Raw genomic sequence first — 56,579 nt, forward strand, 5'->3', positions numbered from 1 at the left:
CCGGTGCGGCCGTCGAGGGTGAAGCGGGCGGCGTGGTCGGTGACGCCGTACGCGGCCATCGGGTGGGCGGCCGGGTCGGAGAGGTCGTACACCCGGCGGTCGGTCCAGCCGCGGCCCTGCCAGCTGCCGTGCTGCCAGTCGGGCGCGGGCGGGTAGCCGGCGCCGACGGCGAGCGGGGAGGACGCGAGGATCTCGACGCCGATCTCCAGGGGCTTGCCGGCCGGGTCGGTGAGGTGGACGACCGCGCGTTCGGGGTCGCGGGTGCCGGGGCGGTAGGTGATGTCGGTGCGGGGCCAGCCGAGTTGGACGTCGCGCCGGCCCTCGCGCACCAGCAACGCCTCGTTGAGGGTGCGGTAGCCGTCGGCGTCCTCCTGAGCGATGACCATGAGGAAACGGTCGTCGAAGCGCATCGGGATCCAGAGCCAGTGGAAGCCCTCGGGGCGGAACTCCTCGGCGCGGCCCGGCTCTTCGCCGGGCAGCGGCCGGACGCCCCAGCTGCGGTCGCGCGTGCCGGTCCACTCCCCCGCCGTGACGGTGAACTCCTCGCCGCCCGCCCGGATCACGCCGTCGCAGCGGCCGGCCTGCACGAAGCGGCGGCCCTCCAGGGTGAGGCGGTCGCCGCGGCGCTGGGTGTGGTGGGGCTCCCAGACGGCGGGGAAGTCGCCGGTCCAGGTGAGGTCGAAGGAGAGCCCGTCGACGTCGTCGGGGTTGTCGGGGCTGTGGGGGACTTGGTCGCAGTGCAGGGTGAGCCGGCGCAGCGGTTCGTCGACGGTGATGCGGAGCGGGCCGACGGCGAGGTTCATCCGGTCGTCACCGAGGGCGTCGGAGGCGCGGACGGCGTGCAGCCGGTCGCCGACGCGCAGGGTCGCGTAGGCGTCGACGACCCCGGTGTTGGGGTAGACGCCGAGGCCGGCGATGAGCAGCGCGCGGCCCTGGTGGTCGAAGACGTGGAAGATGCACCGGTCGTAGGCGTTCCGGTCACCGCTGACGTGGTGCTTCATGGAGAGCGGTGCCTGGTGCACGGGGTATTCGTCGAGCGGGACGGGCCGGTCGTCTGACACGTGTTACCTCCTGGGTGACCCCCTGGGCGGCGAACGGGATCTGACGGTACGTCAGACTTCGGACGGAGGGCCAGAGCCGTGCACCCCGGGAAGACCCGGGGACGCGTCGAACTGCCGCTCGACCCCGCCCGGCGGTGACCGGGGGTCGGGCCGGAACGTTGATCCCGGCATGACCACGCTGTATACGGCACCCAGCGCATACGGCCGGCACCGACAGTCCGAGCCGCGCTTTGAAGAATCGGTTCAGCAGACGGCGCCCGCGCCGGTGCCCACACCGCTGCCCCTACCCGCGCAGGCGGCGCCCGCGCCCGTGTCCCCGCCCGCGCCGCATCCCTCCGACCCGCCCATCTACTCGGCGGTGCTCCAGCTGTGGGCCAGCCGCGGCCGGACCCTGCCCGGCCATCAGGACCAGGAGTGGAGCCGGCTCGCGGCCGGCCCCGTCTGGGCCGACCGCACCGTGCGGGTCAGCGGGATTCTGGTCCGGCAAGGTGACGCGCGATGACCACCCGCTGGATCTGATTGGTGCCCTCGACGATCTGCAGCACCTTCGCCTCGCGCAGAAACCGTTCGACGGGGAAGTCCGCGGTGTAGCCGTAGCCGCCGAGCACCTGCACCGCGTCCGTCGTGACCCGCATCGCCGCGTCCGAGCAGAACAGCTTCGCCATGGCCGCCTGCTTCCCGAACGGCCGGCCCTCGTCCCGCAGCCGCGCCGCCTCCAGATACAGCGCCCGCCCGGCCTCGATCTGCGTCGCCATGTCCGCGAGCAGGAAGCGCAGGCCCTGGAAGTCCGCGATCGGCCGGCCGAACTGGCGCCGGCCCCGCGCGTACGCCACGGCCGCGTCCAGCGCGGCCTGCGCGACGCCCACCGCGCACGCCGCGATCCCCAGCCGCCCCGAGTCCAGGGCGGCCAGCGCGATCGTGAAGCCCTGGCCCTCCGCGCCGATCCGCCGCGCGTCCGGCACCCTGACGCCGTCCAGGTGCACCTGCGCCGTCGGCGAGCCCTTCATGCCCATCTTGCGTTCCGGCGCGGCCGCGCTCAGCCCGGGCGCGTCCCCCGGCACCAGGAACGCGGTGATCCCCTTCGGTCCCGCGGCCCCCGTGCGCGCCATCACCGTGTAGAAGTCCGCGATCCCGCCGTGCGTGATCCACGCCTTCGTACCGTCCAGCACCCAGGCGTCGCCGTCGCGGACCGCGCGGGTGCGCAGCGCGGCCGCGTCCGAGCCGGAGGACGGCTCGGACAGGCAGTACGCGCCGAGCAGCCCGCCGCCCAGCATCGCCGGGAGGTGCCCGGCCCGCTGCTCGTCCGTGCCGAACTCGGCGAGCGCGTGGCAGGACAGGCTGTGCACGCTCACCCCGAGCGCCACGGTGAGCCGGGCCGCGGCCAGCTCCTCCAGGACCTGGAGGTAGACGGCGTACGGCTGGTCGCCGCCGCCGTACGCGGAGTCGTACGGCAGACCGAGGAGGCCGGAGGCGGACAGCAGCGAGAACAGCTCACGCGGGAAGTGCCCGGCCGCCTCCTCCTCGGCGGCGCGCGGTGCGATCTCCCGCGCGGCGATCTCCCGTACCAGGGCGAACAGCTCCCCGGCCTCCTCGGTGGGCAGCCGGCGTTCCACGGGCCGCGGGGCGTGATCGGCGCTGTCGGCGCTGTCGGGCATGCGGCGCACTCCTCCCTCTCGGGGCCCGGTCCGCGCCCTCGCGGGCCCGACCGGGCTTCGACACTGCGCCGATGCTGCCCCGGGGCACGGCGCGCGCGGGGGCGGCGGGCGCGGTGGCGGGAGGAGTATGCCCGTTCGGCGGGTGGGGGTCACCCGCCCGCCGAGCGGGCCGGGCGGGCCGCCCGCGGCCGGCATCCGGGCACCCGCCCGCGTGCCGGCCGCGGGCGGCTACAACACGCCGACCGCCTCAAGCGCCTTGCGCTGCACGGGGGTCGGCCGGTCCGGGAAGTACAGGTAACAGACACCGCCTGTACCGCCTCTGACCTTGCCGTTTGCGTCATAACGCTTGGTGCGCAGCCAGATGTTCTCCCACTCGCGCCGTCGGTAGATCCGGCGGACGGCCGCGTCGTTCGGCGAGGCGGGGTCGTTGGCGATCACGTCGCCGTCGGCGGTGAAGCCGATGACGGTCATCAGGTGGCCCGAGGTGCCGTAGCCGGCGCCGGTCAGTTCGTCCTTGCGGAAGGACTGGGACGTTATGGCCGGGATGCCCGCGCGGATCAGGGTCTCCAGGTCGGTGAGCGAGTGGAGCCGGGTGACGACGGCGTTCATGTCGGGGTAGGTCGCGGCGTAGGCGGCGTTGAAGGGCCAGTTGCCGCAGCCCGCGTACTGGTAGTCGTAGGTGGAGCGGGCCGCGTGGCAGACCTGCGGGTCGGCGTACGAGGGGTCCACCCAGGCCAGGTCGTCGGCGCTGGGGCGGCGGCCCCAGTACTCGACGATCATCTGCGAGGAGGTGGGGCTGCACCAGGCCTCGCCGCCGTTGTCGTACTCGGGGTACTGGCCCACGTGGATGTTCTGCGAGTAGCGCGGCACGACCAGCTCGTGGCCGGGGCCGGGCGTCGAGGCGGGCACGGTGAAGCGGTCGGGGACGTCGGAGGCCATCGCGCCGAGGCGCCAGACCGTGGGGGTGAGGGTGGTGCCGGGCGTGCGGTGGAGGGTGAGGCGCAGCCGGTACGAGACGAGCCGGAGGCCGCTCGCCGGGTCGTCGACCGAGAAGGTGTCGGTCCAGACGGACGCCTTGCCGTCGCTCTGGTCGTCGACGGACGTCCGGCGGATGTCGGCGTCGCCCGCGGCCCAGCGGCCCATCACGAACCAGGGCGTGTCGGTGCCGTCGCCGTAGGTGCCGCGCAGCTCGACCTGGAGCCAGGTGCCGGCCGGGGTGTCGGCGTTCCAGGAGGCGATGACCTCGGTGGCGGGCGCCGTGGAGGTGTGCACGGGCGAGGTCCACCGGGCGTACTCCCAGGTGGCCGTCCGGCCGGTGTGCGGGTCGGTGTAGTCGGTGCGGCCGGCCGGGGTGTCGATGACCAGGCCGGGGCGGTGGCCGGAGACGGCCCGGGTGCCGGCCGGGGTGCCGCAGCGCCAGTCGGTGTACGTGGACCAGAAGCGGTTGTCGACGAGGCCGGGCGCCGGGGCGTGGCCCGGGGGCTCGTCGGTGCAGGTCTCGCGGTCGGCGCAGGCTTCCGCCGCGGTGGCGGGAACCGCGGTGCCCGCGGTGGCGGCGGTGGCGGCGGCGAGCGCTGCGGCGAGGACGGTTCTGCGCGGGGTGGCAGGGGGCATGGGCGGTGACCCTCCAGTCGGTGGTGGCGAACGGACGGGCTGCGCGCCCCACTATCGCGGCTGGCGGACGGCTTCTGCCAGCGATTCGACACGTGCCGCGCGGCCAATATTGGTCTCCACCAGTGGCGGCCCCCGCCGCGCTGACCTGCGGCGGATCCCGGCCGCCCGCTCCCCTACCCTGGGGGCCATGAACGATCTCGACCGCGTGGCCGCCTCCCTGCGCCGGCTGCCGCCCTCCTGCGGCCCGGTGCGGCTCGTCGCGGTCGACGGGCACGCGGGGTCCGGCAAGTCGACGCTCGCCGCCCGGCTCGCCGCCGCGCTGGACGACGCCCCCGTGCTCCATCTCGACGACCTCGCCACGCACGAGGAGCTCTTCGAGTGGACCGGCCGGCTGCTCGAAGAGGTGATCGGGCCGCTGTCCCGGGGCGAGACGGCGCTCTACCACCCGTACGACTGGGTTCTGCGCCGCTTCGGCGCGCCCCGGCCGCTGGCTCCGGCGCCTGTGGTGCTGGTGGAGGGCGTGGGGGCCGGGCGGCGGGCGGTGCGGCCGCATCTGGCGCGGCTGATGTGGCTGGAGCGCGGTCCCGAGGCGTCATGGGCGCGCGGCCGTCACCGCGACGGGCCCGGGCTGGCCGGCTTCTGGGACGGCTGGACGGTGGCGGAGACTCGCCATTTCTCCGTGGACCCCTCACGGCCCTTCGCCGACACCCTGGTGCGGGAGCGCGACGAGGGTTACGAGTGGCTGCCAGGGCCTGCTGTGACAGCAAGTCCGGACCAGATCATCACGCACCGTGACGGCTCCCCGGCCGCAAACTGAGTGGCCCCCAGTCCGCTTCCGCAAGTGCCTCAACTCCGCTTGACCCAAGGGGTGTACAGGTCTTACGTTCTCAATGTGCGGCTCTCCGGAGCCGCCGCGGACGCGAAGCCCCCGGTTGTTCCCCCGTGATCGGGGGCTTCGTTCCGCCCCCGCGCTCACCGTGGGTCACCACCCCTGAGCTGCCGGCCGATCGCGCCGATCACGGGAGATCGCGCTCTTCTCCCTCATCACGCACCCCCTGCGCAGGTACGATGCCCCTCGGTGCGGTCAATTCCCGTCCACGTGTAGACGGTTGTGGGGGACCCGATGGACTTCGGCACACAGGGCGCGCACGCCCCCGCCGAACTCGCCTGGCTGCGCGGCATCGACGCCTACACGATGGGCGCCTATCCGCAGGCCGAGGAGGAGTTCCGCACGGCGGTGCGCATCGATCCCGGCATGGCCGACGGCTGGCTCGGTCTGCACGCGCTGCGGGTCGACACCACCACCGCCCTGCTGCGCATGTACCGCAACCGCGAACGGTTCGGCGAACAGCGCACCCGCCACCGCAGAACGCTCAACTCCTGGTACTGGCTGGGCTGGTGGGTGCAGCCGGTGCTCGAGAGCCCGCGTGACCTGCTGCTCGCGCACGCCTCGCACTGGCTCGACGGCCGCCATGTGGCCGAGCTGGACCGGGCCCTCGCCGGGCTCCCGCCGGTCGACACCGACCCGCAGGTCCGCTTCCTGCACGCCTGTCGCTCCTATCTGGTCAAGGACTGGGACCAGCTGGTCCGGCACACCGAGCCGCTCGTCGACGACCCGCTCCTCGGCATCGAGGCGGGGCTCTTCGGTGGCATGGCGCGGGTGCGCCTGGAGATGTACGGGCAGGCCGAACCCATGCTCGCGGCGGCCCTGATGCGATGCCGCAGCGAACAGCCGCAGCGCAAGGAGCTGCGGTACTGGCTGGCCCGGGCCCACGAGGGCACCGGCCGGTCCGCCGCCGCGCTGCCCCTCTACCGGGCGGTGCACCGGATCGACCCGGCCTTCATGGACACGGCGGCGCGGCTGGCCGCGATCGCCGAGTACGACGGCTTCGAGGGCCCGGACGACCCGGCCGGCCTCACCACCGCGGTGTACGGCGGGCTCGGCCAGGACGTGGTGGACGGCGACCGGTTCGTCCCCGAGGCGCCGGCCGGCGACGGTCTGCTGCTCAAGCCCGAGGCCGTGCCCCCGCCGCCCGCGCCGTCGGAGCCGCCCGACGTCGTCCGGCAGAAGGCGGCGATCCCGCCGCAGCCGGTGCCGCCGCGCTTCCCGGCCAGCCCGACCGACCCGGCGCTGCTCGCCGAGGCGCTCGCGGAGCTGGAGCGGATGGTCGGCATGGAGCCGGTCAAACGGCAGGTCAAGGCCCTGTCGGCGCAGCTGGAGATGGCCCGGCTCCGCGCCGGGCAGGGCCTTCCCGTCCAGCCGCCGAAACGTCACTTTGTCTTCTCGGGCCCCTCCGGCACCGGCAAGACCACCGTCGCCCGCATCCTCGGCCGCGTCTTCTACGCGCTCGGACTGCTCGGCGGCGACCACCTCGTGGAGGCCCAGCGGGCCGACCTGGTCGGCGAGTTCCTGGGCCAGACCGCCGTCAAGGCCAACGAGCTGATCGACTCCGCGATCGGCGGCGTGCTCTTCGTCGACGAGGCCTACTCCCTCTCCAACACCGGCTACAGCAAGGGCGACGCCTACGGCGACGAGGCCCTCCAGGTCCTCCTCAAGCGCGCCGAGGACAACCGCGACCACCTGGTCGTGATCCTCGCCGGCTACCCGGAGGGCATGGACCGGCTCCTCGCCGCCAACCCCGGGCTCTCCTCGCGCTTCACGACCCGCGTCGACTTCCCCTCGTACCGCCCGCTCGAACTCACCGAGATCGGCAAGGTCCTGGCCGCCGCGAACGGCGACGGCTGGGACGAGGAGGCCCTGGAGGAGCTGGGCTCGATCAGCGCACACGTCGTCGAGCAGGGCTGGATCGACGAGCTCGGCAACGGACGCTTCCTGCGCACCCTGTACGAGAAGTCCTGCGCGTACCGGGACCTGCGGCTGTCCGGCTACGCGACCACCCCCACCCGCGACGACCTCGCGACGCTGCGCCTTCCGGACCTGATGCAGGCGTACGGCGAGGTCTTGTCGGGGCGCGGCCCGACGGACCGCGGCCCCCAGGAACCACCGGCGATCTGATCCGGGATCCCCTATCCAGAGGGACAGGGGATCCAACCGCCTCAGCCCGCCAGCGCCTCCGCCGCCCGCTCCGGCCTCGGCGCCGGCGCGAGCCGGTGTGCCGGGTCGCGGACCTCGCCCACCAGCATCTCCAGGACGTCCTCCAGGGCCACCAGGCCGAGCACCCGGCCGGAGGCGTCCGCGACCTGGGCCAGGTGGGTGGCGGCGCGGCGCATCACGGTGAGGGCGTCGTCGAGCGGCAGCTCGGCCCGCAGGGTGGGCATGGGGCGCCAGACGTGCTGGGGCACCGCGCGTTCGCGGTCCTCCAGGTCGAGCACGTCCTTGACGTGGACGAAGCCCATGAGGGGGCCCCGGCCGGCGCGGCGGACCGGGAAGCGGGAGTAGCCGGTGCGGACGGTGAGTTCCTCGATCTCGCGCGGGGTGACGGACGGGGGGACCGTGACCAGCGAGGACGAGGGGATGAGGACGTCCGTGACCGGGCGGGTGCCCAGTTCCAGGGCGTCCTCCAGGCGCTCCTGCTCCGCCGGGTCGAGGAGTCCGGCCTGGCCGGCGTCCTCGACGAGGCGCCCGAGCTGGGCGCTGGTGAAGACGGCCTCGACCTCGTCCTTGGGTTCCACCTTGAAGGCCCGCAGGACCAGCCGGGCGCAGGCGCCGAGCGCGGTGGTGACGGGCCGGCAGAGCCGGGCGAAGCCGACCAGGCCGGGGCCGAGGAGGAGCGCGGTGCGCTCGGGGTCGGCCATGGCCAGGTTCTTCGGGACCATCTCGCCGATCACCAGGTGGAGGAAGACCACCACGGCGAGCGCGAACACGTACCCGAGGGGGTGGATCAGGCCTTCGGGCACGTGGACGGCGTGGAAGACCGGTTCGAGCAGCGCGGCCACGGTCGGCTCGGCGACGGCGCCGAGGGTGAGCGAGGCGACGGTGATGCCGAACTGGGCGGCGGCCATCATCTGCGGCAGGTTCTCCAGGCCGTACAGGACCTGGCGGGCCCGCTTGCCGCCGAGCGGCTCGATCTGGCTGCGGCGCACGGACACGAGGGCGAACTCGGCACCGACGAAGAAGCCGTTGGCGAGCACGAGCAGGACGGCGAAGAGCAGCGGGAGCAGACTCATCGGACGGCCTCCGCGGGGACGGGCACCGGGGCGGTGCGCATGATCCGCACGCGTTCGGCGCGGTAGCGGTCGACCTGGCGCACCGAGAGCCGCCAACCGGGGAGTTCGGCCCGGTCGCCCGGGGCGGGGATGCGCCCGAGCAGGTCGGCGACGAGCCCGGCGACCGTCTCGTAGGGGCCGTCGGGCACGTCGAGTCCTATCCGGTGCAGGGTGTGCACGCGGCAGGAGCCGTCGGCCTCCCAGACCTCCTTGCCGTCCTCGCTGGGGACGGGGGCGAGTTCGGGCCGTTCGTCGGCGGCGGTGTCGTGCTCGTCGCGGACCTCGCCGACGAGTTCCTCGACGATGTCCTCCAGGGTGACGACGCCGGCGGTGCCGCCGTACTCGTCGACGACGACCGCGATCGGCTGTTCGCGGCGCAGCCGCTCCAGGAGGGCCTGGGCGGGCAGCGACTCGGGGACGAGCAGCGGCGGGACGGCGATCCGGCCGACCGGGGTCCGGTGGCGTTCGCGCGGGACGACGGCGAGGGCGTCCTTGAGGTGGACCATGCCGACGATCTCGTCGATCCGCTCGCGGTAGACCGGGAAGCGGGACAGGCCGGTGGCCCTGGTGAGGTTGAGGACGTCGGCCGCGGTGGCGTCCGACTGCAGGGCGCTCATCTTCACCCGCGGGGTCATGACCTGCTCTGCGGTGAGCCCGCCGAGCGACAGGGTCCGTACGAAGAGGTCGGCGGTGTCCTGTTCGAGGGCGCCGGCCTGGGCCGAGTGGCGGGCGAGGGAGACCAGTTCCCCCGGGGTGCGCACCGAGTCGAGCTCGTCGGCCGGTTCGACGCCGAAGAGCCGGACGAGCCGGTTGGCGACGGTGTTCAGTACGGAGATCACCGGCCGGAACAGCGCGGAGAAGACGTGCTGCGGGCCGGCGACGAAGCGGGCCACCTGGAGCGGCCGGGAGACCGCCCAGTTCTTGGGCACGAGTTCGCCGACGACCATCTGCACGGCGGACGCGAGCAGCATGCCGACCAGCACGGAGATGCCGGAGACGGCACCCTCGGGCAGTCCGGTGGCGGTGAGCGGCCCGTCGAGCAGGCCGGCGAGCGCGGGCTCGGCGAGCATGCCGGTGACGAGCGAGGTGATGGTGATGCCGAGCTGGGTGCCGGAGAGCTGGAAGGACAGCTCGCGCAGTGCGGTCACGACCGTGCGGGCCCGGCGGTCGCCCTCGGCGGCGGCGCGCTCGGCGTCGGCCCGTTCCACGGTGACGAGGCCGAACTCGGCGGCCACGAAGAAGCCGTTGGCGAGGATCAGGAGAAAGGCTGCGGCGAGCAGCGACAGGGAGACGATCATGCCGCCGCCTCGCTGGAGGGGGCGGCGCAGGTACTACCGGACGATCCGTCCATTGCCGGAGGGAGTCACTCCTCGGGTCGAAGGGCGGCCTCGCGGGCCGCCGGCGGGCGGCCCTGAACATGCGAGGCGGTGGTGCCGCTCGGCACCACCGCCTCAAGAGTAGTCACGCCCCCGCCGCCTCGGGCAGGGGGTCGGCCCCGTATGGGGGACGGATCAGGGTCGTCCGCCCCCGGATCGGGGCTGTCCGCCTCCGGATCAGGGCCGGCCGCCCGCGCGGGTGGCCTCCGCGCCGGTGCCGCGGTTCTCGGCGAGCGCCCGCAGGGCACGGGCGTCGCTGATGGCCTTCTCCTTGGCGACACCGGGCTGGATGCCGAGCACCGGCAGGCTGGTGCCGTCGCTCAGGTCCAGGAAGACCCAGGGGTCGCCGGGGCGCAGGTTGACCCGCAGGATCTCGGCCCACGCCAGTCGGCGCGTCCGGGTGATGTTGACGACCGTCACACCCGCGTCGTCGGCGACGACCTTGGGACGCGCGAGCAGCACCAGGACGCCCAGGAACAGCGCGGCGGTGAAGACGAAGCTGGCCCGCTCGCCCGGTCCGAGCTTCTCCAGGAGCAGCCCGACGGCCGTGATGACGACGAACATCGTCACGCCGAGGGTCAGCAGGACGACCCGGGTGCGGGCCGGCCGGAAGGTGACCGGGAGGGTGGGCGGCGTGGCGTCGGACATCGGTTCCTCGCGGAGGTGGGGCGGTGAGGCGGGTGGGCTCAGAGGCGGCAGGCGTGGATGGCCGTGGTGAGGATGGCGCGCGCGCCGATCTCGTAGAGGTCGTCCATGACCTTCTGCGCCTCCTTGGAGGGAACCATGGCGCGGACGGCGACCCAGCCCTCGTTGTGCAGCGGCGAGACGGTGGGCGACTCCAGGCCCGGGGTGAGGGCGACGGCCTGCTCCAGGTGCTCGGCGCGGCAGTCGTAGTCCATCATCACGTAGCTGCGGGCGACGAGGACGCCCTGGAGGCGGCGGAGGAACTGCTGCACCTTGGGGTCGTCGGTCGGGGCGCCGGTGCGGCGGACGACGACGGCCTCGGAGGTGAGGATCGGCTCGCCGATGACCTCCAGGCCCGCGTTGCGCAGGCTGGTGCCGGTCTCGACGACGTCCGCGATGATCTGGGCGACGCCCAGCTGGATCGCGGTCTCGACGGCGCCGTCGAGGTGGACGACGGAGGCGTCGACGCCCTGGTCGGCGAGGTGCTTGGCGACGATGCCCTCGTAGGAGGTGGCGATCGTCATCCCGTGGAAGTCCGCCGGGCCGCCCGCGGTACCGGGGCGGGTGGCGTAGCGGAAGGTGGAGCGGCCGAAGTTCAGCGGCAGGATCTCCTCGGCGTTGGCGCCGGAGTCCAGGAGCAGGTCGCGGCCGGTGATGCCGATGTCGAGCCGGCCGGACGCCACGTAGATCGCGATGTCCTTGGGGCGGAGGTAGAAGAACTCCACCTCGTTGTCCGGGTCGACGGTGACGAGCTCTTTGGACTCCTTGCGCTGCCGGTAGCCCGCCTCATGGAGCATCTCCATCGCAGGTCCGGAGAGGGAACCCTTGTTGGGGACGGCGATGCGCAGCATGGGGTGGGCTTCCTTTGCCTCAGGTGTTCGCGGAGCTTGTCGGGTGTGTGGGGTGGGGTGTACTCAGAGGTGGGCGTAGACGTCGTCGAGCGAGATCCCGCGGGCGACCATCATCACCTGGACGTGGTACAGCAGCTGCGAGATCTCCTCGGCGGCGGCTTCCTTGCCCTCGTACTCGGCGGCCATCCAGACCTCGGCGGCCTCCTCGACGACCTTCTTGCCGATGGCATGGACGCCCTTGCCGACCAGTTCCGCGGTACGGGAGGTCGCCGGGTCGCCGGTCTCGGCCTTGATCTTGAGCTCGGCGAAGAGCTCTTCGAAGGTTTTGTTCGCCATGATGTCCTAAGAGTACGGGGTGCTATGGAGGCACTCGGCGTCAGGGTTTCAGCGCCAGGGCTCGCTGACCGTGCGCAGCGTGGTCGCCGTGGCGACGGCGGCGGTGACGGCCTCGTGGCCCTTGTCCTCGCGGGAGCCTTCCAGGCCGGCCCGGTCCAGGGCCTGCTCCTCGTTGTCCACGGTCAGGACGCCGAAGCCGACGGGTACGCCGGTGTCGATCGAGACCTGGGTGAGGCCGTGGGTGACGCCCTGGCACACGTACTCGAAGTGCGGCGTCCCGCCGCGGATGACGACGCCGAGGGCCACGATGGCATCGTAGCCGCGCTCGGCGAGCACCTTGGCCACGACGGGGAGCTCGAAGCTGCCGGGGACGCGGAGCAGGGTGGGCTCCTCGATGCCCAGCTCGTTCAGCGCGCGCAGGGCGCCGTCGACGAGGCCGTCCATGATCTTCTCGTGCCACTGGGCGGCGATGACCGCCACACGCAGGTCGCCGCAGTTCTTCACGCTGAGGACGGGTGCGCCCTTGCCGCTCATGATGCTCCTTGCCGGTGGTACGTCGGTGGATGGGGGATGGGGGATGACGTGAGGAATGCCGAGGGGTTACTGGTTTCCGCAGGTGGAGGCCGAGGAGCCGTCCAGCCAGGGCAGGTCGTGGCCCATCCGGTCCCGCTTGGTGCGCAGGTAGCGGAGGTTGTGCTCGCCGGCCTGGACGGGCATGGGCTCGCGGCCCTCGACGCTGAGGCCGTGGCGGGTGAGCGCCTCGACCTTGTCGGGGTTGTTGGTCATCAGGCGCAGGCTGCGGACGCCGAGGTCGGCGAGGATCTGCGCGCCGGCCGCGTAGTCGCGGGCGTCGGCGGGCAGGCCCAGCTCCAGGTTGGCGTCGAGGGTGTCGCGGCCGCGCTCCTGGAGTTCGTACGCGCGGAGCTTGGACAGCAGGCCGATGCCGCGGCCCTCGTGGCCGCGCAGGTAGACGACGACGCCGCGGCCGGCCTCGGTGATCCGGTCCATGGACGCCTGGAGCTGGGGGCCGCAGTCGCAGCGCAGCGAGTGGAAGACGTCGCCGGTGAGGCACTCGGAGTGGACCCGGACGAGGACGTCCCGGCCGTCGCCGATCTCGCCGTGGACGAGGGCGACGTGCTCGACGCCGTCGACGGTGGAGCGGTAGCCGTACGCGGTGAACTCGCCGTGCGCGGTGGGCAGCTGGACCTCGGCCTCGCGGCGGACGGTCGGCTCGGCGGAGCGGCGGTAGGCGATCAGGTCCTCGATGGAGATGATCGTCAGGCCGTGCTTGCGGGCGAACGGGATCAGCTCGGGCAGCCGCAGCATCGCGCCGTCCTCGCCGGCGATCTCGACGATCGCGCCGGCGGGGCGGAGTCCTGCGAGCCGGGCGAGGTCGACGGCGGCCTCGGTGTGGCCGTTGCGGGCGAGCACGCCGCCGTCCTTGGCGCGCAGCGGGAAGATGTGGCCGGGGCGGACGAAGTCGCCGGGCTCGTACGCGCCGCTCGCGAGCATCCGCAGCGTGGTGGCGCGGTCACCGGCGGAGATGCCGGTGGTCACGCCGTGGGCGGCGGTGGCGTCGACGGAGACGGTGAAGGCGGTCTTCATCGACTCGGTGTTGTGGTCGACCATCTGCGGCAGCCGGAGGCGGTCCAGCTCGTCGCCCTCCATGGGGGCGCAGATCAGGCCGCGGCACTCGCTCATCATGAAGGCGACGACCTCGGGGGTGGCCTTCTCGGCGGCGATGACGAGGTCGCCCTCGTTCTCGCGGTCCTCGTCGTCCACCACGACGACGGGGCGGCCGGCGGCGATGTCCGCGATGGCCTGCTCGACGGGGTCGAGGGTGAGGTCGGTGGCGTCCCAGAGAGGCAGCGCACTCATGCGTGGGCTCCTTCCAGAGTGGCGGGGGCGGCGGCGCGGGACCGGAGCCACCAGTCGCGCATGCCCCAGATGACGAGGGCGAAGTAGATGACGTAGACGAGGCCGGAGAAGGCGAGGCCGCTGCTGAAGGCGAGCGGGACGCCGACCAGGTCGACGAGGAGCCAGGCGAACCAGAACTCGACCAGGCCGCGGGCCTGGGCGACCATCGCGACGAGCGTGCCGACGAAGATGTACGCGTCGGCCCACGGGCTCCAGGAGAGCTGCGGGTAGAGGGTGAACAGGCCGCCGACAGCGATGGTGCCGAGGGCCGCGCCGCCGAGGAGCACGCCGCGCTCCTTCCAGGTGGCGAAGCGGACGGCGATGGAGCCGTCCTGGGCCTGCTGCTTGCCGCGGTTCCACTGCCACCAGCCCCAGGCGGCGACGCCGATGACGAGGAGCTGCTTGCCGACGCCGCCGGACAGGTGGGCGGAGGCGTAGGCGCCGACGAGGATGAGGCCGGAGAGCAGCTGGGCGGGCCAGGTGAGGATGGAGCGGCGCCAGCCGAGGGCCAGGGCGATCAGACCGATCGTGTTGCCGATCATGTCGGACCACATGATGTGCTGGCCGAAGACGGCGAACGCCTCGGAGTTGAGCCAGTTCACTTGACGTTCTCCTGTGCGTTCGGGCCGAGCAGCCGCTCGACGTACTTGGCGATGACGTCCACCTCGAGGTTGACCGGGGCGCCGGGCTGCTTGATGCCGAGCGTGGTCAGGGCGAGGGTGGTGGGGATGAGGCTGATGGTGAACCAGTCGTCGCCGACCTCGACGACGGTGAGGCTGACGCCGTCGACGGTGATGGAGCCCTTCTCGACGACGTAGCGGGCGAGCTGCGCGGGCAGGCCGACCTTGACGATCTCCCAGTGCTCGGAGGGCTCGCGCTCCAGGATGGTGCCGGTGCCGTCGACGTGGCCCTGGACGATGTGGCCGCCGAGGCGTCCTCCGACGGCCATGGGCCGCTCCAGGTTGACGCGGGAGCCGGTCTCCAGGGCGCCGAGGGAGGACCGCTTGAGGGTCTCGGCCATGACGTCGGCGGTGAACTCGCCGTCGCCGGTCTCGACGACCGTGAGACAGACGCCGTTGACGGCGATGGAGTCACCGTGCCGGGCACCCTCGGTGACCACGGGGCCGCGCAGACGGAAGCGGGAGGCGTCCGTCAGCTCTTCGACGGCGACGACCTCGCCCAGCTCTTCGACGATTCCGGTGAACACGGTCAGGCTCCCTTGGGGGTCGGGACGGCAGGGGCGGCGGGAACGGCGGTGGGAACGGCAGTGACGCGGATATCGGATCCAATGCGCGCGGTGTCGATGACGTCGAGGCGCAACGCGCGCGTGATGGTGTTGATTCCGGCGTCGGCGAGGGCCGCGGGGCCCGCGCCGAGGAGGACCGGGGCGAGATAGCCGACGACCTGGTCGACGGCGCCCCCGGCGACGAAGGAGCCCGCGAGGGTGGGGCCGCCTTCGAGGAGGACGGAGCGGACGCCGCGCGCGTACAGCTGGGTGAGCAGCTCCTGGACGCCGATGCGGCCGTCGTGCAGGGGCAGCCGGAGCAGCTCGACGCCGGGCAGGTGGCGGGTGTCGGCGTCCTCGCCGACGACCAGCAGGGTGGGCGCGGCGTCGTCGAGGATCCGGGCGGTGGGCGGCAGGCCGGCGCGGGTGTCGACGGCGACGCGCAGCGGCTGGGTGGCGCCCTCGATGCCGCGGACGGCGAGGTGCGGGTCGTCGGCACGGAGCGTGCCGCCGCCGACGACGACGGCGTCGGCCTCGGCGCGCAGCCGGTGGACGTCGGCGCGGGACTCGGCGGAGCTGATCCAGCGGGAGGTGCCGTCGGCGGCGGCGATCCGGCCGTCGAGGGTGGCGGCGTACTTCCAGCGGACGAAGGGGCGGCCCTCGCGCACGGAGGTGAGCCAGGCGGTGTTGCCGGCCTCGGCCTCGTCCTGCAGGAGCCCCTGGGCGACCTCGACGCCGGCCGCGCGCAGCGTGTCCCCGCCGCCCATGGCCTGCGGGTTCGGGTCGGCGACCGCGTACACGACGCGGGCGATCCCGGCCTCGATCAGGGCCTGGGCGCAGGGGCCGGTGCGGCCGGTGTGGTTGCAGGGTTCGAGGGTGACGTACGCGGTGCCGCCGCGGGCCAGGACGCCGGCCTCGCGCAGGGCGTGGACCTCGGCGTGCGGGCCGCCGGCGCGCTGGTGCCAGCCCTCGCCGACCTGGTGGCCGGAGGCGTCGGTGATGACGCAGCCGACGACGGGGTTGGGACTGGTGGAGCCGAGACCGCGGGCGGCGAGCGCGATCGCGCGTCGCATGGCGGTGATGTCGGCCTGGGTGGCCACCGGGTCCTCCTGCCTCTTCGGGCACGGACTCCGGGGCCTGTCGATGACGACAGAGAGCGGGTACGACGGCCTCGCGCAGGGTGCGCCGAGGCCGGATGCCCCCTGGGTGCGCCGCTCCCGCGTACGGGTACGGCGACCAGCGGACGTACGGCCGGCTCACCCCGGATGAAGGGGTCGCCCGCCGCGCACTGCCTCCCATCCGGACTTTCACCGTCGGTCCAGGAATCTCACCTGGTCAACCGGCCGCTGGCTGCGGACGGGTCGCGGACTATACCGCCGGTTCGGAATTACACCGACCCCGGAGTGCGCTGCTGCTGATACAGGGCCAGTGTGCCACGGACGGCGACCGGCCATACGGGTGAGGCCCTGTGGGCTGACTCACAGCCCGCCATGAGCCTGTCACGGAATCCTTCTTTGGTCCAGACCTATTGACGCACTGGTCTAGTCCTCTTAATCTCCGAGTCACCTCCGAGGTACGGCCCGCCGGTGTGCGCACTCCACGGGCCCAACACGACCCACCCCCTTGTTCGTTGTGTTCCGATGACCTCCCCTGGAGGAACCGATCGTGTTGTCCCCCACGAAGAAGAGAGCGACGCTGCTCGCGTCCGGCGCGGCCGTCGCCGGGCTGCTGATCGGCTCGCTCGCCTCCGGCGGCGTCTCGTACGCGGCCGACAACGAGTCCTGTCGCCCCGACGGGCTCTACAAGACGCCCGGCGTCGACGTCCCGTACTGCTCGCTCTACGACACCGAGGGCCGCGAGAAGATGGGCGCGGACCACCAGCGCCGGGTCATCGGCTACTTCACCGGCTGGCGCACCGGCAAGAACGGCGAGCCCGCCTATCTGGCCTCCGACATCCCGTGGGACAAGGTCACCCACATCAACTACGCCTTCGGCCACGTCGGCGGCGACAACAAGCTGTCCGTGGGCACGGACGGCCCCGACAACGCGGCCACCGGGATGACCTGGCCCGGTGTCGCGGGCGCCGAGATGGACCCGGCGTACCCCTACAAGGGCCACTTCAACCTGCTCAACAAGTTCAAGAAGAGCCACCCGAACGTGAAGACGCTGATCTCGGTCGGCGGCTGGGCGGAGACCGGCGGCTACTTCGACGACAGCGGCAAGCGGGTCGGCTCCGGCGGCTTCTACGCGATGGCGACCAACGCCGACGGTTCGGTCAACCAGGCCGGGATCGACACGTTCGCGAACTCGTCCGTCGACTTCATCCGCAAGTACGGCTTCAACGGCGTCGACATCGACTACGAGTACCCGACGACGATGAAGGACTCGGGCAACCCGCTCGACTGGCAGCTCTCCAACGCGCGCCGCGCCGGGCTCGTCCAGGGCTACGCGGCCCTGATGAAGTCGCTGCGCGAGAAGCTCGACCGGGCCGGCGCCGCCGACGGCAAGCACTACATGCTGACCGTCGCCGCGCCCTCCTCGGGCTATCTGCTGCGCGGCATGGAGACGTTCCAGATGCAGAAGTACCTGGACTACGTCAACATCATGTCCTACGACCTGCACGGCGCCTGGAACGAGTACGTCGGCCCGAACGCCTCGCTCTTCGACGACGGCAAGGACGCCGAGCTCGCCGCCGCGGGCGTCTACGGCAGCCAGCAGTACGGCTCCATCGGCTACCTCAACACCGACTGGGCCTACCACTACTTCCGCGGCTCGATGCCGTCCGGCCGGATCAACATCGGCCTGCCGTACTACACCCGCGGCTTCAAGAACGTGCAGGGCGGCACCGACGGCCTGTGGGGCAAGGCCGCCACGACCACCTGCCCGGCCGGCTCCGGCCTGACCAAGTGCGGTGACGGCGCCGCCGGCATCGACAACCTGTGGCACGACAAGGACACCAACGGGCAGGAGTCGCCCGCCGGTTCCAACCCGATGTGGCACGCCAAGAACCTGGAGAAGGGGATCGTCGGCGACTACGTCACGAAGTACGGCTTCCCCGCGAACACCACGCTGACCGGCACCTACGCCCGCAAGTACGACCCGACGCTGGTCGCCCCGTGGCTGTGGAACGCCGACAGGAAGGTCTTCCTGTCCACCGAGGACGAGCAGTCGGTCGGCGCCAAGGCCGACTACGTGGTCGACCGCGGCATCGGCGGCACGATGATCTGGGAGCTGGCCGGCGACTACGGCTGGAACGCGGCCAAGGGCCAGTACGAGATGGGCTCCACGCTCACCTCGCTGATGTACGACAAGTTCAAGGCGGCCACCCCGTACGGCGCGAAGAAGTCGAACAAGGCGCTGCCGGCCCAGGCCGTGAACGTGGGCGTGGAGTTCACCGACTTCAAGCTCGGCGACTCCAACTACCCGATCACGCCGAAGCTCCGCATCACCAACAACACGCAGACGGCGCTGCCGGGCGGCACGGAGTTCCAGTTCGACTACTCGACCTCGGCCCCGAACAACGCCTCCGACCAGTCCGGCTTCGGTACGAAGGTGATCAGCAGCGACCACACGGGCAGCAACGCGGGCGGCCTGAAGGGCGACTTCCACCGGGTCTCCCTGAAGCTCCCGGCCTGGCAGTCGCTCGCCCCGGGCGCCACCGTCGACGTGGCCTTCAACTACTACCTGCCGGTCTCGACCCCGTCGAACTGGACGGTGACGGTCAACGGCACGGCGTACGCGCTCGCCGGTGACCTGGCGCGCGGCACGACCGTCGTGGAGCCGGGTGCCACGACACCGCCGACCACCCCGCCGACCACTCCCCCGACCACTCCGCCCACGACCCCGCCGACGACTCCCCCGACCACTCCCCCGACGACGCCGCCCACCGGCTGCGCCAACCCGGCGTACGTGGCCGGCCAGGTCTACAACAGCGGCCAGACCGTTTCCCACAAGGGCCACAACTGGAAGGCCAAGTGGTGGACGCAGAACGAGGAGCCGGGCACGACCGGCGACTGGGGCGTCTGGCAGGACCTCGGCGTCTGCTAGCCCGCACTCCCCGATGACCCCCGGTGGCGGTCTCACGGCCCTTGCCGCCGCCGGGCCTCCCTGAGGGTGTCCCGTCGCTCACGACGCCCGATGCCCCCGAATCCGCGCCGCGCTCCCCTGTCCGGGGCGCGGCGCGGGCGCGTTTTCCGTCTCCCGTCAGGGAAAGAGCGCGTCCTGGGCCGCGTCCCGGGCCGTGAGCAGGGCTCCGCGCAGGACGGCGGTGTCGCCGAGGGTGGTGGCGCGGACCTCGGTGCGCAGCGGCGAGAGCTCGGCGAGGCGGGCCTCGACGCGGGCGGCGAGGGCCGGGCCGCCGCGGTGGCCGGTCTCGCCCGCGAGGACGACGCAGCCGGGATCGAGGACGGCGGCGACGGCGGCCGCGCCGAGGGCGAGGCGGCCGGCGAGGGCGTCGAGGAAGGGGCCGTGGCCGGACTCCAGGGCACCGGCCGGGTCGAGCCCGTGGTCGCGGGCGAGGGCGGCGACGGCGGCCGCGCAGGCCAGCTCGTCGAAGCCGCCGTCGCAGCCGTGCGCGGAGGGCAGCCCGGAGGTGCCCGGCACCGGCAGGAAGCCGATCTCGCCCGCACCGCCGGAGGCCCCGCGGCGCAGCCGCCCGTCGAGGACGACGGCCGCGCCGATGCCCTGGCCGAGCCAGAGCAGGACGAAGGTGTCGCGCCCCTCGTCCCGGTCCCCGGTCCGGCCCCCGTCGCCACCCGCCCGGGCGCGGGCCGCGCCCTCGCGCAGCTCGGCGACGGCGGCGAGGTTGACCTCGTTCTCCACCAGGACGGTGGCGGGCAGGCGTTCCTGCAGGGCGGCGAGGAGGCGGCGGTGCCATTCGGGGAGCTTGGCGGTGTCGCGCAGCTCGCGGGTGGCCGGGTCGATCAGGCCGGGCGCGCCGACGGCCACGCTGTGCAGCCGGGATGCGCCCGCCTCGCGGGCGGTGCGTTCGAGGAGTTCCACGACCCGGTCGGCGGCGGGTCCCGGCGCGGCGCCGGCGCCGACGGGCAGGGCGGCCTCGGCGAGCGTGGTGCCGAGGAGGTCGGCGACCACGACGGAGACGGAGTCGGTGCGCACGTCGAGCGCGGCGAGGTGGGCACGGTCGGCGACGATCCCGTACAGCCTGGCGTTGGGGCCGCGGCGCTCGGCGCCGGCCTCGCCGACGACATGGACGAGCCCGGAGCCGCTGAGCCGCTCGACGAGGTCGGCGACGGTGGGGCGGGAGAGTCCGGTGAGGGTCTTGAGCTGGGTCGCCGTCAACGGGCCCTCGTCCTGGAGCAGGCGCAGGGCGAGGCGGTCGTTGATGGCCCGCGCGGTGCTCGGGGATGCGGCCATGCGGTGATCCTCTCAGATGCCCGCCCGCCGTCGGGCCGGTCTCGGCACTATTTATCAGGCAGGGTCCCTGATAGTTTACGCGGCACGCATCCCACCGACAGGGACACACAGGGAGGGACCGATGGATGTGATCAGCGCGCCACGGCTGCGGAGGGCCCGGTTCGCCGTCGCCGCCGTCTTCTGCGTCCACGGGGCGGTCACCGGCAGCTTCGCGACCCGGATCCCGTGGATCCAGGAGCACGCGGGCGTCAGCGCGGGTCAGCTGGGACTCGCGCTCGCCTTCCCGGCGATCGGCGCCTCGCTCGCGATGCCGCTGGCCGGCGCGATCAGCCACCGCTTCGGCGCCCGCACGGCGCTGCGCGGACTGCTCGCCCTGTGGACCCTGGCGCTCACCCTGCCCTCGCTCGCGCCGAACGTGTACGGCCTGTGCGGGGCGCTCCTGGTCTACGGCGCCACCGCCGGCATGTCCGACGTCGCCATGAACGCGCTCGGCGTCGAGACCGAGAACCGGCTCGGCCGCTCGATCATGTCCGGACTGCACGGCATGTGGAGCGCGGGCGCCCTGCTCGGCTCGGCGGCCGGCACCGTCGCCGCCCATCTCGGCGGCGACGCGCGCGTCCACCACCTGATCGCCGCCCTGGTCCTCACCGCCCTCGGCCTGGCCGCCTGCCAGGGCGTGCTCGACCTGCGCAGCGCACCCGAGGAGGAGGCCCCGCCGCGCTTCGCGCTGCCGCCGAAGTCCGCGCTGGTCATCGGCGCGATCGGGTTCTGCGGGGTGTTCGCGGAGGGCGCGAGCCTCGACTGGTCGGCGGTCTACCTCAAGCAGGAGCTGGGCACCTCGGCCGGTCTCGCGGCCGCCTCGACCACCGCCTTCGCGCTCACCATGGCGGTGGCGCGACTGGCCGGCGACCGGGTGGTGGACCGCTTCGGCGCGGTCCGTACGGTACGGGTCGGCGGCGCGGCCGCGACCCTCGGCGGGCTGCTCGTGGTCCTCGCCCCGCACGCGGCCGTGGCGATGGCCGGCTTCGGGCTCATGGGCCTCGGGGTCGCGGTCGTCGTCCCGCTCGCCTTCGCCGCCGCCGCGCGCAGCGGCCCGAACCCGAGCCAGGCCATCGCGGGTGTCGCCACCATCACGTACACCTCCGGCCTGATCGCCCCGTCGGCGATCGGCGGCATCGCGGACGCGACCTCGCTGGTGGGCTCCTTCGGCCTGGTCACGCTGCTGACCCTCGGCCTGGTGCTCGGCGCGGGCGTGCTGCGGTCCGGGGCGCGCGCCCGGGCTTCCGCGGCCGAGCCCACCGCCACGGAAGGAGTGCGCTGACCTGCGGCCCTTACCATATGGCTGATATTCGTCCCCGGATCCACCCCCGAGTCCGCCCCCGGATTCACCCGGTTTCACCCTGAATTTCCCCTGGATCCACCCCTGAGAACTGGAGCGAGCACATGAGCCTCGGCGTGCGCTGGACCCTGCACGGCGACGGGAGGACACCCGCTCCGGGAGCCGTCGTCCGGCCCGACGAGCGGCTGTCGTGGCCGCGTACGGCCGGGCTCGGCGCCCAGCACGTGGTGGCCATGTTCGGGGCCTCGTTCGTGGCCCCGGTGCTCATGGGCCTCGACCCGAACCTCGCGATCATGATGTCCGGTGTCGCCACCGTGATCTTCCTGCTCGCGACGCGCGGCACGGTCCCCTCGTACCTCGGCTGCTCGCTCTCCTTCGTGGGCGTGGCGGCGGCGATCCGGGCGTCCGGCGGCACCAGCGCCACGGTGACCGGCGCGGTGTTCGTGGTCGGCGCGGTGCTGTTCCTCGCCGGTCTCGCGGTGCGGAAGTTCGGGGCGCGCATCATCCACGCGGCCATGCCGCCGGTCGTCACCGGCGCCGTGGTCATGCTGATCGGCTTCAACCTGGCGCCGGTCACCGCCTCCACGTACTGGCCGCAGGACCAGTGGACGGCGCTGCTGGTGATGCTGTTCACCGGTCTCGCCGTGGTCTGTCTGCGCGGCTTCTGGTCGCGGATCGCGATCTTCCTCGGCCTGATCTTCGGCTACGCCATCTCCTGGGTCTTCGACCTGGTCTTCGGCAAGATCCACTCGGTGTCGCCGGGCGGCCAGGTCACCGACCACTGGCGGCTCGACCTCTCCGGCGTCGGCAAGGCCGACTGGATCGGCCTGCCGTCGCTGCACGGCCCCAGCTTCGAGTGGTCCGCGATCCTCGTGGCGCTGCCCGTGGTCATCGCGCTGATCGCCGAGAACGCCGGCCACGTCAAGGCCGTCGGCGAGATGACCGGCCGCTCGCTCGACGACAAGCTCGGCACCGCGATCGCCGCCGACGGCGTCGCGTCCATGCTGTCCACCGGCGTCGGCGGCCCGCCGAACACCACGTACTCCGAGAACATCGGCGTCATGGCCGCCACCCGCGTCTACTCCACCGCCGCCTACTGGGCCGCGGCCGGCTTCGCGCTGCTCTTCGGCCTCTGCCCCAAGTTCGGCGCGATCGTGGCCGCCATCCCGGGCGGTGTGCTCGGCGGCATCACCGTGATCCTCTACGGCATGATCGGCCTGCTCGGCGCCCAGATCTGGATCAACGCCAAGGTCGACCTGCGCAATCCGCTCAACCTGGTCCCGGCCGCGGCCGGCATCATCATCGGCGTCGGCGGCGTGAAGCTGACCTTCACCGACAGCTTCGAGCTCGGCGGCATCGCGCTCGGCACGATCGTGGTCATCACCGGCTACCACGTGCTGCGCGCCTTCGCCCCGGCCCACATGAAGGAGCAGGAGCCGCTGCTCGACTCCGGCACCAGCTCGTACGAGACGGACGAGACGGACGAGACGAACAAGACGGGCGGAGCCAAGGAGACGGGCGGAGCCAAGGGGACCGGCGGGGCGGCGGAGACAGGCGGGGCCGGCGAGGCGGGCCGCCCCGGCGAGGAGCCGGCTGCCAAGTAGGGGCACGTTCGCCCGTTCTGGGGAAGCCGGACGGCGGAACGCCTCCGTCCGGCCCTCCGGCTGCCACCCTGCACCCATGGCGCAGACGCAGCACCTCCGACTCGGGCCCTTCACGGCCGTCGACCCCGTGGCGGACCGGATGCGGACGCTCCGCGCGTCCTGGCATCCGGCCGACGGGGTCGCCGTGTTCAACCGGGTCTATCTGACCGTCACCGAGGAGATCGGCCGGGCCATCGAGGCGGGCACCTTCGCCGACCGCAGGGCCGCCGCCACCCTCGACGTGCGGTTCGCCCAGCGCTATCTCGCGGTGGTCGACGCCGTCGCCACCGGCTGCCCGGCGCCCGCCTGCTGGCGGCCGCTGTTCCATTACCGCCGCCATCCCGGCGTACGGCCGCTCCAGTTCGCCCTGGCCGGGATCAACGCGCACATCGGCCACGACCTGGCGCTCGCGGTCGTCGACACCTGCCGGACGCTCGACTGCGCGCCGAAGGACCTGGAGGACGAGTTCGACCGGGTCGGCGACGTCCTCGTCCTCCTGGAGGAGCGCATCCGGGACGAACTGATGCCGGGCCCGGACCTCCTGGAGGTCGCGGACCCGCTGACGCATCTGCTCGGCTGCTGGAGCCTGGACCGGGCCCGCGACGGGGCCTGGCTCGCCGCCCGCTCGCTGTGGCAGCTGCGGCGGCTGCCCGACCTGGCCGAGGAGTTCACCGAACGCCTCGACCGGTCGGTCGGCCTGGTGGGGCGGATGCTGCTCACCCCACTGGCACGCCCCTGAGGTGTCAGTCCTCCGGCAGCTCGACCGGGGCGATCTCGTCGTAGACGTCGCCCGGGCCCGGGTTGGTGCCGTCGGTCGCGCCGCCGAAGTGGTGCATGACGCCCCACACCGCGTTGAGCGCCGTCTGCACCGCGCCCTCGGCCCAGCCGGCCGTCCACGAGATGTCGTCGCCCGCGAGGAAGATGCCCCGCTTGTCCTCCGGCAGCCGGTCCTGCATGAAGTGCGTGAACAGGCGGCGCTGGTAGCGGTAGTGGCCCGGCAGGTTGGCCTTGAAGGCGCCCATGAAGTAGGGCTCGTTCTCCCAGGAGACCGTCACCGGGTTGCCGATGATGTGCTTCCGGATGTCGACCTTCGGGTAGATCTCGCCGAGCGACTTGAGCATGACCTCCATGCGCTCGTTCGCGGACAGCGGCAGCCACTTCAGGCTGTCGTCGCACCACGTGTACGACAGGCAGATGACGGCCGGCTTGTCCGGGCCGTCGTCCAGGAGGTACGTGCCGCGGGTCATCCGGTCGGTCAGCGTCATCGACATGACGTCCCGGCCGGTCTCCTCGTCCTTGTCCAGCCAGAACGGCCGGTCGACCGGGACGAAGAGCTTCGAGGACTCCATGTAGTGGGTGCGCTCGATCGCGGTCCAGTGGTCGATCGGGAAGAGCGAGTCGTCACAGGCGATCTTGGAGAGCAGCATCCAGGACTGGGCGGTGAAGATCGCCGCCTGGTACGTGCGGATGTCGCCGGACGCGTCGGTGACCGTGATCCGGTTGCCGGCGGCGCGGGTCAGCCGGGTGACGGCGCCCTTCGGCTGCCCGTTCTCGTGCAGCGTGGCCAGGGAGGTGCCCTGCGCCCAGTGCACGATCTTCTCGGGCTCGCGCTCCCACAGGCGCAGCGGCAGCTGCTGCGAGCCGCCGACGATGCCGCGGTGGTGGTCGTCGGCCTCGGTGTAGACGACCCGCAGGATCTCCAGGATGGAGTTCGGGAAGTCGGTGTCCCAGCCGCCGGTGCCGAAGCCGACCTGGCCGAAGATCTCGCGGTGCCGGAAGGACTTGAACGCCTCGGACTCGCAGAGGAAGCCGTAGAAGGTCTGGTTGTCGAGCTTCTCGACGAGCTTGGCCCAGATCTCGCGGATGCGCGGGACGTCGCGCTCGCGCATGGCGCGGTTCATGTCGGAGAAGTCGGCGCCCTCGTCGAGGCACCTGTTCCACGCGTCGGCGACGTCGCGGTAGACCTGCGGGAGGTCGGCGATGGTCTCGGCGTAGTGCGACTCGCCCTTGAGGTCGACGACGGTCGACGGGGTGGCCTCGGCCAGCGGGTTCGGGAACGGCTGGGTCGTCAGGCCGACGAGGTCGATGTAGTGCTGGAGCGCCGTGGAGGAGGGCGGGAAGCGCATGGCGCCCATCTCGGCGGTCAGGCCCTCGGTCTCCGGGCCCTCGAAGCCGACGGTGCGCAGCCGGCCGCCGATCTCGTCGGCCTCGTAGACGACGGGCTTCAGGCCCATCTTCATCAGCTCGTAGGCGGCGATGATGCCGGACAGGCCGCCGCCGATGATGGCGACCTCGGTGCCGTGCTCGGTGGCCGGGACCTGGCCGAGGCCGGCCGGATGGGCCAGGAAGTCGTCGTAGGCGTACGGGAAGTCCGGACCGAACATGGTGATCGGCGGCTGGCCGTCGGTGTGCTGGACGGCAGTGGGCACCGTGGACGTCATGGGGTACGGACTCCTTGCGCGAAGCGGGGTGAGGCGGGGGCGGGCGGGGGACGGCTCTAGACGAGGGAGCCGTACAGGCCCGGGCGGCGGTCGCGGAGATAGGGGTTCTCCGCGCGCGAGGCCGCGAGGAAGTCGGGGTCGGCGTCGCCGAGGACCAGGTCCTCGCCGCGCCCGGCGCGGGCCCGGGCGGTGCCGTCGGGGCCGGCCAGGACGGACAGGCCGACGAACTCGAAGTCGCCCTCGGGGCCGGTCCGGTTGGCGTACGCGATGTAGAGCTGGTTCTCGAAGGCGCGGACCGGGACGACGGAGAGCGGGATGATCTCGGCGGGGTGCATCAGCGCGGTGGGCACGAGGAGGAGCTCGGTGCCGGCCAGCGCGTGCGCGCGTACGTTCTCCGGGAACTCGACGTCGTAGCAGATCATCAGGCCGACCTTGAGGCCGCCGAGCTCCGCCTGGACGACGGGCTGGTCGCCGGGCGTGAACCACTGGGCCTCGAAGTCACCGAAGAGGTGCGTCTTGCGGTAGTGGAGGAGCCGGGTGCCGTCGGGGCCGAAGAGCTGGGCGGAGTTGTAGATCACGCCGTGCCGCTCGGTGTCGCGCTCCGGGTAGCCGTAGCCGACGGCCAGGCCGTGGCGGGCGGCGATCGCGGCGACGGCCTCGGCGGAGGGGCCGTCGGCCGGCTCTGCCAGGCGGGCCATGGCGTCGCCGATGGCGTAGCCGGTCAGGAACAGCTCGGGGGCGAGCAGCACGGCGGCGCCGGCGGCGGCCGCGCGGCCCGCGGCCTCGTCGAGGACCTTGAGGTTGGCGGCCACGTCACCGAGCTCGCCGGAGCTCTGGAGGAGGGCGGTGCGCAGCGCGGGCATGTGCGTTCCTCGGAGGTCGGAGTTGAGGGGGAAGACGTCAAAAACGGTACGGTTTCGCGCTCGTCCGGGACAAGGCGGGAGCGTTGCGGACCGACCGTCGAACCGTTGCGCGCTCACCCGTCCCGGCGGCGATTCGTTGCGCGCGGTCCCGGAGCATGATCGTCCGCCGGAAGGACGGGGCTCCGCCGCGTGGCGGAGAAGGGGACCGTTCCGGGGCGCGATGTACGGGCGGGGCCGGGCCGGAAGAGTGGTGGTCGTCCGGTCGAGGGGCCGGCGACCTGCCGAAAGGGACCACGAGAGATGAACCTCCGCCTGAACCGCCGTACGACCCGCAGCACGGGGATCGCCGCCGTCGCCGCCGCCCTGCTGATCACCGCGGGCGCGGCCGGCTCCGCCACCGCGTCCGGCACCTGGGAGGGCAAGGGGCCGCGCGAGGCGGCCGCGCTGACCGGCACGGCCAAGCTGTACCGGCCGGCCGGGGACGACATCACGTTCACCTTCGACGCGCATCTGGCGGCGAAGGACAACACCCACCCGGAGAACGCGACCGGCACCTTCCGCTTCAGCCACTACAAGGGCGACTGGGGCGGCTACGCGGTGGCGCAGGTGGACTGCCTGGCCACCGGAGGCAAGGTGGCCGTCGTGACGGGCCGGATCATCGAGACCGACGTGGCGCAGTTCAAGGGCGCCCGGGTCGGCGTCTCGGTGAACGACCTCGGGACGCACGACCGGCTCGGCTACAGCTGGCTGACCCAGGACCCGCAGAAGGGTGACGTCCCGAAGTGCCAGACCGCGCCGCCCTTCGAGAAGGTCAAGGAGGGCACGGGTGACTTCCACGTGCTGCCGTGGATCCTCGACTACCCGACGCAGTGAGAACGCGGGAAGGGCGGACCGCCCCACGGGGGTGGGCGGTCCGCCCTTCCTGGCGGACGAGAAGGCCCTACGCGGGCGAGCCCGAGGAGAACCGCCGCAGCAGCGGCGAGAGCACGAGGACGGACTTGGTCCGCTCCACGAACGGCTCGCCCGCGATCCGCTCCAGGACGCGCTCGAAGTGGCGCATGTCGGAGGCGAAGACCTGGACGACGGCGTCCGCGTCACCGGTGACGGTCGACGCGGACACCACCTCGGGATACCGCTCCAGGCCTCGCCGGATGTCCTCCGGCGAGGTGTTGTGGCGGCAGTAGATCTCGACGAACCCCTCCGTCTCCCAGCCGAGCGCCGCCGGGTCCACCCGTACGGTGAAGCCGGTGATGGCGCCCTCGGCCCTGAGGCGGTCCACGCGCCGTTTCACGGCGGGCGCGGAGAGACCGACCAGCGAGCCGATGTCGGCGTAGCTGCGGCGGGCGTCTTCCGCGAGGGCGTGGACGATGCGTTCGTCGAGGTCGTTGAGTCGCACTACGGGTGGATCACTTCTCTGCAGGGGCCTCTGCCAGGGCCTGAGCGTCGGCCGTGGCCGTGGCCAGTCGGGAGCGGCGCATGCCGTACAGGAAGTAGAACACGAGTCCCGCGGCCATCCAGCAACCGAAGACCACCCAGGTCACGGTGTCGAGGCTGAACATGTTGTACGCGCAGAAGATGAAGCCGAGCACCGGGAAGACCGGCCCGAACGCCACCTTGAAGGTGCGCGGCATGTCGGGACGGGTGAAGCGGAGCACGATCACCGCGATGTTGACCAGACCGAAGGCGAAGAGGGTGCCGATGCTGGTGGCGTCGACGAGCTTGCCCAGCGGGATGACCGAGGCGAGGATCGCGCAGAACAGGGAGACGATCACCGTGTTGACGCGCGGGGTGCCGGTCTTGGCGCTGACCTTGCCGAAGACCTTCGGCACCAGGCCGTCGCGGGACATCGCGAAGAGGACGCGGGTCTGGCCGTAGAGGACGGTGAGGACGACGCTCGCGATGGAGATGACGGCGCCGGCGGCGAGCATGGTGCCCCAGAAGGTCTGCCCGGTGACGTCGTTCATGATCGCCGCCAGGGTGGCCTCGGAGCCCGCGAAGTCCTTCCAGTGCCAGGCACCGACCGCGACGGCGGCGACGAGCACGTAGAGGACGGTGACGATGAGCAGCGAGAGCATGATCGCCCGCGGCAGGTCGCGCTTGGGGTTCTTGGCCTCCTCGCCGGCCGTGGAGGCGGCGTCGAAGCCGATGTAGGAGAAGAAGAGGCTGGCGCTGGCGGCGCCGACGCCGCTCATGCCGAGCGGCATGAAGTCCTTGTAGTTGCCGGACTTGAAGCCCATGAAGCCGATGGCGCAGAAGAGCACGAGCGCGGCGATCTTCACGGCGACCATGATCGTGTTGACGACGGCGGACTCACGGGCGCCGCCGAGCAGGAACACCATGGCGAGCAGCACGACGATGAGGCCCGGCAGGTTGATGATGCCGCCCTCGCCGGGGGCCGACGACAGCACGTCGGGGATGGTGACGCCGATGGTGCCGTCGAGCAGCTCGTTGAGGTACTCGCCCCAGCCGACCGCCACCGCGGCGACCGAGACGCCGTACTCCAGGACCAGGCACCAGCCGCAGACCCAGGCGACGAGTTCGCCCATCGTTGCGTACGCGTACGAGTACGAGGAACCCGCGACCGGGATCGAGCCGGCCAGCTCGGCGTACGAGAGGGCCGAGAAGAGCGCCGTGAGACCGGCGATGACGAAGGAGAGCGTGACGGCCGGACCCGCCTTCGGGACCGCGGAGCCGAGCACCACGAAAATGCCGGTGCCGAGCGTCGCACCGATGCTGATCATGGTCAGCTGCCACATGCCGAGCGAGCGGCGGAGCGAGCCGCCCTCACCCTGACCACCCTCCGCGACCAGGCTTTCCACCGGCTTGCGGCGGATCAGGGCGGAGAGCCCAAAGGACGTACGGGCGGTCGGGACGGACGTGTCCTCGACGGGCGGGGCTGCGCCGTGGTCAAGCACTGCGGGGGCTCCTTATCGCTGCCATGGGGGACGAGCGGGGACCGCGGCGGTGCGCGGGCATGCCAAAGCAAGCCCACGGGAAAGGGGGGAACCGCCGAGCAGGCGGTCGCCGCCACTCCTGGTACGGGGCATGAGCCTAAGGGTTGGAGCTTCGCACTCGTAATGCAGGGTTGTTGCGCACTGCCAGATGATCATTGCGCGCTTCGGGCACAGACGGGGAAACATTGCGCGCTGCCGCATGAATCGACACATCGGGGGCATGAAGCGGCCCGTCGCGCCCCTTGACTCCTGAAGGCGTCCGACCCACGCTGCGCGCCATCTCGCACCCGCCCGATCGGAGGTCCCCATGAGTCGGCAGGCGCCCTGGCTGGAGCCCGAACCCTTTCTGCGCGGCACGGCCTGGCGGGACCGCGCCGGCCGCTCCGTACGGGCCGATCCGGCCGACCTGGCACGGCTGCCCTGGGACGTCGCCGAGCGGGCCGCGCTGCCCGTCGGGGTGCGCCTGGAGTTCACGGCCGCGCCCGGCACCCGGGCGGTGGAGCTGCGCTACCGGGCGGCCGTGCCCGGGCCCGGCGATCCACTGCGGGCGCTGCGGCACGGCTTCGCGCTCTGGCGGGGCGGGCGCTGTCTCGCGGAGGTGTTCGCGGAGCCCGCCGAGCAGGCCACCGTGCGCATCGAACTCCCGCCCGGCGGAGGTGAGTTCACCATCCATCTGCCGGAAGGGCAGCGGCCGCTGGTGCTCGGCCTGCGCCCCTCGCGCGGCGGCGCCCTCTCCCCCGCGCCGCGCCGCCCGCGCTGGCTCGTGCACGGCGACTCGATCACCGAGGGCTGGTGGGCGACCCGCCCCGCGCACGCCTGGCCCGCGGTGGCCGGCCGGGCGCTCGGCCTCGATCCGGTGAACCTCGGCTACGCGGGCGGGGCGCGCGGCGAGCTCGCGCTGGCGGAGCACCTCGCCCGCCTGCCCGGCGCCCTGATCACCCTCGCCTTCGGCACCAACTGCTGGGCCGCCGTGCCCAGTTCGGCACCGCTGCTGCACGAGACCACCCGGGCCTTCGTCGCCCTGGTCCGCCGCGGCCACCCGGACACCCCGCTGCTGCTGCTCTCCCCGGTACTGCGCCCGGCGGCCGAACACAGCGGCAACGCCCTGGGCGCCACCCTCGCGGAGCTCCGTACGGCCATGGAGGAGGCCGTACGGGACCTGATGGCGGCCGGCGACACCCGCCTCGCCCTGCTGCCCGGACGCCCGCTGCTCGGCCCCGAGGACCTCGCCGACGGCCTGCACCCCGACGACCGCGGCCATGCGCGGATCGCGGCGGCGGTGGCGGGGGCGCTGCGGGCGGCGGGCTGGGCGGGGCGGGCCGCCCGGCCTGTCCGCGCAGCTCCGCCCGTACGTCCAGACCGTTGAACTCCGCGACTCCGGGACCCCGGGAATCCGGGCAGTCACCGGCAGGGACCCATCCGTCGGTACGGTACGGCCCTGGTCCGTGCCGCGTACGGCCCACGGGGTCCGTGGAGCGACCGCAGGGGAACGCCGAGGGCCCCCGGGGAACATTTCCCGGGGGCCCTCGGCCTGCCGCCGCCTGCCGCCGATACGTTTCGGCGGTTCGGCGGTCCGGCGACTAGCTCCAGCTGGCGTGCAGCGGCTTGCCCTCCGCGTAACCGGCCGCGGACTGGATGCCCACGACGGCCTTCTCCTCGAACTCGGCGAGCGAGGACGCGCCGGCGTAGGTGCAGGAGGAGCGGACACCGGCGATGATCGAGTCGATCAGGTCCTCGACGCCCGGACGCTGCGGGTCGAGGAACATCCGGGAGGTGGAGATGCCCTCCTCGAACAGCGCCTTGCGGGCGCGGTCGTAAGAGGACTCGTCGGAGGTCCGGTTCTTCACGGCGCGGGCCGAGGCCATGCCGAAGGACTCCTTGTAGGCGCGGCCCTTGGCGTCGTGCTGGAGGTCGCCCGGGGACTCGTAGGTGCCGGCGAACCAGGAGCCGATCATCACGTTGGACGCACCGGCGGCCAGCGCCATGGCGACGTCGCGCGGGTGACGGACACCGCCGTCGGCCCACACGTGCTTGCCGTACTTCCGCGCCTCGGCGGCGCACTCCAGGACGGCCGAGAACTGCGGGCGGCCCACGCCGGTCATCATGCGGGTGGTGCACATGGCGCCGGGGCCCACACCGACCTTGATGATGTCCGCGCCGGCGTCGATCAGGTCCTTGACGCCCTCGGCGGCGACGATGTTGCCGGCCACGATCGCGACCTGCGGGTCGAGCGCCCGGACGGTCCTGATCGCGCTGATCATCGACTCCTGGTGGCCGTGCGCGGTGTCGATCACGAGCGTGTCCACGCCCGCGTCGAGCAGCAGCTTGGCCTTGCCCGCCACGTCGCCGTTGATGCCGACGGCGGCGGCGATGCGCAGCCGGCCGCTGGCATCCACCGCGGGCGTGTAGAGGGTCGCGCGCAGCGCGCCCTTGCGGGTGAGGATGCCGACGAGCTTGCCGTCGGCGTCGACGGCCGGGGCGTAGCGGCGGTTGGCGGCGTCGAGGGTGTTGAACGCCTCGCGCGGCTCGATGTCGGCGTCGAGCAGCAGCAGGTCCTTGGACATGACCTCGGACAGCTGGGTGAAGCGGTCCACGCCGGACAGGTCGGCGTCGGTGACGACGCCCACCGGGCGGCGGTTCTCGTCGACGACGACACCGGCGTCGTGCGCGCGCTTGGGCAGCAGCGAGAGCGCGTCGGCGACGGTCTGGTGGGGCTCCAGGACGATCGGGGTGTCCAGGACCAGGTGGCGGGACTTCACCCAGGCGATGACGTCGGTGACGACGTCGATCGGGATGTCCTGGGGAATGACGACCAGGCCGCCACGACGGGCGACGGTCTCGGCCATGCGGCGGCCGGCGATGGCGGTCATGTTGGCGACGACCAGCGGGATCGTCGTACCGGTCCCGTCGGGCGAGGAGAGGTCCACGGCCTGGCGGGAGCCCACGGCCGAGCGGCTCGGCACCATGAACACATCGTCGTACGTGAGGTCGTACGGCGGCTTGACGTCATTGAGGAAACGCACGTGCTGACATCCCAGTCGTTCGGATCGGCCCCTAGGCATTTCAGCCAGGGGAAAAAGCACGTAGTTCATTCTCCCACGGGGGGTGCCGGGGGCGGAGGGGACGGAACATCCGAGCCTGACGCGGAGGTGCCTGTCGGATCCTCCAAAACGGCGGGCCGGCCGCCGAGCGAGAGCAGGACCGCGAGGCCCGCCGGGCTCGCGTCGACCGCCGCCGAGAACACGTCCTGGGCGACGGCCCACTCGTCCGGTGCGGCCTCGGCATAAGCCTGCCAGCCCGTCACCACGATGGCCATGGGCCGGCGCATGTCCGTGAGGCCGTCGGCGAGCGCGTCCCAGTTGCGCCCGAACCAGGCGGGGAGCGGGAGCACGCGCGCACAGCGGTTCATGAAGCCGGTCTTGTCCACGACCTCGCGCAGGTCCAGGAGCACCGCGTCGTCGATCCTCATCCTCCGACCACCTCCCGGAAGCTCGCGTAGTGGTCGTCCGTGTAGTAGATCTCCCCGTCCCCGCCGGTGACCAGCCGCCGGGCCCCGCGGTCGCGCTCGCCCGGGGTCCTGACCGTGTACTCGTGGTAGTAGCCACGCTTGTGCTGCGGCAGCACGCGCTCGAAGTTCGAGAAGACCGTGCCGTCCTTGGCGTACGGGAAGGGCCCGCCGGCCCTGATGAGGACGAGCGTCTTGCGCGCCTCGGCGGGCAGCCGGGACTCACGGACGGTGGGAAGCCCGGAGCGGGCGGAGGGGGCGACCGAGGGAGCGGAGGCCGCTGCCGTCGTACGGGACGGGGTGGCCGAGTCGGTACTGGCCCCGCCGCCGGAACATCCCGTCAGGAGCAGCGAAAGCCCGGCCAGCAGGGCGAGCCCGAACCGGGCGCATCGAGAAAACATGCCCCGATGCTGTCATCGGGGCACGGGGACGGCGCCGGGGGCACGCCGCGGGGAGGGGCGGGGACGGGACGGGACGAGGCCGGGACGAGGCCGGGACGAGGCCGGGACGAGATAAAACGACGGGACGGGACGGGAGTAAGGCGGACCGGCCGCGTCTGGGCCGACCCCGCACAGGGCCCGGCCTCGCACCGGTCCCGCACGGCGTCAGACCGGCCTCGCGCCGGCCGGCCTCGCCCAGGATTCCGCCCGGCGTCAGGCCCGCCTCGGGCCCGGCAGGCCTACGCCCGGCCGGCCTCACGCCGAGCCCGCCTCACGCGCCCGGCCGGCCCCTGCCGGGCCTCTGCTCAGATGCCGTCCGGGTCCGCGCGGTCGAGGGCCGGGCGGGGGCCCGGGCTGAACTCGGTCAGGAGGTAATCGGCGGCCGAGCGGTCGGTCACCAGGCTCGTGACGAGGCCGGAGCGGAGCACCGCGCCGATCGCCGCCGCCTTGCGGTGGCCCCCGGCGATCGCGACGACCTCGGGGATCCGGCGCAGCCGGTCCGCCTCGACGGTGATGCAGCGCTCGCCCAGGTCGCGGCCGACCCGGCGGCCCTCCGCGTCGAAGAGGTGCGCGGACATCTCGGCGGCGACGCCCAGCGAGGCGTAGTGGGCGCGCTCGTCCTCCGACAGCATGTCGTGGACGGTGGAGATGCCCGGCTCCCAGGAGCCGATGGACACGCAGGCGACCGTCACCTTGTCGAAGTACTCGAAGGCGCGGGCGATGCCGGTCTGGCTGCGCAGCGCGTTCGCCGTGGCGGCGTCGGGCAGCAGCATCGGCGCGTAGATCGGGTGCGCCTCGCCGCCGGAGACCTGGGCGGCCCGCCGGACGGCCTCGACCGAGCCGCGCTCGGCCGTGCCCGCGTCGTACACACCCGTGAGCTGCACGACCGTACAGGGCGGCAGCCGGTCGAGGGCGGCCGCCATGTGGATCGTGGAACGGCCCCAGGCGAGGCCGAGCACGTCGCCCTCGGTGACCAGCTCGCCGAGCAGGTCGGCCGCGACCTCGCCGAGGTTCTCCGGGTCGGGCGACTCTTCCTCGCCGTCCGCCGGAGACTCCACGACGACGGCATGACGCAGGCCGTAGCGGGCGCGGAGCGCGTCGGAGCGCTCGGCGTCCAGCTCGGCCGGCACGCGGATCTCGATGCGCACGAGGTCGCGCTCCAGGGCGGTCTCCAGGACCCGGGCCACCTTGAAGCGGCTCACGCCGAACTCCTCGGCGATCTGGATCTTGGACTTGCCCTCGAGGTAGAAACGGCGGGCCATGGCCGCCGCCTGCACGAGCTCCGCGGGTCCCATCCGCAGGGCTGACCGTCCCGCCGACATACCCGCCACCGCGATCTCCTCACTGCTGTTCACGTACCGCTGCCGCGCTTCATGTGCTGGTCCTGCTTGGTGCTGCTGGTGCTGCTGACGCAGCCGGTGCGGCTGCTGCTCCTGGTGTTGCCAGTGCTACTGCTGTTCCTGGTGCTGTTCACACTCTGGACCCACTGTTCATCCTGTCAGATCCGGCGGGTCCTGAACGGCCGTGTCGGCGGCCCGACGGGCCGCGTTCACGTGCCGGTGGGTCAGTGGAGGCTCAGTGGCCACACGCCCACGCGGCCGAGGCGCTCGCCGCCTCGGCCTTGGCCCGCAGGGAGCGGACCGCGGCGGCCGGGTCGGCGGCCCCGTAGACGGCGGAACCGGCCACGAAGACGTCCGCGCCGGCCTCGGCGCACCGCTCGATGGTGGACTCGGAGACGCCGCCGTCGATCTGGAGCCACATCTCCAGACCGTGCTTGGAGATCAGCTCACGGGTGCGGCGGATCTTCGGCAGCATGATGTCGAGGAACGCCTGACCGCCGAAGCCGGGCTCGACCGTCATGATCAGCAGCATGTCCAGCTCGGGCAGCAGGTCCTCGAACGGCTCGATGGGCGTGGCCGGCTTGAGCGCCATCGACGCCCTGGCACCCTTGGCGCGGATCTCCCGGGCCAGGCGTACGGGCGCGGCCGCGGCCTCCACGTGGAAGGTGACGGAACCGGCGCCGGCCTCCACGTACTGCGGGGCCCAGCGGTCCGGGTCCTCGATCATCAGATGGCAGTCGAGCGGAGTGTCGGTGGCCCGGGCCAGCGACTCCACGATCGGCACGCCCAGCGTCAGGTTGGGCACGAAGTGGTTGTCCATCACGTCGACGTGCAGCCAGTCGGCCCCGTCGACCGCCTTCGCCTCATCGGCGAGCCGGGCGAAGTCCGCGGACAGGATGCTGGGATTGATCTGCGCCATGTGCCAAGCCTGCCATGTTCTTGAGGACTTCTTTGCCGCTGCGGAGTTTGAATCCTAGGGGGTACCGAGCGTACTGGTACAGACCAGGTGAAAACTCCCCTTCGGAGTCACCTCCACATCCCTTCCGCATCGCCTCCACGGCGCCTCCGGGCCGTCCCGGAGGCGCCGTGGGGTCAGGCGGTACGGCGGATCAGCGCCAGATACATGGCGTCCGTGCCGTGCAGATGCGGCCACAGCTGGACGTCGGGACCGTCGCCGAGGTCGCTCACGCCGGGCAGCAGCGGGCGGGCGTCGATCAGCTCGGCGCCGCCGACCTTCTTCAGGACGTCGTCGACGACGATCCGGGTCTCGGCCAGGTGCGGGGAGCAGGTCGCGTAGCCGACCACGCCGCCGACCCTGACCGCCCGCAGCGCCTCGGTGAGCAGGCCGCGCTGGAGCGGGGCGAAGCCGTCGAGGTCGCCGGGCCGGCGGCGCCAGCGGGCCTCGGGACGGCGGCGCAGCGCGCCGAGCCCGGAGCAGGGCACGTCCATCAGGACCCGGTCGAAGCTGCCCTCGCCCCACGGCGGACGGGTGCCGTCGGCGGCGATGACCTGGTACGGGCCGGGGTTGCCGGCCAGCGCGCGCTCGACGAGCCGGGCGCGGTGCGGCTGCTTCTCGGAGGCGAGCAGCGCGGCGCCGCGCTCGGCGGCGAGGGCGCCGAGCAGGGCCGCCTTGCCGCCGGGGCCGGCGCAGCCGTCCAGCCAGCGGGCGTCGGGGCCGTCGAGCGGGGCGTTGGCGAGGGCGATGGCCACGAGCTGGCTGCCCTCGTCCTGGACGCCGGCCCGGCTCTCCCGTACGGCCTCGATGGTGCCGGGATCGCCGCCCTCGGCCATCCGCAGCGCGTACGGGGACCAGCGGCCGGGCTCGGTCTCGGCGGCCTCGGCCAGCTCGCCGACGGTGGCGCGGCCGGGGCGGGCGACCAGGGTGACCTCGGGCCGCTCGTTGTCGGCCGCGAGCAGCGCCTCGATGCCGGCCCGGCCGCCGCCGAGCGCGTCCCAGAGCGCGGACACCACCCAGCGGGGGTGCGAGTGGACGACCGCGAGGTGGTCCTCGGCGTCCTCGTCGTACGGCGGCGCGACCCGCGCCACCCACGTGTCGAAGTCGTCCTGCGCGATCTTGCGCAGCACGGCGTTCACGAACTTGGCCCGCCCGTCGCCGAGCACCACTCGCGCCAGCTCCACGGTCGCCGAGACGGCGGCGTGGGTCGGGATCCGCGTCCCGAGCAGCTGGTGCGCCCCGAGCGCCAGCACGTCGAGCACCGGCGGGTCGACCTCCCGCAGCGGCCGGTCCACGCACGCCGCGATGATCGCGTCGTACGTCCCCTGCCGCCGCAGCGTCCCGTACACCAGCTCGGTCGCCAGTGCCGCGTCCCGCCCGTCGAACCCCTCGTTCTTCTCCCGCGCCTTCTTCAGCAGCGGCGGCAGCACCAGGTTCGCGTACGCGTCCCGCTCGTCCACGGCCCGCAGCACCTCGAACGCGAGGATCCGCACGGGATCCTTCTTGGGCCGGCGGTGGGGCCTGGGGGCCTTGCCGGTGGAGGGCTGGGGCGCACGACGACGTGCCTGCTCGCTCAAAGGTGCTCCGCGTGAGAAGTGATCGTGAGAAATGATCGTGAGAAATGGTCGTGAGAAGGATTCGCTGATGACGACCGGCTGATGAAGAGCGGCCGATGAGGGCCGGACGACCCGCGCCGGCCCCTCTCAGCGTAGCCCTACGGCGCCGGGTAGCAGCAGCAGAGGCCGGCAGCCAGGGTGAGCCGGCTGCCGTCGCACCCGAGGACCGTGCACTCCCACCAGGACCCGTCGGGCAGCGGGAGCATCGGCGTCCCTACGCTCCGACCCGCTCGCCCGCCGCGATGCGGACGCCGCGCGCCCAGTCCGCCGCCTTCATCGGCTTCTTGCCCTGCGGCTGGACCCAGAGCAGTTCGACGGCGTGGGAGCCGGTGCCGACGTGGACGTTGTTCTTGCCGACGGCGAGCTCGCCGGGGGCGAGGTCGGTGCGGTCGGGGAGGAGGGCGGCCTGGATGAGCTTCAGGCGCTCGCCGCGGAAGAGGGTCCAGGCGCCGGGGGCCGGGGTGCAGCCGCGGATGACGCGGTCGACGCGGAGGGCCGGCGTGGTGAAGTCGACGTGGGCGTCCTCGACCTGGATCTTCGGCGCGAGGGTGATGCCGTCGGCGGGCTGCGGGACGGCCTTGAGGGCGCCGTCCTCGATGCCGTCCATGGTGGCGGCGAGCAGCCCGGCGCCCGCGAAGGCGAGCCGGGTGAGCAGGTCACCGCTGGTGTCGGTGGGGCGGATGTCCTCGGTGACGACCCCGTACACCGGGCCGGAGTCCAGGCCCTCCTCGATCTGGAAGGTGGACGCGCCGGTCACCTCGTCGCCGGCCATGATCGAGTGCTGCACGGGCGCGGCCCCGCGCCACGCGGGCAGCAGCGAGAAGTGCAGGTTGACCCAGCCGTGGGTCGGGATGTCGAGGGCGACGCGGGGCAGCAGCGCGCCGTACGCGACGACCGGGCAGCAGTCCGGCGCGATCTCCCGCAGCCGGGCCAGGAACGCCTCGTCGCGCGGCCGCTCCGGCTTCAGGACCTCGATGCCGGCCTCCGCCGCGCGCTCGGCGACGGGGCTCGCGACGAGCCGCCGGCCGCGGCCCGCGGGGGCGTCGGGCCGGGTGACGACGGCGGCCACCTCGTGCCGCCCGGAGGCGAGCAGGGCGTCCAGGGCGGGTACGGCGACCTCGGGGGTGCCGGCGAAGACGAGCTTCACGCGCGAAAACCTCGTATCTCGGGGCGATGGGGCACCTCCCCGCTCGGGCGGAGCCGAGAGCGTGCAGGAGGGCAGCGCACCAGTCTAGGCCCGACGGGCCCGAGCGGGGTGCGGGGGCCGATCGGGGCCGGTCAGGGGTGGTGCGGGACGGCCGCCGGCGGTCGGGGGGCGTACGCGAGGACGAGCGCTCCGCGCATATGCGTATACGCCCCCGCAGCGTGACCCAACTCCTCGTGGCGCGTTGGTCAAAGGAGATTGACCGAAACGGGCCGCCGTCCCCCAGCGACCCGCCCCTTTTCACGCCGGTTCGAGAGGCTCATCCATGGCCGACCACGCAACCCACGACGCCCAGGCCCGGGCAAGTCTGCACCTGCTCGTGCGGGACATCGAGCGGGTCCGGCGGCAGGTGGACGCACTGCGCACGCTGACGGCCCAGCTGGGCAATGTCTACCGCCCTCGCCGCTCCGCCCCTTCGACGGGCTTCGTCGTCTACGGGCGCGCACCCGCCCCGACCGTCCGTCTCGCCCAGGAACTGCGGGACAGCGTCGAAACCCTGGTGACGGCGGCCGTCGACTTCGACCGCTCGCTCGGGTTCTCGTGGGACGCGGTGGGCTCCGCGCTCGGAGTCACCAAGCAGGCGGTGCACCGCCGTTACGGCTCGCGCCGCGCCCCGCAGCCGGGCGGCGCGCTGGAGCCGGACCGCACGCCGGACGAGGGCGCGACCCGCACACTGCCGGTCGTCCCGCCGGCCCGCAGCATGCCGCCGCAGCCGACCGCGGGCAGCCGGGCGCTCCGCGAGGAGCAGCGCCCGCCGGCGTTCCCGGCGCCGCGCAACGGCTGACCGCGGCGGACCTGCGGCAGCGGGTCCGACGCATCCGGTGAAGGCCGCCCGCCCCTGCGGGCGGCCTTTCACGCGTGGTGCGCGTGGTGCGCGTCGCACGCATCGTGCTCGTCGCACGGCTCCCACAGCTCACGCGCGTCCCACAGCTTCAGGCGCTGGGCACACCGCCCCGGGGCGCTGGGCACCACCTCAGGCGCTGCGCCTTGAGCGCCGCACCTCCGCCCTTCCGCCCTGCCGTCCCTCCGCCCTGCCGCGCCTCCGCCCTCGCGCCCTGCCGTGCTTGCGCCCTTCCCTCAGCCGATGTCCGGCGGGTCCACCCGCACCCGCACCGGCTCCCCGCCGCCCCGCGCCAGGCGGCCCGCCCGGGCGTTCTTCAGGGCGGTGGCCAGGGCCGCGCCGCTGCCCGGCGGGACGCGGATCAGGGCCCGCTCCCACTGCTCGCCCGGTGGGGTGTCGCCGGGGCGACGGGGGCCGCCGGGGCGGGTGACGGGGAGCGGGACGGGGCCCAGGATCTCGGCGTCGGGGGGCAGTTCGGTGGCGGCCAGGAAGGCCGCGAGGGCGTCGGGCGGGCCGGAGGCGGCCGCCATCCGGGAGACGGGCGGGAAGCCCAGCTCGGCCCGCTCGGCGAGCTCGCGCTGGGCGTGACCGACGGGGTCCCAGCGGACGAGGGCCTGCACGGGCCGCAGGGTCGGCTCGGCGACGACCACCACGGTGCCGCCGTCGCCCTGGCCCCGGACGAGGGAGGCCGCGTCGATCCAGCGGCGCAGCGCCTCCTCGCCGGCCCGCAGGTCGGGGCGGCCGAGCATGGCCCAGCCGTCGAGGAGCAGCGCGGCCGCGTAACCGCCGTCGGCGACCGGTTCGGCGCCGGGGGTGCTGACGACCAGGGCGGGGCGGCCGGGGACGCGGTCGAGGACGTGGTCGCGTCCGGACGTCCGTACGGGCACGGCCGGGAACGCCCGGCCCAGCTCCTCCGCCGTGCGCCGGGCGCCGACGACCTGGGCGCGCAGCCGGTTCGCCCCGCAGGTCACGCAGTGCCAGTCGGGCGCGCCCTTTCCGCACCAGCCGCAGTGCAGCTCCTGCTGCTCGGGGGCCTCCAGGGGCCCGGAGCAGTGCCGGCAGCGGGCGGGCGTGCGGCAGCGCTCGCACGCCAGCCTCGGTACGTAGCCCCGGCGCGGCACCTGTACGAGCACGGGGCCGGTCTTCAGTCCCTCGCGCACCACCTGCCAGGCGAGGGTGGGCAGCCGGGCGGCGCGGGCGGCCTCGTCGCGGGCGAGGTCGGTGTCGCCGACGGTACGGATCAGCGGGGCGGCCGTCCGCACCTGGTCGCGGGCCGGCAGCAGGGGCTGGGCCCAGCCGGACTCGACGAGCTGGGCGGCCTCGACGGTGCAGCTGGTGGAGCCGAGCAGGAAGGCGCAGCGGTCGTGGGCGGCGCGCAGGAGCAGCACGTCACGGGCGTGCGGCTGGGGGGCGTGGGGCTCGCTGTGGCTGGAGTCGCCGTCGTCCCAGATGACGGCGAGCCCGAGGTCGCGCACGGGCGCGAACATGGCCGCCCGAGTGCCGACGACGGCGCGCACCGCGCCGCGCCGGACGGCGAGCCACTGTCCGTACCGCTTCTCGGGGCCGGCCTCGGCGGTGAGCACGGCGTGCCGGCCCTCGCCGAGCAGGGCGGTGAGGGCCGCGTCGACGCGGGCGGCGGCCCGGCCGTCGGGGACGACGACGAGCGCGCCGCGCCCGGAGGCGAGGGTCGCGGCGACGGCCCGGGCGATCTCCTCGGCCCAGTGCGGCCCGGGCAGCGCGTTCCACACGGCCCGGGGCGCCCCGCCGCGCGCCAGCGACTCCAGGAACGCGGCCCCGCGCTCGTACCGCGCCCAGCTGCCGGCCTCGGGCGCGGGGGGCGGCGGCAGCGGTGCGGGCGAGGGCTTGCGCTCGGCGCTCGCGTTGCGCGGCGGTACGGCGAGCTGGAGCACGTCGGCGAGGCTCCCCGCGTACCGGTCGGCGACCGCCCGCGCGAGCCCGAGCAGCTCCGGCCCGAGGACCGGTTCGGGCGAGACGACGTCGGCGAGCGCGGCCAGCGGCCCGGCGTAGTCCGACGCGGCGCGCCGCTCCACGAGGAACCCGTCGATCAGCCGCCCGCCCTCGCGCCGCCCGCCCCGCACCTGATGCGCCCCGGCCCCGAACCGCACCCGCACCCGCACGCCCGGCTGCGCGGCCTCGTCCAGCTCCTCGGGCACCGCGTAGTCGAAGAACTGGTCGAGATGCAGCACGCCCTTGTTCACCACGACCCGCGCCACCGGCAACTCCTTCGCCAGCGCGGCCCCCCGCCACGTCCGCGGCTTCGCCCGCGGCACCTTCGCCTTCCGCACGCTCTCCCGGATGAACGCGAGCTGCTCGGCCTCCGGCTGCCCGGCCGGCCCCGGCTCCCCCGCGGACTTCTCGTTCTCGCTGCTCACAGCCCCATACCTACCAGACGCCACCGACAGTGCGGCAGGGACGCCGAAGGCCCGGCACCCCCAGGGTGTCGGGCCTTCGTACGTGCGAGCAGTGTGCTGCTTACAGGCCGGCGGCCTTCTTCAGCGCGTCCACGCGGTCCGTGCGCTCCCAGGTGAAGTCCGGCAGCTCGCGGCCGAAGTGGCCGTAGGCGGCGGTCTGGGCGTAGATCGGGCGGAGCAGGTCGAGGTCGCGGATGATCGCGGCCGGGCGGAGGTCGAAGACCTCGGCGATGGCGTGCTCGATCTTGTCCGTGTCGACCGTGTTGGTGCCGAAGGTCTCGACGAAGAGGCCGACGGGCTCGGCCTTGCCGATCGCGTACGCGACCTGGACCTCGCAGCGGGAGGCGAGGCCCGCGGCGACGACGTTCTTGGCGACCCAGCGCATGGCGTAGGCGGCCGAGCGGTCGACCTTCGACGGGTCCTTGCCGGAGAAGGCGCCGCCGCCGTGGCGGGCCATGCCGCCGTAGGTGTCGATGATGATCTTGCGGCCGGTGAGGCCGGCGTCGCCCATCGGGCCGCCGATCTCGAAGCGGCCGGTCGGGTTCACCAGGAGGCGGTAGCCGTCGGTGTCGAGCTTGATGCCGTCCTCGACGAGCTCCTTGAGGACGTGCTCGACGACGAACTCGCGGATGTCGGGCGCGAGCAGCGACTCGAGGTCGATGTCCGAGGCGTGCTGCGAGGAGACGACGACCGTGTCGAGACGGACGGCCTTGTCGCCGTCGTACTCGATGGTGACCTGGGTCTTGCCGTCGGGGCGCAGGTACGGGATGGTGCCGTTCTTGCGGACCTCGGTCAGGCGGCGCGAGAGGCGGTGCGCCAGGTAGATCGGGAGCGGCATGAGCTCCGGGGTCTCGTCCGACGCGTAGCCGAACATCAGGCCCTGGTCACCGGCGCCCTGCTTGTCGAGCTCGTCCTCGTCGCCCTCGACGCGCGCCTCGTAGGCGCTGTCGACACCCTGGGCGATGTCCGGGGACTGCGACCCGATGGAGACCGAGACGCCGCAGGACGCGCCGTCGAAGCCCTTCTTCGAGGAGTCGTACCCGATCTCGAGGATCTTGCCGCGCACGAGGGTCGGGATGTCCGCCCACGCCTTGGTGGTGACCTCACCGGCGACGTGCACGAGGCCGGTGGTGATCAGCGTCTCGACGGCGACGCGGGAGGTGGGGTCCTCCTTGAGCAGCGCGTCGAGGATGGTGTCGCTGATCTGGTCAGCGATCTTGTCGGGGTGACCCTCGGTCACGGACTCCGAGGTGAACAGTCGACGGGACACAACGCTCCCTGGGGTTGCAGCGGCTGCTGGCTATCGATTGCGGACCGGCAGGGGGCTGCGCCCCGCGACGTTCCGAGAACAGTCTATCGGGCACGATCGGGCAGATGGCCAGGTCCCTGGCGAGCGATAGCGTGATCTGTGCGGTAATTGACCTTGAACCGCATGATGATCAGGCCGCAGACCTGGCCTTTTGTCCGACTGTGCGGGGTTTCTCGTCGTCAGCCCGGCGTAGCGCCCACGCCGTGCCGCGTTGGTGCGGAATTCACCCCTCCATGGCACGCAGGCGGGGCACCACGAGGTCCCAGACCGTCTCCGCGAGGGCTTCCTTCGGGCCGTACGGCACGGGGGTCTCGGCACCGTCGGCGGCGAGGACCACGGCCTCGTTCTCCTCCGAGCCGAAGGTCTTGCGCTCCCCCACCTCGTTGACGACCAGCAGGTCACAGCCCTTTCGGCGGAGCTTCAGGCGCCCGTTGGCGAGCACGTCGTCCGTCTCCGCGGCGAAGCCGACGACGACCTGGCCGGGCCGGGCGCGCTCCGCGGAGATCTCCGCGAGGATGTCGGGGTTGCGGACCAGCTCGATGGTGGGCGCGCCGCCGTCGTCGGTCTTCTTGATCTTTCCGGTCGCGTAGGAGGCAGGGCGAAAATCGGCCACCGCCGCGGCCATCACGACCGCGTCGGCGTCCGCCGCGGCCTTCAGGACGGCCTCGCGGAGCTGGATCGCGGTGCCGACGCGGACCACGTCGACGCCCGCCGGGTCGGGCAGCCCGGTGTTCGCCTCGATCAGGGTGACCCGGGCGCCGCGTGCCGCGGCGGCCTTGGCGAGGGCGTAGCCCTGCTTGCCGGAGGAGCGGTTGCCCAGGTAGCGGACCGGGTCGAGAGGTTCGCGGGTGCCGCCGGCGCTGACGACGACGTGGCGGCCGGCCAGGTCGGGCGCCTCGACCCCGCGGGCCAGGATCCGGCGGCAGATCTCGAAGATCTCGCCCGGGTCGGGCAGCCGGCCCTTGCCGGTGTCGACGCCGGTGAGTCGGCCGACGGCGGGCTCGATGACCACGGCGCCTCGGCGGCGCAGCGTGGCCACGTTCTCCTGGGTGGCGGGGTGCTCCCACATCTCGGTGTGCATGGCCGGGGCGAAGACCACCGGACAGCGCGCGGTGAGGAGCGTGTTGGTGAGCAGGTCGTCGGCGAGGCCGTGGGCGGCCTTGGCCAGCATGTCGGCGGTGGCGGGGGCGACCACGACGAGGTCGGCGGCCTGGCCGATGCGGACGTGCGGGACCTCGTGGACGGACTCCCAGACCTCGGTGGAGACGGGGTTGCCGGAGAGGGCGGACCAGGTGGCCGCGCCGACGAAGTGCAGGGCGGAGTCGGTCGGGACGACGCGGACGTCGTGCCCGGACTCGGTGAGCCGGCGCAGCAGCTCGCACGCCTTGTAGGCGGCGATGCCGCCGCTCACGCCCAGGACGACCTTCGGCTTGGCCACTGTCACTGCTCCCCTGACGGCTCGGATGCGTACGTACCCGCGATGCGTTCCACGCGATACGTCTCCATGAGACACCACAGGCCCGGCGGATGTTCCGCCGGGCCTGAGGTCGGTCGTGCAGGGTGCTTACTGGACCGGGCCCTCGATGGCCTCGGAGGTCAGCAGGCCCGCGTTGATCTCGCGCAGCGCGATCGAGAGCGGCTTCTCGTGGACGTGGGTGTCGACGAGCGGACCGACGTACTCGAGCAGGCCCTCGCCCAGCTGCGAGTAGTACGCGTTGATCTGGCGCGCGCGCTTGGCGGCGTAGATCACGAGGCTGTACTTGGAGTCCGTCGCTTCGAGCAGCTCGTCGATCGGCGGGTTGATGATGCCCTCGGGCGCGGTGATGGAAGAGGACACGCTCTACCTTCCGAAGATGGATATCCGATCACGGATCGTGATGGATAAAAGATCAGACAACGTGCATCAACGTTAGCAGCTCACGCGCGACGTCCTCGACCGAGGTGTTGACGAGCGTGGTGTCGAACTCCGACTCGGCCGCGAGCTCGATCTTCGCCGCGTCGAGCCGGCGCTCGATGACCTCGGGCGACTCGGTGCCGCGGCCGGTGAGCCGGCGGACCAGCTCGTCCCAGCTCGGCGGGGCGAGGAAGACCAGCTGGGCCTCGCCCATGGACTCCTTCACCTGACGCGCGCCCTGGAGGTCGATCTCCAGGAGTACGGGCTCGCCGGCATCCAGACGGTCGAGCACCGCGCGGCGCGGGGTGCCGTAGCGGTTGCCCGCGAACTCGGCCCACTCCAGCAGCTCGCCGTTGGCGATCAGCTTGTCGAACTCGTCGTCCGTGACGAAGAAGTACTGGACGCCGTGCTTCTCGCCGGGCCTCGGCTTCCGTGTCGTGGCCGACACCGAGAGCCAGACCTCGGGGTGGACCTTGCGCATATGAGCGACGACCGTGCTCTTCCCCACCCCGGAGGGGCCGGAGAGCACGGTCAGCCGCGGACGTACCTCTGCTGCCATGCAGCGATTATTCCAGCTTCACCGGGGTGCCCGGGACGCGCGGTCCCGGCCCGGTGCTGCCGCCGGGGCGCACTCAGGCGCCGGCGCCGCCGAACTCGCGCTCCAGGGAGGCGATCTGGTTGGAACCGAGACCACGCACACGACGGCTCTCGGAGATTCCGAGACGCTCCATGATCTGCTTGGCGCGGACCTTGCCCACGCCCGGCAGGGACTCGAGCAGGGCGGAGACCTTCATCTTGCCGATGACGTCGTTCTCCTGGCCCTGCTTGATGACCTCGTGGAGCGAGGCGCCGGAGTGCTTGAGTCGATTCTTGACCTCGGCCCGCTCCCGGCGAGCCGCGGCGGCCTTTTCGAGCGCGGCTGCGCGCTGTTCAGGGGTAAGGGGCGGAAGAGCCACGCCTACGTCACCTCGGATGTCGAACTGTCGGATACGGACCGGTGGGAAGCCGGGCACCCCACACGAGAGTGGAGCGCCCCACACCAGTGGAGCAGCGAACCGCGTGGAGTACGCCGAACGCCGACTCTGCCCCGGAGACTAGCGGCCACGGGCGCTCCAGTCAGCGAGAACAGACGAAAAGTCCTGGTCAGCATCGACCGACCAGGACTTTTCAGGCATTTCGACCCGGTTTTGGGCCAACTTTTGTCAAGGAGTGAGACGGCACAGACACGCCGCTGCGACCTGCGGATTGGCAAAAATGCGCATCGGAGGGCCGCCGAGGTGTCTCAGGCCACGGACTCCCTGATCTCGTTCGCGTAACGTTCCGCCGCGGCACGCAGCGCACCGGCGTCCGGACCCGCCTTCAGCACCCCGCGGCTGACGTTCGGGACGACGTTGCGGACGGCCGCGCCGAACACCTTCGGCAGGTCGGCCGGGGTCGCGCCCTGGGCGCCGATGCCGGGGGCGAGCAGCGGGCCGTTGATGTCCAGGTCGAAGGCGGACAGATCGCCGAGCGTGGCGCCGACGACCGCGCCGAAGGAGCCCATCGGGGTCTCGCCCGCGTTCTCCTCGGCCAGGTGGGCCAGCATCGTCGCGCCGATGGTCCGCCCGTCCTCGCGGACGGCCCGCTGGACCTCGGAGCCCTCCGGGTTGGAGGTCAGCGCGAGGACGAAGAGGCCGGCGCCGGACGCGCGGGCCAGGTCGACGGCCGGCTTCAGGGAGCCGTAGCCGAGGTACGGGGAGACCGTCAGCGCGTCCGAGAAGAGCGGCGAGTCGGGGCGCAGGAACGCCTCGGCGTAGGCGGCCATGGTGGAGCCGATGTCGCCGCGCTTGGCGTCCATGACGACCAGGCCGCCGGCCTGCCGCAGGTCGGCGGTGGCGCGCTCCAGGACGGCGACGCCGCGCGAGCCGAAGCGCTCGAAGAAGGCGGCCTGCGGCTTGAAGACGGCGACGGCGTCGGCCAGGGCCTCCACGACGGTGTACGTGAAGCGCTCCAGGCCGGCGATGTCGTCGGCCAGGCCCCAGGAGTCGAGCAGGGCGGCGTGCGGGTCGATGCCGACGCACAGCGGGCCGCGCGCGTCCATGGCGGCGCGCAGGCGGGTGCCGAAGGGTGCCAGGGTCACTTGGCGGCCTTTCCGGAGTCGGAGTCGGAGTGGGTACGGGTGCCGGCGCCGACGGCCTCGGCGAGGGTGGCGTACGGGGAGGCCGCGAGGCGCGCGGCGAGGCCCTTGTGGATCGCGCGGGCGTAGAACGGGCCCTCGTAGATGAAGGCGCTGTAGCCCTGGATCAGGGTGGCGCCGGCCAGGATCCGCTGCCAGGCGTCCTCGGCGTTCTCGATGCCGCCGACGCCCACGAGCACCATCCGGTCGCCCACGCGCGCGTAGAGGCGGCGCAGCACCTCCAGGGAGCGCTGCTTGACGGGGGCGCCGGACAGGCCGCCGGTCTCCGCGACGAGGGCCGGGTCGGAGGTCAGGCCGAGGCCCTCGCGGGCGATGGTGGTGTTGGTGGCGATGATGCCGTCGAGGCCGAGCTCCAGGGCCAGGTCGGCGACGGCGTCCACGTCCTCGTCGGCGAGGTCGGGGGCGATCTTGACCAGGAGCGGGACGCGGCGGCCCTCGGCGGACCGGTCGGCGGCCTCGCGGACGGCGGTGAGCAGCGGGCGCAGCGACTCCGTGGCCTGGAGGTTGCGCAGGCCCGGGGTGTTCGGCGAGGAGACGTTGACGACCAGGTAGTCGGCGTGCCGGGCGAGGCGCTCGGTGGACTTCACGTAGTCGGCGGCGGCCTCGGCCTCGGGCACGACCTTGGTCTTGCCGATGTTGACGCCGACGACCGTCCTGAAGACGGGGTTGCGGGCGGCCAGGCGGGCGGCGACGGCGGCGGAGCCCTCGTTGTTGAAGCCCATGCGGTTGATCAGGGCGCGGTCCTGGACCAGCCGGAAGAGCCGCTTCTTGGGGTTGCCGGGCTGGGCCTCGCCGGTGACCGTGCCGATCTCGACGTGGTCGAAGCCCAGCATGGACATGCCGTCGATGGCGACGGCGTTCTTGTCGAAGCCGGCGGCCAGGCCGAAGGGGCCGTGCATGCGCAGGCCGAGGGCCTCGGTGCGCAGCTCCTTGTGGCGGGGGGCGAGGACGGCCGCGACGAAGGTGCGCAGGACCGGGGTGCGGGCGGCGAGCCGGATCCAGCGGAAGGCCAGGTAGTGGGCCTTCTCGGGGTCCATGCGCTTGAAGACCAGGTTGAAGAAGAACTTGTACATGTGTCTTGGATGTCCAGGTCTGCTCGTGCCGAGGGGGACACCGGCAGATCGTGCCGGTGCCCCCCTCGTCGTTCGGGCTGCTTAGTCGCGGGCCGCGGTCAGGTGCTCCGCGTGCTCCTGGAGCGAGCGGACGCCCACCTCGCCGCGTCCGAGGGCCTCGATGCCCTGGACGGCCGCCGCGAGGGCCTGGACCGTGGTCAGGCACGGGACGGCGCGGGCCACCGCCGCCGTACGGATGTCGTAGCCGTCGAGGCGGCCGCCGGTGCCGTACGGGGTGTTGACGATCAGGTCGACCTGGCCGTCGTGGATGAGCTGGACGATGGTCTTCTCGCCGTTCGGGCCCTCGCCCTCGGACTGCTTGCGCACGACGGTGGCGTTGATGCCGTTGCGCTTGAGCACCTCGGCGGTGCCGGAGGTGGCGAGCAGCTCGAAGCCGTGGGCGACCAGCTCACGGGCCGGGAAGATCATCGAGCGCTTGTCGCGGTTGGCGACGGAGATGAACGCGCGGCCCTTGGTGGGCAGCGGGCCGTAGGCGCCGGCCTGCGACTTGGCGTAGGCCGTGCCGAAGACCGTGTCGATGCCCATGACCTCGCCGGTGGAGCGCATCTCCGGGCCGAGGACGGTGTCCACGCCGCGGCCGTGGATGTCGCGGAAGCGGCTCCACGGCATCACGGCCTCCTTGACGGAGATCGGCGCGTCGAGCGGCAGGGTGCCGCCGTCGCCGGTCTTCGGCAGCAGGCCCTCGGCGCGCAGCTCGGCGATGGTGGCGCCGAGCGAGATGCGGGCGGCGGCCTTCGCGAGCGGCACCGCGGTCGCCTTCGAGGTGAAGGGGACCGTGCGGGAGGCGCGCGGGTTGGCCTCCAGGACGTAGAGGATGTCGCCGGCCATCGCGAACTGGATGTTGATCAGGCCCCGCACGCCGACGCCCTTGGCGATGGCCTCGGTGGAGGCGCGCAGCCGCTTGATGTCGAAGCCGCCGAGGGTGATCGGGGGCAGGGCGCAGGCCGAGTCGCCGGAGTGGATGCCGGCCTCCTCGATGTGCTCCATGACGCCGCCGAGGTAGAGCTCCTCGCCGTCGTAGAGCGCGTCGACGTCGATCTCGATGGCGTCGTCGAGGAAGCGGTCGACGAGGACCGGGCGGGTCGGGGAGATCTCGGTGGACTCGGCGATGTACGCCTCCAGGCGCGCCTCGTCGTAGACGATCTCCATGCCGCGGCCGCCGAGCACGTAGGACGGGCGGACGAGGACGGGGTAGCCGATCTCGTCGGCGATGGCCTTGGCGCCGGCGAAGGTGGTGGCGGTGCCGTGCTTCGGGGCGGGCAGGCCGGCCTCGGCGAGGACCTGGCCGAAGGCGCCGCGGTCCTCGGCGGCGTGGATGGCCTCCGGGGAGGTGCCGACGACCGGCACGCCGTTGTCCTTGAGCGCCTGGGCGAGACCCAGCGGGGTCTGGCCGCCGAGCTGGACGACGACACCGGCGATCGGGCCGGCGAGCGACTCGGCGTGGACGATCTCCAGCACGTCCTCGAGCGTCAGCGGCTCGAAGTACAGGCGGTCGGAGGTGTCGTAGTCCGTCGAGACGGTCTCGGGGTTGCAGTTGACCATCACGGTCTCGTAGCCGGCGTCGCTGAGCGCGAAGGAGGCGTGGACGCAGGAGTAGTCGAACTCGATGCCCTGGCCGATGCGGTTCGGGCCGGAGCCCAGGATGATCACGGCGGGCTTCTCGCGCGGGGCGACCTCGGTCTCCTCGTCGTAGGACGAGTAGAAGTACGGGGTCTTCGCGGCGAACTCGGCGGCGCAGGTGTCGACCGTCTTGTAGACCGGGCGGACGCCGAGGGCGTGCCGGACCTCGCGGACGACGTCCTCGCGCAGGCCGCGGATCTCGGCGATCTGGGCGTCGGAGAAGCCGTGGCGCTTGGCCTCGGCGAGCAGCTCGGGGTCGAGCTTCTCGGCCTCGGCGAGCTCGTCGGCGATCTCCTTGATGAGGAAGAGCTGGTCGACGAACCACGGGTCGATCTTGGTGGCCTCGAAGACCTCCTCGGGCGTGGCGCCCGCGCGGATGGCCTGCATGACCGTGTTGATCCGGCCGTCGGTCGGGCGGACCGCGGCGCGCAGCAGCTCGGCCTTGTCGCCGGTCTCGCCGGTGAAGGCGAACTGCGAGCCCTTCTTCTCCAGGGAGCGCAGGGCCTTCTGGAGGGCCTCGGTGAAGTTGCGGCCGATGGCCATGGCCTCGCCGACCGACTTCATGGTGGTGGTGAGGGTGGAGTCGGCCTGCGGGAACTTCTCGAAGGCGAAGCGCGGGGCCTTGACGACGACGTAGTCGAGCGTGGGCTCGAAGGACGCCGGGGTCTTCTCCGTGATGTCGTTCGGGATCTCGTCCAGCGTGTAGCCGACGGCGAGCCGGGCCGCGATCTTGGCGATCGGGAAGCCGGTCGCCTTGGAGGCGAGCGCCGAGGAGCGGGAGACGCGCGGGTTCATCTCGATGACGATGATCCGGCCGTCGTCGGGGTTGACGGCGAACTGGATGTTGCAGCCGCCGGTGTCGACGCCGACCTCGCGGATGATCGCGATGCCGATGTCGCGCAGGCGCTGGTACTCGCGGTCGGTGAGGGTCATCGCCGGGGCGACGGTGATCGAGTCACCGGTGTGGACGCCCATCGGGTCGAAGTTCTCGATGGAGCAGACGACCACGACGTTGTCGTTCTTGTCGCGCATGAGCTCCAGCTCGTACTCCTTCCAGCCGAGGATGGACTCCTCCAGGAGCACCTCGGTGGTCGGGGAGAGCGTGAGGCCCTGGCCGGCGATGCGGCGCAGCTCTTCCTCGTCGTGGGCGAAGCCGGAGCCGGCGCCGCCCATGGTGAAGGAGGGGCGGACGACGACGGGGTAGCCGCCGAGCGTCTCGACGCCCTTGAGGACGTCGTCCATGGAGTGGCAGATGACCGAGCGGGCGGACTCGCCGTACCCGATCTTGGCCTTGACGGCCTCGACGACGCCCTTGAAGAGGTCGCGGTCCTCGCCCTTGTGGATGGCCTCGACGTTGGCGCCGATGAGCTCGACGCCGTACTTCTCCAGGACGCCCTGCTCGTGCATGGAGATGGCCGTGTTGAGGGCCGTCTGGCCGCCGAGGGTCGGCAGGAGGGCGTCGGGGCGCTCCTTGGCGATGATCTTCTCGACGAACTCGGGGGTGATCGGCTCGACGTAGGTGGCGTCGGCGATCTCCGGGTCGGTCATGATCGTGGCCGGGTTGGAGTTGACCAGGATGACCCGCAGGCCCTCGGCCTTGAGGATCCGGCAGGCCTGGGTGCCGGAGTAGTCGAACTCGGCGGCCTGGCCGATGACGATCGGGCCGGAGCCGATGACCAGGACGGACTGGATATCGGTGCGCTTAGGCACGCTCGGCCTCCATCAGAGAAACGAAGCGGTCGAAGAGGTACGCGGCGTCGTGCGGGCCCGCGGCCGCCTCGGGGTGGTACTGGACGGAGAAGGCCGGCTGGTCGAGCAGCTGGAGGCCCTCCACGACCTGGTCGTTCAGGCACACGTGGGAGACCTCGGCGCGGCCGAACGGGGTGTCGGAGACCTTGTCGAGCGGCGCGTCGACGGCGAAGCCGTGGTTGTGCGCGGTGACCTCGACCTTGCCGGTGGTGCGGTCCTGGACGGGCTGGTTGATGCCCCGGTGGCCGTACTTCAGCTTGTAGGTGCCGAAGCCGAGCGCGCGGCCGAGGATCTGGTTGCCGAAGCAGATGCCGAAGAGCGGCGTCTTGCGGCGCAGGACCTCCTGCATGACGGCGACGGGGCCGTCGGCGGTGGCCGGGTCGCCCGGGCCGTTGGAGAAGAACACGCCGTCGGGCTGGACGGCGTAGACGTCCTCGGCGGTGGCGGTGGCGGGCAGCACGTGGACCTCGATGCCGCGCTCGGCCATCCGGTGCGGGGTCATGCCCTTGATGCCGAGGTCGACGGCGGCGACGGTGAACTTCTTCTCGCCGATCGCGGGGACGACGTAGGTCTCCTTGGTGGCGACCTCGGCGGAGAGGTTCGCGCCCGTCATCTCGGGCTGCTGGCGGACCTCGGCGAGGAGGGTGCCCTCGTCGGGGAGCGCGCTGCCGGAGAAGATGCCGACGCGCATGGCGCCGCTCTCGCGCAGGTGGCGGGTGAGGGCGCGGGTGTCGATGCCCTGGATGCCGACGACGCCCTGGTGGCGCAGCTCCTCGTCGAGGGAGCGCTGTGCGCGCCAGTTGGAGGAGACGCGGGCGGGGTCGCGGACGACGTAGCCGGAGACCCAGATGCGGGAGGACTCGGGGTCCTCGTCGTTGACGCCGGTGTTGCCGACGTGCGGGGCGGTCATCACGACGACCTGGCGGTGGTACGACGGGTCGGTGAGGGTCTCCTGGTAGCCGGTCATGCCGGTGGAGAACACGGCCTCGCCGAAGGTCTCCCCCACGGCCCCGTAGGCGCGACCGCGGAAGATGCGACCGTCCTCCAGGACGAGTACGGCGGGAACCTTGGCGGCTCCCCTGGTGGAGGTTGTCATCGTGCGATGCCTTCCGTCGTGTTGATCAGGTTGTTCAGGGCGTCGACCCAGGCGGCGTGCTCGTCCGCCCGGTCGGCGCGGAAGCCGGAGTCGAGCAGCGTGCCGCCGTGCTCCCAGGTGACGACCAGGAGGCCGCCCTCGGTGAGGACCTTGCCGGCGATGCCCTTGTCGAGGCGGGCCTCGCGCAGCGCCGCCGCCGGGATGAGGAAGTCGTTCGCCCCGGGGCGTACGACGGTGATCCCGGCGTCCGTCAGGGTGAGCTCGGCGCGGCTGCGCAGCCCGAGGCCGTGGGCGACGATCCGGTCGAGCCACTGTCCGGCGGTGGTGGAGCCGTGGTAGCGGCCGCTCATCGACAACGGGGCCGACAGGGCCAGCTTGGCCTCACCGGGGCCCTCCGGCACCTCGGGGAGGGGCGGGAGGCCGGACTGGAGGCTGCCGCGCCACTTCCATCCCTGGCGCATCAGCCAGTAGACGAGGGTGACGAAGAGCAGCAGTCCGGCGACCCAGCCGAGCCGTCCGGCCCAGTCGGTGACCTCGGCGGACTTCTGCTCGGCCGCGAGGGGTGCGGCGAGGGTTACGAGTGGTACGAGTGGTGTCACGCCAGCTTCCCGTCGACGAGCGTTGCCCGGCCCCGCAGGAACGTGTGGGTGACGCGTCCCGGAAGCTCGCGGCCCTCGTAGGGGGTGTTGCGGCTGCGGGAGGCGAAGTCGGCGGGGTCCACGACACCACGGTATGCCGGATCGACCAGCGTCAGGTTCGCGGGCTCACCAGCCGAGACGGGGCGTCCGTGGCCCGTGGCCTGCCCGATCCGCGCGGGCTTGACGGACATCCGGTCGGCGACGCCGGCCCAGTCGAGCAGTCCGGTCTCGACCATCGTCTGCTGGACGACGGACAGCGCGGTCTCCAGGCCGACCATGCCCATGGCGGCGGCGGCCCACTCGCAGTCCTTGTCCTCGTGCGGGTGCGGGGCGTGGTCGGTGGCCACGATGTCGATGGTGCCGTCGGCGAGGGCCTCGCGCAGCGCCATGACGTCGCGCTCGGTGCGCAGCGGCGGGTTGACCTTGTAGACCGGGTTGTAGCTGCGGACCAGCTCGTCCGTGAGGAGGAGGTGGTGCGGGGTGACCTCGGCGGTGACGTCGATGCCGCGGGACTTGGCCCAGCGGACGATCTCGACGGAGCCGGCGGTGGAGAGGTGGCAGATGTGCACGCGGGAGCCGACGTGCTCGGCGAGGAGGACGTCGCGCGCGATGATCGACTCCTCGGCGACGGCGGGCCAGCCGCCGAGGCCGAGCTCGGCGGAGACGACGCCCTCGTTCATCTGGGCGCCCTCGGTGAGCCGGGGCTCCTGGGCGTGCTGGGCGACGACGCCGCCGAACGCCTTCACGTACTCCAGGGCGCGGCGCATGATCACGGCGTCGTCGACGCACTTGCCGTCGTCGGAGAAGACGGTGACGCCGGCGGCGGAGTCGTGCATGGCGCCGAGCTCGGCGAGCTTCTTGCCCTCCAGGCCGACGGTGACGGCGCCGATGGGCTGCACGTCGCAGTAGCCGGCCTCCTTGCCGAGGCGGTAGACCTGCTCGACGACGCCGGCGGTGTCGGCGACCGGGTGGGTGTTGGCCATGGCGAAGACGGCCGTGTAGCCGCCGGAGGCGGCGGCGCGGGTGCCGGTGAGGACGGTCTCGGAGTCCTCGCGGCCCGGCTCGCGCAGGTGGGTGTGCAGGTCGACGAGGCCCGGCAGGAGGATCCGGCCCTCGGCCTCGACGACCTCCGCGCCCTCGGCGGACAGGCCCGTGCCGACCTCGGCGATGAGCTCGCCGTCGATCAGGACGTCCTGCGCCTCGCCGCCCAGCACCTTCGCACCACGGATCAGGATCTTGCTCATGGTCAGTTCTCCTCGGTACGGGTGGTGGTGGCGGGGGTGGCGGGCTCGGCGCCGCCGAGCAGCAGGTAGAGGACGGCCATCCGGATGGAGACGCCGTTGGCGACCTGCTCGACGACCGTGCAGCGGTCGGAGTCGGCGACCTCGGCGGTGATCTCCATGCCGCGGACCATCGGCCCGGGGTGCATGACGATGGCGTGCTCGGGCATCTTCGCCATTCGCTCGCCGTCGAGCCCGTAGCGGCGCGAGTACTCGCGCTCGGTCGGGAAGAAGGCCGCGTTCATCCGCTCGCGCTGCACACGCAGCATCATCACCGCGTCGGACTTCGGCAGCACCCGGTCGAGGTCGTAGGAGACCTCGCAGGGCCAGCTCTCCACGCCGACCGGGACCAGGGTGGGCGGGGCCACCAGGGTGACCTCGGCGCCGAGGGTGTGCAGCAGGTCGACGTTGGAGCGGGCGACCCGGCTGTGCAGGACGTCGCCGACGAGGGTGACGCGCTTGCCGGCCAGGTCCTTGCCGAGTCCGGCGTCGCGGCCGACCAGGCGGCGGCGCATGGTGAAGGCGTCGAGCAGGGCCTGGGTGGGGTGCTGGTGGGTGCCGTCGCCGGCGTTGATGACGGGGGCGTCGATCCAGCCGGAGGTGGCCAGGCGGTACGGGGCGCCGGAGGCGCTGTGCCGGATGACGACGGCGTCGACGCCCATCGCCTCCAGGGTCTGCGCGGTGTCCTTCAGGGACTCGCCCTTGGAGACGCTGGAGCCCTTGGCCGCGAAGTTGATCACGTCGGCGGAGAGCCGCTTCTCGGCCGCCTCGAAGGAGATCCGGGTGCGGGTGGAGTCCTCGAAGAAGAGGTTGCAGATGGTGCGGCCGCGCAGGGTCGGAAGCTTCTTGATGGGCCGGTCGGCCACCCGGGCCATCTCCTCGGCGGTGTCGAGGATCAGGACGGCGTCGTCGCGGGTGAGGTCGGCGGCCGAGATGAGGTGACGCATCATCGGGGTTTTTCTCCGTTATGGGGAGGATGAGGGCATACGGGTGCCCAGGGGGGTGCCCCGGCTCCCGTCATGAGGGCCGGTGAAGGTGTCAGGAGGCGGGCTTGCTGCCGAGCAGCACGGTGTCGCGACCGTCCTCCTCGGCGAGCTGGACCTTGACCGTCTCCCGCAGCGACGTGGGGAGGTTCTTGCCGACGTAGTCGGCGCGGATCGGAAGTTCGCGGTGGCCGCGGTCGACGAGGACCGCGAGCTGGACGGCACGGGGGCGGCCGATGTCGCCGAGGGCGTCGAGCGCGGCGCGGATGGTGCGGCCGGAGAAGAGGACGTCGTCGACGAGGACGACGAGGCGGCCGTCGATGCCGTCGCCGGGGATCTCGGTGCGGCCGATCGCGCGCGGGGCCTTCAGCCGCAGGTCGTCCCGGTACATGGTGATGTCCAGGGAGCCGACCGGGATGGCGGTGCCGGTGATCGATTCGAGCTTCTCGGCGAGCCGGCGGGCGAGGAACACACCGCGGGTCGGGATGCCGAGGAGGACCACGTCGTCGGCGCCCTTGGCGCGCTCGACGATCTCGTGGGCGATGCGGGTCAGGACCCGCGCGATGTCGGGGGCCTCGAGAACGGGCCGCGCCGCATCGATGTGCTGCTGCTGAGTGTCCATGTGAAACGGACCTCCTTCTCCGCCTCACGGGACGGACCTTAAAGGACGTCGGAATTGCGCCGTCCACCTTACCAGGGACGGACGGCGTGCCTGCTCACCCCCCGTGCGCCGCTCCGGGCGCCGTCCCCTGGGAGGGGGCGGTATGGACCATTCGGCTTGACGGAAGAGCGTCACGCTGCGTAACCTCACAGTGAGTTACCAGCCGCGCGGCGCAGCCGCACATCGTCACAGCGAGCGGGAGCGTTAT

Annotated in this window: 51 protein-coding genes and 1 riboswitch (2 of these 52 only partly in view); of the genes, 11 read left to right on the plus strand and 40 right to left on the minus strand. The window is 72.5% G+C overall.

Going from position 1 to position 56,579, the window contains the following annotated elements:
- Positions 1–1,061, minus strand: partial view of a hypothetical protein gene (locus tag ACFYU9_RS26335; protein WP_389346275.1) — the 5' portion only. The gene continues 79 nt to the left of window position 1, outside the view; only the first 1,061 of its 1,140 coding nucleotides appear in the window; the start codon lies at positions 1,059–1,061; its stop codon lies beyond the left edge, outside the window.
- A gap of 169 nt (positions 1,062–1,230) precedes the next feature.
- Between ACFYU9_RS26335 and ACFYU9_RS26340 the strand changes: the two genes are divergently transcribed.
- Complete coding sequence (locus ACFYU9_RS26340) at positions 1,231–1,563, plus strand: hypothetical protein (RefSeq protein WP_389212999.1); 333 nt, start codon at positions 1,231–1,233, stop codon at positions 1,561–1,563.
- Here the strand turns inward: ACFYU9_RS26340 and ACFYU9_RS26345 are convergent.
- Positions 1,526–2,716, minus strand: a complete 1,191-nt coding sequence (locus ACFYU9_RS26345; protein WP_389212997.1) for an acyl-CoA dehydrogenase family protein — start codon at positions 2,714–2,716, stop codon at positions 1,526–1,528. The genes ACFYU9_RS26340 and ACFYU9_RS26345 overlap by 38 nt on opposite strands.
- Positions 2,717–2,944: 228 nt before the next feature.
- The gene (locus tag ACFYU9_RS26350) at positions 2,945–4,330 is read right to left on the minus strand and encodes a peptidase C39 family protein (protein ID WP_389346276.1); all 1,386 of its coding nucleotides are present in this window, start codon (positions 4,328–4,330) and stop codon (positions 2,945–2,947) included.
- Positions 4,331–4,517: 187 nt separating this feature from the next.
- Between ACFYU9_RS26350 and ACFYU9_RS26355 the strand changes: the two genes are divergently transcribed.
- Together ACFYU9_RS26355 and ACFYU9_RS26360 are read left to right on the plus strand one after the other, a co-directional pair.
- Positions 4,518–5,147 carry a uridine kinase gene (locus tag ACFYU9_RS26355; protein ID WP_389346277.1) on the plus strand — a complete coding sequence of 210 codons (630 nt, stop codon included), beginning with the start codon at positions 4,518–4,520 and terminating at the stop codon, positions 5,145–5,147.
- Positions 5,148–5,453: 306 nt separating this feature from the next.
- Positions 5,454–7,346: an AAA family ATPase gene (locus tag ACFYU9_RS26360; protein ID WP_389212992.1), complete on the plus strand. Its 1,893-nt coding sequence runs from the start codon at positions 5,454–5,456 to the stop codon at positions 7,344–7,346.
- A 41-nt stretch (positions 7,347–7,387) separates the two neighbouring features.
- On the opposite strand, the gene ACFYU9_RS26365 is transcribed toward ACFYU9_RS26360, so the two are convergent.
- The 10 genes from ACFYU9_RS26365 to ribD all read right to left on the minus strand — a co-directional run bounded on the left by ACFYU9_RS26365 (position 7,388) and on the right by ribD (position 15,986).
- Entirely contained in the window at positions 7,388–8,458 is a 1,071-nt protein-coding gene (locus ACFYU9_RS26365) for a hemolysin family protein (protein ID WP_389212990.1), read from the minus strand.
- Positions 8,455–9,795, minus strand: a complete 1,341-nt coding sequence (locus ACFYU9_RS26370) for a hemolysin family protein (RefSeq protein ID WP_389212989.1) — start codon at positions 9,793–9,795, stop codon at positions 8,455–8,457. The genes ACFYU9_RS26365 and ACFYU9_RS26370 overlap by 4 nt, the downstream gene beginning before the upstream one ends.
- A gap of 255 nt (positions 9,796–10,050) precedes the next feature.
- Positions 10,051–10,521, minus strand: a complete 471-nt coding sequence (locus tag ACFYU9_RS26375) for a PH domain-containing protein (RefSeq protein WP_389212987.1) — start codon at positions 10,519–10,521, stop codon at positions 10,051–10,053.
- Positions 10,522–10,559: 38 nt separating this feature from the next.
- Positions 10,560–11,408 carry an ATP phosphoribosyltransferase gene (gene hisG / locus ACFYU9_RS26380; RefSeq protein WP_389212985.1) on the minus strand — a complete coding sequence of 283 codons (849 nt, stop codon included), beginning with the start codon at positions 11,406–11,408 and terminating at the stop codon, positions 10,560–10,562.
- Between the two features lie 63 nt (positions 11,409–11,471).
- Entirely contained in the window at positions 11,472–11,744 is a 273-nt protein-coding gene (locus ACFYU9_RS26385; protein WP_389212983.1) for a phosphoribosyl-ATP diphosphatase, read from the minus strand.
- Positions 11,745–11,792: 48 nt separating this feature from the next.
- A complete protein-coding gene (gene ribH / locus ACFYU9_RS26390) occupies positions 11,793–12,278 on the minus strand; it encodes a 6,7-dimethyl-8-ribityllumazine synthase (RefSeq protein WP_389212981.1) in 486 nt (161 codons plus the stop codon).
- Positions 12,279–12,344: 66 nt separating this feature from the next.
- Positions 12,345–13,622: a bifunctional 3,4-dihydroxy-2-butanone-4-phosphate synthase/GTP cyclohydrolase II gene (locus ACFYU9_RS26395; RefSeq protein ID WP_389212979.1), complete on the minus strand. Its 1,278-nt coding sequence runs from the start codon at positions 13,620–13,622 to the stop codon at positions 12,345–12,347.
- Positions 13,619–14,215: a nicotinamide riboside transporter PnuC gene (locus ACFYU9_RS26400; RefSeq protein ID WP_389346498.1), complete on the minus strand. Its 597-nt coding sequence runs from the start codon at positions 14,213–14,215 to the stop codon at positions 13,619–13,621. The genes ACFYU9_RS26395 and ACFYU9_RS26400 overlap by 4 nt, the downstream gene beginning before the upstream one ends.
- Positions 14,216–14,259: 44 nt before the next feature.
- Positions 14,260–14,868 carry a riboflavin synthase gene (locus ACFYU9_RS26405; protein ID WP_389212977.1) on the minus strand — a complete coding sequence of 203 codons (609 nt, stop codon included), beginning with the start codon at positions 14,866–14,868 and terminating at the stop codon, positions 14,260–14,262.
- A 2-nt stretch (positions 14,869–14,870) separates the two neighbouring features.
- A complete protein-coding gene (ribD, locus tag ACFYU9_RS26410; protein ID WP_389346278.1) occupies positions 14,871–15,986 on the minus strand; it encodes a bifunctional diaminohydroxyphosphoribosylaminopyrimidine deaminase/5-amino-6-(5-phosphoribosylamino)uracil reductase RibD in 1,116 nt (371 codons plus the stop codon).
- A 181-nt stretch (positions 15,987–16,167) separates the two neighbouring features.
- Positions 16,168–16,297: riboswitch (FMN riboswitch) on the minus strand.
- 254 nt (positions 16,298–16,551) lie between these two features.
- On the opposite strand from ribD, the gene ACFYU9_RS26415 reads away from it, so the two are divergent.
- Positions 16,552–18,933 (plus strand): chitinase C-terminal domain-containing protein, encoded by a 2,382-nt coding sequence (locus ACFYU9_RS26415; protein ID WP_389346279.1) that lies wholly within the window; start codon positions 16,552–16,554, stop codon positions 18,931–18,933.
- Between the two features lie 156 nt (positions 18,934–19,089).
- On the opposite strand, the gene ACFYU9_RS26420 is transcribed toward ACFYU9_RS26415, so the two are convergent.
- The gene (locus ACFYU9_RS26420; protein WP_389346280.1) at positions 19,090–20,259 is read right to left on the minus strand and encodes an ROK family transcriptional regulator; all 1,170 of its coding nucleotides are present in this window, start codon (positions 20,257–20,259) and stop codon (positions 19,090–19,092) included.
- 121 nt (positions 20,260–20,380) lie between these two features.
- Between ACFYU9_RS26420 and ACFYU9_RS26425 the strand changes: the two genes are divergently transcribed.
- The 3 genes from ACFYU9_RS26425 (at position 20,381) to ACFYU9_RS26435 (ending at position 23,980) form a co-directional block, all read left to right on the plus strand.
- Positions 20,381–21,580: an MFS transporter gene (locus tag ACFYU9_RS26425; RefSeq protein ID WP_389212969.1), complete on the plus strand. Its 1,200-nt coding sequence runs from the start codon at positions 20,381–20,383 to the stop codon at positions 21,578–21,580.
- A 122-nt stretch (positions 21,581–21,702) separates the two neighbouring features.
- Positions 21,703–23,202: a uracil-xanthine permease family protein gene (locus tag ACFYU9_RS26430; protein ID WP_389346281.1), complete on the plus strand. Its 1,500-nt coding sequence runs from the start codon at positions 21,703–21,705 to the stop codon at positions 23,200–23,202.
- A gap of 76 nt (positions 23,203–23,278) precedes the next feature.
- Positions 23,279–23,980 (plus strand): DUF5995 family protein, encoded by a 702-nt coding sequence (locus tag ACFYU9_RS26435; protein WP_389212965.1) that lies wholly within the window; start codon positions 23,279–23,281, stop codon positions 23,978–23,980.
- 4 nt (positions 23,981–23,984) lie between these two features.
- On the opposite strand, the gene ACFYU9_RS26440 is transcribed toward ACFYU9_RS26435, so the two are convergent.
- Positions 23,985–25,682: a flavin monoamine oxidase family protein gene (locus tag ACFYU9_RS26440; RefSeq protein WP_389212963.1), complete on the minus strand. Its 1,698-nt coding sequence runs from the start codon at positions 25,680–25,682 to the stop codon at positions 23,985–23,987.
- 56 nt (positions 25,683–25,738) lie between these two features.
- Positions 25,739–26,545: a carbon-nitrogen hydrolase family protein gene (locus ACFYU9_RS26445; protein ID WP_389212961.1), complete on the minus strand. Its 807-nt coding sequence runs from the start codon at positions 26,543–26,545 to the stop codon at positions 25,739–25,741.
- A 300-nt stretch (positions 26,546–26,845) separates the two neighbouring features.
- On the opposite strand from ACFYU9_RS26445, the gene ACFYU9_RS26450 reads away from it, so the two are divergent.
- Positions 26,846–27,418 carry a Repetin gene (locus tag ACFYU9_RS26450; RefSeq protein ID WP_389346282.1) on the plus strand — a complete coding sequence of 191 codons (573 nt, stop codon included), beginning with the start codon at positions 26,846–26,848 and terminating at the stop codon, positions 27,416–27,418.
- Between the two features lie 67 nt (positions 27,419–27,485).
- Here the strand turns inward: ACFYU9_RS26450 and ACFYU9_RS26455 are convergent, their stop codons facing one another.
- Positions 27,486–27,941, minus strand: a complete 456-nt coding sequence (locus ACFYU9_RS26455; RefSeq protein ID WP_030691274.1) for an Lrp/AsnC family transcriptional regulator — start codon at positions 27,939–27,941, stop codon at positions 27,486–27,488.
- 10 nt (positions 27,942–27,951) lie between these two features.
- On the minus strand, positions 27,952–29,460 hold the full coding sequence (locus tag ACFYU9_RS26460; RefSeq protein WP_389212957.1) for an amino acid permease: 1,509 nt from the start codon (positions 29,458–29,460) through the stop codon (positions 27,952–27,954).
- A 346-nt stretch (positions 29,461–29,806) separates the two neighbouring features.
- Here ACFYU9_RS26460 and ACFYU9_RS26465 point away from each other — a divergent pair, with 346 nt between their 5' ends.
- On the plus strand, positions 29,807–30,865 hold the full coding sequence (locus ACFYU9_RS26465) for a GDSL-type esterase/lipase family protein (RefSeq protein ID WP_389212955.1): 1,059 nt from the start codon (positions 29,807–29,809) through the stop codon (positions 30,863–30,865).
- A 214-nt stretch (positions 30,866–31,079) separates the two neighbouring features.
- Here ACFYU9_RS26465 and ACFYU9_RS26470 read toward each other — a convergent pair whose 3' ends face one another.
- The 8 genes from ACFYU9_RS26470 to fmt all read right to left on the minus strand — a co-directional run bounded on the left by ACFYU9_RS26470 (position 31,080) and on the right by fmt (position 38,502).
- On the minus strand, positions 31,080–32,522 hold the full coding sequence (locus tag ACFYU9_RS26470) for a GuaB1 family IMP dehydrogenase-related protein (RefSeq protein WP_389212953.1): 1,443 nt from the start codon (positions 32,520–32,522) through the stop codon (positions 31,080–31,082).
- Positions 32,523–32,587: 65 nt separating this feature from the next.
- Positions 32,588–32,968 (minus strand): barstar family protein, encoded by a 381-nt coding sequence (locus ACFYU9_RS26475; RefSeq protein ID WP_389346283.1) that lies wholly within the window; start codon positions 32,966–32,968, stop codon positions 32,588–32,590.
- Complete coding sequence (locus tag ACFYU9_RS26480) at positions 32,965–33,405, minus strand: ribonuclease domain-containing protein (RefSeq protein ID WP_389212949.1); 441 nt, start codon at positions 33,403–33,405, stop codon at positions 32,965–32,967. Before ACFYU9_RS26480 ends, ACFYU9_RS26475 begins: the two co-directional genes overlap by 4 nt.
- A gap of 344 nt (positions 33,406–33,749) precedes the next feature.
- A complete protein-coding gene (locus tag ACFYU9_RS26485) occupies positions 33,750–34,799 on the minus strand; it encodes a sugar-binding transcriptional regulator (protein ID WP_389212947.1) in 1,050 nt (349 codons plus the stop codon).
- A complete protein-coding gene (locus ACFYU9_RS26490) occupies positions 34,796–34,918 on the minus strand; it encodes a hypothetical protein (protein ID WP_389212945.1) in 123 nt (40 codons plus the stop codon). Before ACFYU9_RS26490 ends, ACFYU9_RS26485 begins: the two co-directional genes overlap by 4 nt.
- Positions 34,919–35,019: 101 nt before the next feature.
- Entirely contained in the window at positions 35,020–35,703 is a 684-nt protein-coding gene (gene rpe, locus ACFYU9_RS26495) for a ribulose-phosphate 3-epimerase (protein WP_389212943.1), read from the minus strand.
- A 173-nt stretch (positions 35,704–35,876) separates the two neighbouring features.
- On the minus strand, positions 35,877–37,316 hold the full coding sequence (locus ACFYU9_RS26500) for an RsmB/NOP family class I SAM-dependent RNA methyltransferase (RefSeq protein WP_389212941.1): 1,440 nt from the start codon (positions 37,314–37,316) through the stop codon (positions 35,877–35,879).
- 253 nt (positions 37,317–37,569) lie between these two features.
- Positions 37,570–38,502 (minus strand): methionyl-tRNA formyltransferase, encoded by a 933-nt coding sequence (gene fmt / locus ACFYU9_RS26505; RefSeq protein WP_389212939.1) that lies wholly within the window; start codon positions 38,500–38,502, stop codon positions 37,570–37,572.
- A 322-nt stretch (positions 38,503–38,824) separates the two neighbouring features.
- Between fmt and ACFYU9_RS26510 the strand changes: the two genes are divergently transcribed.
- On the plus strand, positions 38,825–39,343 hold the full coding sequence (locus ACFYU9_RS26510; protein WP_389212937.1) for a hypothetical protein: 519 nt from the start codon (positions 38,825–38,827) through the stop codon (positions 39,341–39,343).
- A gap of 293 nt (positions 39,344–39,636) precedes the next feature.
- Here the strand turns inward: ACFYU9_RS26510 and ACFYU9_RS26515 are convergent, their stop codons facing one another.
- From ACFYU9_RS26515 to pyrR, 14 genes are all read right to left on the minus strand, one after another.
- A complete protein-coding gene (locus ACFYU9_RS26515) occupies positions 39,637–41,793 on the minus strand; it encodes a primosomal protein N' (protein ID WP_389346284.1) in 2,157 nt (718 codons plus the stop codon).
- A 100-nt stretch (positions 41,794–41,893) separates the two neighbouring features.
- Entirely contained in the window at positions 41,894–43,102 is a 1,209-nt protein-coding gene (metK, locus tag ACFYU9_RS26520) for a methionine adenosyltransferase (protein WP_389212925.1), read from the minus strand.
- A 262-nt stretch (positions 43,103–43,364) separates the two neighbouring features.
- Complete coding sequence (gene coaBC, locus ACFYU9_RS26525) at positions 43,365–44,579, minus strand: bifunctional phosphopantothenoylcysteine decarboxylase/phosphopantothenate--cysteine ligase CoaBC (protein ID WP_389212923.1); 1,215 nt, start codon at positions 44,577–44,579, stop codon at positions 43,365–43,367.
- A gap of 126 nt (positions 44,580–44,705) precedes the next feature.
- Entirely contained in the window at positions 44,706–44,978 is a 273-nt protein-coding gene (rpoZ, locus tag ACFYU9_RS26530) for a DNA-directed RNA polymerase subunit omega (protein WP_030810584.1), read from the minus strand.
- Positions 44,979–45,030: 52 nt separating this feature from the next.
- Positions 45,031–45,594, minus strand: a complete 564-nt coding sequence (gmk, locus tag ACFYU9_RS26535) for a guanylate kinase (protein WP_389212921.1) — start codon at positions 45,592–45,594, stop codon at positions 45,031–45,033.
- A gap of 73 nt (positions 45,595–45,667) precedes the next feature.
- The gene (locus tag ACFYU9_RS26540; RefSeq protein ID WP_030493613.1) at positions 45,668–45,991 is read right to left on the minus strand and encodes an integration host factor; all 324 of its coding nucleotides are present in this window, start codon (positions 45,989–45,991) and stop codon (positions 45,668–45,670) included.
- A 326-nt stretch (positions 45,992–46,317) separates the two neighbouring features.
- On the minus strand, positions 46,318–47,154 hold the full coding sequence (gene pyrF, locus ACFYU9_RS26545) for an orotidine-5'-phosphate decarboxylase (RefSeq protein WP_389346285.1): 837 nt from the start codon (positions 47,152–47,154) through the stop codon (positions 46,318–46,320).
- Positions 47,151–48,284: a quinone-dependent dihydroorotate dehydrogenase gene (locus ACFYU9_RS26550; RefSeq protein WP_389212917.1), complete on the minus strand. Its 1,134-nt coding sequence runs from the start codon at positions 48,282–48,284 to the stop codon at positions 47,151–47,153. Before ACFYU9_RS26550 ends, pyrF begins: the two co-directional genes overlap by 4 nt.
- Before the next feature lie 81 nt (positions 48,285–48,365).
- A complete protein-coding gene (gene carB / locus ACFYU9_RS26555; RefSeq protein ID WP_389346286.1) occupies positions 48,366–51,674 on the minus strand; it encodes a carbamoyl-phosphate synthase large subunit in 3,309 nt (1,102 codons plus the stop codon).
- Positions 51,667–52,809 carry a glutamine-hydrolyzing carbamoyl-phosphate synthase small subunit gene (gene carA / locus ACFYU9_RS26560; RefSeq protein ID WP_389346287.1) on the minus strand — a complete coding sequence of 381 codons (1,143 nt, stop codon included), beginning with the start codon at positions 52,807–52,809 and terminating at the stop codon, positions 51,667–51,669. The genes carB and carA overlap by 8 nt, the downstream gene beginning before the upstream one ends.
- Positions 52,806–53,408 carry a hypothetical protein gene (locus ACFYU9_RS26565; RefSeq protein ID WP_389212912.1) on the minus strand — a complete coding sequence of 201 codons (603 nt, stop codon included), beginning with the start codon at positions 53,406–53,408 and terminating at the stop codon, positions 52,806–52,808. Before ACFYU9_RS26565 ends, carA begins: the two co-directional genes overlap by 4 nt.
- A complete protein-coding gene (locus ACFYU9_RS26570) occupies positions 53,405–54,691 on the minus strand; it encodes a dihydroorotase (protein WP_389212911.1) in 1,287 nt (428 codons plus the stop codon). The genes ACFYU9_RS26565 and ACFYU9_RS26570 overlap by 4 nt, the downstream gene beginning before the upstream one ends.
- A 2-nt stretch (positions 54,692–54,693) precedes the next feature.
- Positions 54,694–55,677: an aspartate carbamoyltransferase catalytic subunit gene (locus tag ACFYU9_RS26575; protein WP_389212910.1), complete on the minus strand. Its 984-nt coding sequence runs from the start codon at positions 55,675–55,677 to the stop codon at positions 54,694–54,696.
- Positions 55,678–55,765: 88 nt separating this feature from the next.
- Positions 55,766–56,332 (minus strand): bifunctional pyr operon transcriptional regulator/uracil phosphoribosyltransferase PyrR, encoded by a 567-nt coding sequence (pyrR, locus tag ACFYU9_RS26580; RefSeq protein WP_389212908.1) that lies wholly within the window; start codon positions 56,330–56,332, stop codon positions 55,766–55,768.
- A gap of 245 nt (positions 56,333–56,577) precedes the next feature.
- Between pyrR and bldD the strand changes: the two genes are divergently transcribed.
- Positions 56,578–56,579, plus strand: a 2-nt sliver of a protein-coding gene (gene bldD, locus ACFYU9_RS26585; RefSeq protein WP_362532207.1) for a transcriptional regulator BldD. The gene runs 502 nt beyond the window's last position; only 2 of the gene's 504 nt are visible here; the start codon is cut by the window's right edge — 2 of its three bases fall inside, at positions 56,578–56,579; the stop codon falls past the right edge of the window.

Source organism: Streptomyces sp. NPDC004327, assembly GCF_042873935.1.
Lineage (GTDB): Bacteria > Actinomycetota > Actinomycetes > Streptomycetales > Streptomycetaceae > Streptomyces.

What these genes read in the sequence shown, in the direction of transcription:
- ACFYU9_RS26360 (WP_389212992.1), top strand. Translation starts at nt 5,454, where the DNA reads ATGGACTTCGGCACACAGGGCGCGCACGCCCCCGCCGAACTCGCCTGG.
- ACFYU9_RS26345 (WP_389212997.1), bottom strand. Translation starts at nt 2,716, where the DNA reads ATGCCCGACAGCGCCGACAGCGCCGATCACGCCCCGCGGCCCGTGGAA.
- ACFYU9_RS26375 (WP_389212987.1), bottom strand. Translation starts at nt 10,521, where the DNA reads ATGTCCGACGCCACGCCGCCCACCCTCCCGGTCACCTTCCGGCCGGCC.
- carA (WP_389346287.1), bottom strand. Translation starts at nt 52,809, where the DNA reads ATGACAACCTCCACCAGGGGAGCCGCCAAGGTTCCCGCCGTACTCGTC.
- ACFYU9_RS26365 (WP_389212990.1), bottom strand. Translation starts at nt 8,458, where the DNA reads ATGAGTCTGCTCCCGCTGCTCTTCGCCGTCCTGCTCGTGCTCGCCAAC.
- pyrR (WP_389212908.1), bottom strand. Translation starts at nt 56,332, where the DNA reads ATGGACACTCAGCAGCAGCACATCGATGCGGCGCGGCCCGTTCTCGAG.
- ACFYU9_RS26385 (WP_389212983.1), bottom strand. Translation starts at nt 11,744, where the DNA reads ATGGCGAACAAAACCTTCGAAGAGCTCTTCGCCGAGCTCAAGATCAAG.
- ACFYU9_RS26430 (WP_389346281.1), top strand. Translation starts at nt 21,703, where the DNA reads ATGAGCCTCGGCGTGCGCTGGACCCTGCACGGCGACGGGAGGACACCC.
- ACFYU9_RS26550 (WP_389212917.1), bottom strand. Translation starts at nt 48,284, where the DNA reads ATGTACAAGTTCTTCTTCAACCTGGTCTTCAAGCGCATGGACCCCGAG.
- ACFYU9_RS26400 (WP_389346498.1), bottom strand. Translation starts at nt 14,215, where the DNA reads ATGTGGTCCGACATGATCGGCAACACGATCGGTCTGATCGCCCTGGCC.
- ACFYU9_RS26370 (WP_389212989.1), bottom strand. Translation starts at nt 9,795, where the DNA reads ATGATCGTCTCCCTGTCGCTGCTCGCCGCAGCCTTTCTCCTGATCCTC.
- ACFYU9_RS26480 (WP_389212949.1), bottom strand. Translation starts at nt 33,405, where the DNA reads ATGTTTTCTCGATGCGCCCGGTTCGGGCTCGCCCTGCTGGCCGGGCTT.
- hisG (WP_389212985.1), bottom strand. Translation starts at nt 11,408, where the DNA reads ATGCTGCGCATCGCCGTCCCCAACAAGGGTTCCCTCTCCGGACCTGCG.
- ACFYU9_RS26445 (WP_389212961.1), bottom strand. Translation starts at nt 26,545, where the DNA reads ATGCCCGCGCTGCGCACCGCCCTCCTCCAGAGCTCCGGCGAGCTCGGT.
- ACFYU9_RS26510 (WP_389212937.1), top strand. Translation starts at nt 38,825, where the DNA reads ATGGCCGACCACGCAACCCACGACGCCCAGGCCCGGGCAAGTCTGCAC.
- ACFYU9_RS26450 (WP_389346282.1), top strand. Translation starts at nt 26,846, where the DNA reads ATGAACCTCCGCCTGAACCGCCGTACGACCCGCAGCACGGGGATCGCC.
- ACFYU9_RS26350 (WP_389346276.1), bottom strand. Translation starts at nt 4,330, where the DNA reads ATGCCCCCTGCCACCCCGCGCAGAACCGTCCTCGCCGCAGCGCTCGCC.
- gmk (WP_389212921.1), bottom strand. Translation starts at nt 45,594, where the DNA reads ATGGCAGCAGAGGTACGTCCGCGGCTGACCGTGCTCTCCGGCCCCTCC.
- ACFYU9_RS26570 (WP_389212911.1), bottom strand. Translation starts at nt 54,691, where the DNA reads ATGAGCAAGATCCTGATCCGTGGTGCGAAGGTGCTGGGCGGCGAGGCG.
- ACFYU9_RS26425 (WP_389212969.1), top strand. Translation starts at nt 20,381, where the DNA reads ATGGATGTGATCAGCGCGCCACGGCTGCGGAGGGCCCGGTTCGCCGTC.
- ACFYU9_RS26340 (WP_389212999.1), top strand. Translation starts at nt 1,231, where the DNA reads ATGACCACGCTGTATACGGCACCCAGCGCATACGGCCGGCACCGACAG.
- ACFYU9_RS26475 (WP_389346283.1), bottom strand. Translation starts at nt 32,968, where the DNA reads ATGAGGATCGACGACGCGGTGCTCCTGGACCTGCGCGAGGTCGTGGAC.
- ACFYU9_RS26575 (WP_389212910.1), bottom strand. Translation starts at nt 55,677, where the DNA reads ATGATGCGTCACCTCATCTCGGCCGCCGACCTCACCCGCGACGACGCC.
- ACFYU9_RS26355 (WP_389346277.1), top strand. Translation starts at nt 4,518, where the DNA reads ATGAACGATCTCGACCGCGTGGCCGCCTCCCTGCGCCGGCTGCCGCCC.
- ribH (WP_389212981.1), bottom strand. Translation starts at nt 12,278, where the DNA reads ATGAGCGGCAAGGGCGCACCCGTCCTCAGCGTGAAGAACTGCGGCGAC.
- rpe (WP_389212943.1), bottom strand. Translation starts at nt 35,703, where the DNA reads ATGGCGCAGATCAATCCCAGCATCCTGTCCGCGGACTTCGCCCGGCTC.
- ACFYU9_RS26395 (WP_389212979.1), bottom strand. Translation starts at nt 13,622, where the DNA reads ATGAGTGCGCTGCCTCTCTGGGACGCCACCGACCTCACCCTCGACCCC.
- ACFYU9_RS26440 (WP_389212963.1), bottom strand. Translation starts at nt 25,682, where the DNA reads ATGACGTCCACGGTGCCCACTGCCGTCCAGCACACCGACGGCCAGCCG.
- ACFYU9_RS26420 (WP_389346280.1), bottom strand. Translation starts at nt 20,259, where the DNA reads ATGGCCGCATCCCCGAGCACCGCGCGGGCCATCAACGACCGCCTCGCC.
- ACFYU9_RS26435 (WP_389212965.1), top strand. Translation starts at nt 23,279, where the DNA reads ATGGCGCAGACGCAGCACCTCCGACTCGGGCCCTTCACGGCCGTCGAC.
- ACFYU9_RS26465 (WP_389212955.1), top strand. Translation starts at nt 29,807, where the DNA reads ATGAGTCGGCAGGCGCCCTGGCTGGAGCCCGAACCCTTTCTGCGCGGC.